Annotated in this window: 52 protein-coding genes and 1 tRNA gene (1 of these 53 only partly in view); 20 read left to right on the forward strand and 33 right to left on the reverse strand. The window is 57.3% G+C overall.

The annotated features are described in order from the left end of the window. The 4 genes in view from moeA to AC097N_RS02475 are tightly spaced (at most 27 nt apart) and all read right to left on the reverse strand, a layout consistent with a single transcriptional unit that may run on beyond the window. Positions 1-1,128, reverse strand: partial view of a molybdopterin molybdotransferase MoeA gene (gene moeA / locus AC097N_RS02460; protein WP_479579132.1) — the 5' portion only. Its footprint begins 147 nt before the window's first position; only the first 1,128 of its 1,275 coding nucleotides appear in the window; its start codon is at positions 1,126-1,128; the stop codon falls past the left edge of the window. A 2-nt stretch (positions 1,129-1,130) separates the two neighbouring features. Next, complete coding sequence (gene mobA, locus AC097N_RS02465) at positions 1,131-1,757, reverse strand: molybdenum cofactor guanylyltransferase MobA (RefSeq protein ID WP_479579199.1); 627 nt, start codon at positions 1,755-1,757, stop codon at positions 1,131-1,133. A 4-nt stretch (positions 1,758-1,761) separates the two neighbouring features. Further along, the gene (gene moaA / locus AC097N_RS02470) at positions 1,762-2,922 is read right to left on the reverse strand and encodes a GTP 3',8-cyclase MoaA (protein ID WP_479579133.1); all 1,161 of its coding nucleotides are present in this window, start codon (positions 2,920-2,922) and stop codon (positions 1,762-1,764) included. A gap of 27 nt (positions 2,923-2,949) precedes the next feature. Beyond that, positions 2,950-3,711 (reverse strand): SDR family oxidoreductase, encoded by a 762-nt coding sequence (locus AC097N_RS02475; protein ID WP_479579134.1) that lies wholly within the window; start codon positions 3,709-3,711, stop codon positions 2,950-2,952. A 169-nt stretch (positions 3,712-3,880) separates the two neighbouring features. On the opposite strand from AC097N_RS02475, the gene AC097N_RS02480 reads away from it, so the two are divergent. Next, positions 3,881-4,705: an HDOD domain-containing protein gene (locus AC097N_RS02480; protein WP_479579200.1), complete on the forward strand. Its 825-nt coding sequence runs from the start codon at positions 3,881-3,883 to the stop codon at positions 4,703-4,705. A 5-nt stretch (positions 4,706-4,710) separates the two neighbouring features. Here AC097N_RS02480 and AC097N_RS02485 read toward each other — a convergent pair whose 3' ends face one another. The 15 genes from AC097N_RS02485 to AC097N_RS02555 all read right to left on the reverse strand — a co-directional run bounded on the left by AC097N_RS02485 (position 4,711) and on the right by AC097N_RS02555 (position 17,462). Continuing rightward, the gene (locus AC097N_RS02485; protein ID WP_479579135.1) at positions 4,711-6,144 is read right to left on the reverse strand and encodes an aldehyde dehydrogenase family protein; all 1,434 of its coding nucleotides are present in this window, start codon (positions 6,142-6,144) and stop codon (positions 4,711-4,713) included. Between the two features lie 16 nt (positions 6,145-6,160). Continuing rightward, entirely contained in the window at positions 6,161-6,736 is a 576-nt protein-coding gene (locus AC097N_RS02490; protein WP_479579136.1) for a hypothetical protein, read from the reverse strand. Positions 6,737-6,782: 46 nt separating this feature from the next. Next, entirely contained in the window at positions 6,783-7,619 is an 837-nt protein-coding gene (locus tag AC097N_RS02495) for a metal-dependent hydrolase (RefSeq protein ID WP_479579137.1), read from the reverse strand. A 147-nt stretch (positions 7,620-7,766) separates the two neighbouring features. Further along, on the reverse strand, positions 7,767-9,836 hold the full coding sequence (locus tag AC097N_RS02500; protein ID WP_479579138.1) for a sodium-translocating pyrophosphatase: 2,070 nt from the start codon (positions 9,834-9,836) through the stop codon (positions 7,767-7,769). 217 nt (positions 9,837-10,053) lie between these two features. Next, a complete protein-coding gene (locus tag AC097N_RS02505; protein WP_479579139.1) occupies positions 10,054-10,677 on the reverse strand; it encodes a recombinase family protein in 624 nt (207 codons plus the stop codon). A gap of 411 nt (positions 10,678-11,088) precedes the next feature. Next, positions 11,089-11,286: a hypothetical protein gene (locus AC097N_RS02510; protein WP_479579140.1), complete on the reverse strand. Its 198-nt coding sequence runs from the start codon at positions 11,284-11,286 to the stop codon at positions 11,089-11,091. 44 nt (positions 11,287-11,330) lie between these two features. Continuing rightward, a complete protein-coding gene (locus AC097N_RS02515; RefSeq protein WP_479579141.1) occupies positions 11,331-12,425 on the reverse strand; it encodes a zonular occludens toxin domain-containing protein in 1,095 nt (364 codons plus the stop codon). 55 nt (positions 12,426-12,480) lie between these two features. Continuing rightward, on the reverse strand, positions 12,481-12,762 hold the full coding sequence (locus AC097N_RS02520; RefSeq protein ID WP_479579142.1) for a DUF2523 domain-containing protein: 282 nt from the start codon (positions 12,760-12,762) through the stop codon (positions 12,481-12,483). A 2-nt stretch (positions 12,763-12,764) separates the two neighbouring features. Next, positions 12,765-14,180: a virulence factor TspB C-terminal domain-related protein gene (locus AC097N_RS02525; RefSeq protein WP_479579143.1), complete on the reverse strand. Its 1,416-nt coding sequence runs from the start codon at positions 14,178-14,180 to the stop codon at positions 12,765-12,767. Next, positions 14,170-14,502 (reverse strand): hypothetical protein, encoded by a 333-nt coding sequence (locus AC097N_RS02530; protein ID WP_479579144.1) that lies wholly within the window; start codon positions 14,500-14,502, stop codon positions 14,170-14,172. Before AC097N_RS02530 ends, AC097N_RS02525 begins: the two co-directional genes overlap by 11 nt. A 144-nt stretch (positions 14,503-14,646) precedes the next feature. Then, positions 14,647-14,853 carry a hypothetical protein gene (locus AC097N_RS02535; RefSeq protein ID WP_479579145.1) on the reverse strand — a complete coding sequence of 69 codons (207 nt, stop codon included), beginning with the start codon at positions 14,851-14,853 and terminating at the stop codon, positions 14,647-14,649. 124 nt (positions 14,854-14,977) lie between these two features. Continuing rightward, the gene (locus tag AC097N_RS02540; protein ID WP_479579146.1) at positions 14,978-15,208 is read right to left on the reverse strand and encodes a hypothetical protein; all 231 of its coding nucleotides are present in this window, start codon (positions 15,206-15,208) and stop codon (positions 14,978-14,980) included. Between the two features lie 2 nt (positions 15,209-15,210). After that, complete coding sequence (locus AC097N_RS02545) at positions 15,211-15,534, reverse strand: hypothetical protein (RefSeq protein WP_479579147.1); 324 nt, start codon at positions 15,532-15,534, stop codon at positions 15,211-15,213. Positions 15,535-15,564: 30 nt separating this feature from the next. Then, positions 15,565-16,815: a replication initiation factor domain-containing protein gene (locus AC097N_RS02550; protein ID WP_479579148.1), complete on the reverse strand. Its 1,251-nt coding sequence runs from the start codon at positions 16,813-16,815 to the stop codon at positions 15,565-15,567. Positions 16,816-16,820: 5 nt separating this feature from the next. Then, a complete protein-coding gene (locus tag AC097N_RS02555) occupies positions 16,821-17,462 on the reverse strand; it encodes a hypothetical protein (protein WP_479579149.1) in 642 nt (213 codons plus the stop codon). 432 nt (positions 17,463-17,894) lie between these two features. Here AC097N_RS02555 and AC097N_RS02560 point away from each other — a divergent pair, with 432 nt between their 5' ends. The 3 genes from AC097N_RS02560 (at position 17,895) to AC097N_RS02570 (ending at position 19,592) form a co-directional block, all read left to right on the forward strand. Next, positions 17,895-18,164, forward strand: coding sequence for a helix-turn-helix domain-containing protein (locus AC097N_RS02560; RefSeq protein ID WP_479579150.1), 270 nt, complete (start codon positions 17,895-17,897; stop codon positions 18,162-18,164). A 41-nt stretch (positions 18,165-18,205) separates the two neighbouring features. Beyond that, complete coding sequence (gene ppa, locus AC097N_RS02565) at positions 18,206-18,742, forward strand: inorganic diphosphatase (protein WP_479579151.1); 537 nt, start codon at positions 18,206-18,208, stop codon at positions 18,740-18,742. A 337-nt stretch (positions 18,743-19,079) separates the two neighbouring features. After that, positions 19,080-19,592: a chemotaxis protein CheW gene (locus AC097N_RS02570; protein ID WP_479579201.1), complete on the forward strand. Its 513-nt coding sequence runs from the start codon at positions 19,080-19,082 to the stop codon at positions 19,590-19,592. Here AC097N_RS02570 and AC097N_RS02575 read toward each other — a convergent pair. Further along, positions 19,589-20,797, reverse strand: coding sequence for a GNAT family N-acetyltransferase (locus tag AC097N_RS02575; protein ID WP_479579152.1), 1,209 nt, complete (start codon positions 20,795-20,797; stop codon positions 19,589-19,591). The two genes, AC097N_RS02570 and AC097N_RS02575, sit on opposite strands and share 4 nt — an antisense overlap. Before the next feature lie 31 nt (positions 20,798-20,828). Between AC097N_RS02575 and AC097N_RS02580 the strand changes: the two genes are divergently transcribed. Beyond that, positions 20,829-22,505, forward strand: a complete 1,677-nt coding sequence (locus AC097N_RS02580) for an NAD+ synthase (RefSeq protein WP_479579153.1) — start codon at positions 20,829-20,831, stop codon at positions 22,503-22,505. 74 nt (positions 22,506-22,579) lie between these two features. Next, a complete protein-coding gene (locus tag AC097N_RS02585; protein ID WP_479579154.1) occupies positions 22,580-22,918 on the forward strand; it encodes a P-II family nitrogen regulator in 339 nt (112 codons plus the stop codon). Positions 22,919-22,951: 33 nt separating this feature from the next. Here the strand turns inward: AC097N_RS02585 and AC097N_RS02590 are convergent, their stop codons facing one another. The 4 genes from AC097N_RS02590 to AC097N_RS02605 all read right to left on the reverse strand — a co-directional run bounded on the left by AC097N_RS02590 (position 22,952) and on the right by AC097N_RS02605 (position 25,202). Next, positions 22,952-23,434 (reverse strand): RDD family protein, encoded by a 483-nt coding sequence (locus AC097N_RS02590; protein ID WP_479579202.1) that lies wholly within the window; start codon positions 23,432-23,434, stop codon positions 22,952-22,954. Positions 23,435-23,469: 35 nt separating this feature from the next. Continuing rightward, on the reverse strand, positions 23,470-24,102 hold the full coding sequence (locus AC097N_RS02595; RefSeq protein WP_479579155.1) for a DUF3106 domain-containing protein: 633 nt from the start codon (positions 24,100-24,102) through the stop codon (positions 23,470-23,472). 99 nt (positions 24,103-24,201) lie between these two features. Next, positions 24,202-24,639: a DUF3619 family protein gene (locus tag AC097N_RS02600; RefSeq protein WP_479579156.1), complete on the reverse strand. Its 438-nt coding sequence runs from the start codon at positions 24,637-24,639 to the stop codon at positions 24,202-24,204. Beyond that, entirely contained in the window at positions 24,636-25,202 is a 567-nt protein-coding gene (locus AC097N_RS02605; RefSeq protein ID WP_479579157.1) for an RNA polymerase sigma factor, read from the reverse strand. Before AC097N_RS02605 ends, AC097N_RS02600 begins: the two co-directional genes overlap by 4 nt. 296 nt (positions 25,203-25,498) lie before the next feature. Here AC097N_RS02605 and AC097N_RS02610 point away from each other — a divergent pair, with 296 nt between their 5' ends. The 6 genes from AC097N_RS02610 (at position 25,499) to AC097N_RS02635 (ending at position 32,819) form a co-directional block, all read left to right on the forward strand. Then, on the forward strand, positions 25,499-27,325 hold the full coding sequence (locus AC097N_RS02610) for an acetolactate synthase 3 catalytic subunit (protein ID WP_479579203.1): 1,827 nt from the start codon (positions 25,499-25,501) through the stop codon (positions 27,323-27,325). An 83-nt stretch (positions 27,326-27,408) separates the two neighbouring features. Continuing rightward, positions 27,409-27,900, forward strand: coding sequence for an acetolactate synthase small subunit (gene ilvN, locus AC097N_RS02615; RefSeq protein ID WP_479579158.1), 492 nt, complete (start codon positions 27,409-27,411; stop codon positions 27,898-27,900). A gap of 21 nt (positions 27,901-27,921) precedes the next feature. After that, positions 27,922-28,938: a ketol-acid reductoisomerase gene (ilvC, locus tag AC097N_RS02620; protein ID WP_479579159.1), complete on the forward strand. Its 1,017-nt coding sequence runs from the start codon at positions 27,922-27,924 to the stop codon at positions 28,936-28,938. Between the two features lie 68 nt (positions 28,939-29,006). Continuing rightward, positions 29,007-29,822 (forward strand): CDP-diacylglycerol--serine O-phosphatidyltransferase, encoded by an 816-nt coding sequence (gene pssA / locus AC097N_RS02625; RefSeq protein ID WP_479579160.1) that lies wholly within the window; start codon positions 29,007-29,009, stop codon positions 29,820-29,822. Between the two features lie 212 nt (positions 29,823-30,034). Further along, positions 30,035-31,573, forward strand: a complete 1,539-nt coding sequence (locus AC097N_RS02630) for a 2-isopropylmalate synthase (protein ID WP_479579161.1) — start codon at positions 30,035-30,037, stop codon at positions 31,571-31,573. 112 nt (positions 31,574-31,685) lie between these two features. After that, positions 31,686-32,819 carry a serine hydrolase gene (locus tag AC097N_RS02635; protein WP_479579162.1) on the forward strand — a complete coding sequence of 378 codons (1,134 nt, stop codon included), beginning with the start codon at positions 31,686-31,688 and terminating at the stop codon, positions 32,817-32,819. Positions 32,820-32,840: 21 nt separating this feature from the next. Here the strand turns inward: AC097N_RS02635 and AC097N_RS02640 are convergent, their stop codons facing one another. After that, the gene (locus AC097N_RS02640) at positions 32,841-33,629 is read right to left on the reverse strand and encodes an IclR family transcriptional regulator (RefSeq protein ID WP_479579163.1); all 789 of its coding nucleotides are present in this window, start codon (positions 33,627-33,629) and stop codon (positions 32,841-32,843) included. A 92-nt stretch (positions 33,630-33,721) separates the two neighbouring features. Then, the gene (locus AC097N_RS02645) at positions 33,722-34,468 is read right to left on the reverse strand and encodes an arginyltransferase (protein ID WP_479579164.1); all 747 of its coding nucleotides are present in this window, start codon (positions 34,466-34,468) and stop codon (positions 33,722-33,724) included. A gap of 282 nt (positions 34,469-34,750) precedes the next feature. On the opposite strand from AC097N_RS02645, the gene AC097N_RS02650 reads away from it, so the two are divergent. Beyond that, positions 34,751-34,827: transfer RNA gene (locus tag AC097N_RS02650), tRNA-Pro, on the forward strand. A gap of 137 nt (positions 34,828-34,964) precedes the next feature. On the opposite strand, the gene pmbA is transcribed toward AC097N_RS02650, so the two are convergent. Beyond that, positions 34,965-36,359 carry a metalloprotease PmbA gene (pmbA, locus tag AC097N_RS02655; RefSeq protein WP_479579165.1) on the reverse strand — a complete coding sequence of 465 codons (1,395 nt, stop codon included), beginning with the start codon at positions 36,357-36,359 and terminating at the stop codon, positions 34,965-34,967. 61 nt (positions 36,360-36,420) lie between these two features. Between pmbA and yjgA the strand changes: the two genes are divergently transcribed. Together yjgA and mog are read left to right on the forward strand one after the other, a co-directional pair. Further along, entirely contained in the window at positions 36,421-37,071 is a 651-nt protein-coding gene (gene yjgA, locus AC097N_RS02660; protein ID WP_479579166.1) for a ribosome biogenesis factor YjgA, read from the forward strand. Then, positions 37,068-37,682 carry a molybdopterin adenylyltransferase gene (mog, locus tag AC097N_RS02665; RefSeq protein WP_479579167.1) on the forward strand — a complete coding sequence of 205 codons (615 nt, stop codon included), beginning with the start codon at positions 37,068-37,070 and terminating at the stop codon, positions 37,680-37,682. The genes yjgA and mog overlap by 4 nt, the downstream gene beginning before the upstream one ends. 11 nt (positions 37,683-37,693) lie before the next feature. On the opposite strand, the gene cysE is transcribed toward mog, so the two are convergent. Continuing rightward, entirely contained in the window at positions 37,694-38,467 is a 774-nt protein-coding gene (gene cysE / locus AC097N_RS02670; RefSeq protein WP_479579168.1) for a serine O-acetyltransferase, read from the reverse strand. Between the two features lie 9 nt (positions 38,468-38,476). Further along, on the reverse strand, positions 38,477-39,280 hold the full coding sequence (locus tag AC097N_RS02675) for an RNA methyltransferase (protein ID WP_479579204.1): 804 nt from the start codon (positions 39,278-39,280) through the stop codon (positions 38,477-38,479). Between the two features lie 138 nt (positions 39,281-39,418). Between AC097N_RS02675 and AC097N_RS02680 the strand changes: the two genes are divergently transcribed. Beyond that, complete coding sequence (locus AC097N_RS02680) at positions 39,419-40,384, forward strand: inositol monophosphatase family protein (RefSeq protein ID WP_479579169.1); 966 nt, start codon at positions 39,419-39,421, stop codon at positions 40,382-40,384. Here AC097N_RS02680 and AC097N_RS02685 read toward each other — a convergent pair. Continuing rightward, positions 40,333-43,266, reverse strand: a complete 2,934-nt coding sequence (locus AC097N_RS02685) for an EAL domain-containing protein (protein ID WP_479579170.1) — start codon at positions 43,264-43,266, stop codon at positions 40,333-40,335. The two genes, AC097N_RS02680 and AC097N_RS02685, sit on opposite strands and share 52 nt — an antisense overlap. 219 nt (positions 43,267-43,485) lie before the next feature. Here AC097N_RS02685 and AC097N_RS02690 point away from each other — a divergent pair, with 219 nt between their 5' ends. Next, a complete protein-coding gene (locus tag AC097N_RS02690) occupies positions 43,486-44,091 on the forward strand; it encodes a chemotaxis protein CheB (protein ID WP_479579171.1) in 606 nt (201 codons plus the stop codon). Between the two features lie 18 nt (positions 44,092-44,109). On the opposite strand, the gene AC097N_RS02695 is transcribed toward AC097N_RS02690, so the two are convergent. Genes AC097N_RS02695 through AC097N_RS02705 form a run of 3 tightly spaced genes read right to left on the reverse strand, consistent with a single transcriptional unit; the run spans position 44,110 to position 48,539 of the window. Then, on the reverse strand, positions 44,110-46,341 hold the full coding sequence (locus AC097N_RS02695) for a nitric oxide reductase activation protein NorD (RefSeq protein WP_479579172.1): 2,232 nt from the start codon (positions 46,339-46,341) through the stop codon (positions 44,110-44,112). Then, the gene (locus tag AC097N_RS02700; RefSeq protein WP_479579173.1) at positions 46,338-47,141 is read right to left on the reverse strand and encodes a CbbQ/NirQ/NorQ domain-containing protein; all 804 of its coding nucleotides are present in this window, start codon (positions 47,139-47,141) and stop codon (positions 46,338-46,340) included. The genes AC097N_RS02695 and AC097N_RS02700 overlap by 4 nt, the downstream gene beginning before the upstream one ends. Positions 47,142-47,159: 18 nt before the next feature. Further along, a complete protein-coding gene (locus tag AC097N_RS02705; protein ID WP_479579174.1) occupies positions 47,160-48,539 on the reverse strand; it encodes a ribulose-bisphosphate carboxylase in 1,380 nt (459 codons plus the stop codon). Between the two features lie 207 nt (positions 48,540-48,746). Between AC097N_RS02705 and AC097N_RS02710 the strand changes: the two genes are divergently transcribed. Genes AC097N_RS02710 through AC097N_RS02720 form a run of 3 tightly spaced genes read left to right on the forward strand, consistent with a single transcriptional unit; the run spans position 48,747 to position 53,782 of the window. Further along, positions 48,747-49,799, forward strand: a complete 1,053-nt coding sequence (locus AC097N_RS02710) for a GSU2403 family nucleotidyltransferase fold protein (protein WP_479579175.1) — start codon at positions 48,747-48,749, stop codon at positions 49,797-49,799. Between the two features lie 7 nt (positions 49,800-49,806). Then, the gene (locus AC097N_RS02715) at positions 49,807-53,601 is read left to right on the forward strand and encodes a class I SAM-dependent DNA methyltransferase (RefSeq protein ID WP_479579176.1); all 3,795 of its coding nucleotides are present in this window, start codon (positions 49,807-49,809) and stop codon (positions 53,599-53,601) included. A gap of 10 nt (positions 53,602-53,611) precedes the next feature. Next, positions 53,612-53,782, forward strand: coding sequence for a hypothetical protein (locus AC097N_RS02720; protein WP_479579177.1), 171 nt, complete (start codon positions 53,612-53,614; stop codon positions 53,780-53,782). Positions 53,783-54,095: the final 313 nt, after the last annotated feature.

Genomic DNA, 54,095 nt, shown 5'->3' on the forward strand with positions numbered 1-54,095 from the left:
GGCGCCATTGGATGCGGTCGTGACCATGCCGCGCTGGTATTCGGTGCGGCCCGGCTTTTTGCGCAGGGGCTCCAGGCTTCGCGCCTTGAGAAGCGGCAGGGGCGCTGCCGTGCAACCCATCATTTGCAGCAGGGCCGGACGAACGAAGGCCAAAAAGGTCACCATCACCGCCACCGGGTTGCCTGGCAGGCCAAACAGCACGGATTGGCCAATGCGTCCGACCGCCATGGGACGGCCGGGGCGCATGGCAATTTTCCAGAACGCCACATCGCCCAGCTTTTTCATCATGGCTTTGGTGTAGTCCGCATCACCCACACTCACGCCGCCGCTGGTGATGATGGCATCGGCCTGGTTGGCGGCTTGGGTGAAGGCGGCCTCCAGCAGCGTTGGCTCATCCCGGATGACGCCCAGGTCGATGACCTCGCAACCCATGCGGGTCAGCAGGCCAAACACGGTGTAACGGTTGCTGTCATAGACCGCACCTTCCCGTGGTGCCTCGCCCAGGCTCAGAATCTCGTCACCGGTTGAGAAATAGGCCACTCGCAGCTTGTGCCATACCGCTACCCTTTCAATACCCAAACTGGCCAGTAGCCCAATAGCAGCGGGCGTAAGCAGCTCTCCTTTTTGTAGCGCTGGCTGGCCTTGCATCAGGTCTTCACCCAGCTTGCGACGGTTGTCACCGGTTTGCAGCAGACCCGCCGGGATGATGATCGTCTCGGTGTCCCCGGCGCTGCGCGTGACAAACTCTTGCGGCACCACGGTGTCGAGCCCCGCGGGCATGACGGCCCCGGTCATGATCTTCACGCACTCACCGGGCCGGGTCTGGCCTTGCCAGGCTTTGCCGGCAAACGCCGTGCCCACCACTTTCAGACTCAGGGGTGCCAGAGGCGCCAGTTGTGCGCCGGTCAACGCATAGCCATCCATGGCCGAGTTGTCATGGGGTGGTACGCTGATGGGGGAGATGACATCCTGCGCCAACACGCGGCCCAGGGCCTGGAATACCCCCACCTCCTCCGAGCCCGTGACGGGCGCGACCAGGCGCGACAAGAAGGTGTTGACAGAGGCCGCACTCAGGGCTTGCGGGTCATAGCCGGCCAGCTCGGCGGCAATCGCGTCAATCGTCTTCATGTTCAGGTGTTTTCAAGCAGGCGCAACTCGGCCAGCGTGTTGGCGTTGAAAAACGCGTGCGGATCATCACCCGGCAAATCAAACGGAACCAGTACGGTGTGGTGCAGCGCCGTCCAGGCGTCAATCTTGCGGCCCCCGGCCTGGGTGAACTTCACCAGGCTCTCCAGCAAATCCACCCTCAGCAGGCAAAAAACCGGTTGGGCGCGAATCTGCACCTGACCCTCTTTGTCGATTTCCGGTGCGGCGGCCATGGCGATGTCTGCATCTGCCGATTCCAGCGCCTCGGCCAGACGGGGTACCAAGTCAAGCGGCAGCAAGGGCGTGTCGCAAGGCACAGTCACCAAAAAAGGTGTCTCACAGCGTTCCAGACCGGTCAGGAAGCCCGCCAAGGGACCCGCGTAGTCGGCAAGCCCGTCGGGCCAGACTGAGGCGCCAAACGATTCGTAGGCCGACAGGTTGCGGTTGGCGTTGATCATGATGGACCCAACGCCGCCGCCCATCTGCAGGCGGGTGAGCGTGTGCAGGGCCAGGGGCATGCCGTTGAAGTTCTGCAGGCCTTTGTCAACGCCGCCCATGCGGGAGCCACGGCCCCCGGCCAGAATCAGGCCGGTAATTTCATTGGGATTGATCAAGTCATCCTCCTATGTAGCTCATTTCAACGCGGCGTCCAGCGGTGCCGGCATCGGGCTCCATGGCGCTGCGCAGTTCGGAATACCGGTCCGAGCGACCCTGCCAGATATGGCCGATGGCCGACGCCAGGTCGGCATCGGAGGCCTCTGCGCGCAGAAGCGAGCGCAGGTCATAGCCCTGGGACGCGAACAGGCACAGGTACAGCTTGCCCTCGGTGGACAGCCGGGCCCGGTTGCAGTCGCCACAGAAGGCCTGCGTCACGCTGCTGATGACACCAATTTCACCGGCGGCCTTGTCATGCTGGCCAGACGCGTCTGCAAAACCCCAGCGCTCGGCTGTTTCACCGGGGTTGGATGGTTCCAGTTGCACCAGGGGCAGTTCGGCGTGAATCAGTTGAACCACGTCCGCTGACGGCAGCACCTCGTTCATGCGCCAGCCATTGGTGGCGCCCACGTCCATGTATTCAATAAAACGGAGCACAATGCCGCTGCCCCTGAAGCGCCGCGCCATCGGCAAAATCTCGTGCTCATTGGTGCCGCGCTTGACCACCATGTTGATTTTGATCGGGCCCAAGCCGGCTTCCTGTGCCGCTTCAATGCCGGCCAGCACGTCGGTTACCGGAAAGTCCACATCATTCATGCTGCGAAAGACCGCATCATCCAGCCCGTCCAGGCTCACGGTCACGCGCTGCAGGCCGGCGGCTTTCAGGTCACGGGCCTTGCGCGCGAGCAACGAGCCATTGGTGGTCAGCGTCAGGTCCAGCGGGCGGCCCTCCACCGTGCGCAGGACCGACAACTGCTCGATCAGTAACTCGATGTTTTTGCGCAACAGGGGCTCACCCCCGGTAAGGCGTATTTTTTGCACGCCATGGGCGACAAAGACTTTGGCGATGCGCGTGATCTCTTCAAAGGACAACAGGGCAGCGTGCGGCAGGTAGCTGTAGTCCTTGTCGAAAATTTCTTTCGGCATGCAGTAGTTGCAGCGGAAGTTGCAGCGGTCCGTCACGCTGATCCGCAAATCACGCAGGGGGCGGCCCCGTGTGTCGGACAGGAGGCCGTTGGCGGCGATGTGTGTGTCGGCAGAAAAGGCGGCGGGCGGCACGAGATGCGACGCCGAGCGCAGGTCAACCAGTGGCACAACCCGGGGCGTGTGGCGTTCAGTCATGAGGTGGGGCTCTTGATGATCAGGCTGTCAAACACAGCGTGCACCGTCAACTTCGATACACACGCCACTGATGAACGCGGCCTCGTCGCTGGACAGATACAGCGCAGCATTCGCCACGTCCAGCGCCGTGGAAAACCGGCCCAGCGGGATGGAGGCGAGAAACTGCGCCTTGCGTTCCTCTGTCACCGGACCGCCCGCAAATTCGGCCGCCAGTCCGGTGTCCGGGTTGAAGACCGGGTTGATGCAGTTGACCCGGATGTTGTCCGGCCCCAACTCGGCCGCGAGCGACTTGGAGGTCGTGATCACTGCGCCCTTGGAACCGTTGTACCAGGTCAGGCCGGGGCGCGGACGCACGCCAGCGGTCGATGCGATGTTGATGAAACTGCCGCCGCCTTGTGCCCGGAACACCGGTGTGGCATGGATGGTTGCGAGGTAAATGCTTTTGACATTGACGGCATAACACTTGTCAAACTCGTCTTCGGTCACTTCCAGCGCCGGGCGATTGCGGTGGGTCCAGCCCGCGTTGTTGACCATCACGTCCAGTGCGCCATGGCGCTGTACGGCAGCAGCCACCAGCGCCCGCACCTCATCAGAGCGGGTGACGTCCGCCGCAAAAAACGAAGCTATACCACCCGCTGAGAGGATGTCGGCCACCACTTTTTCGCCCAGGACGGGATTGATGTCATTGACGATGACCCGGGCGCCCTCATTCGCCAGCCGTTTGGCAATGCCTTCGCCAATGCCGCCGCCAGAACCGGTCACGATGATGGATTTGTCTTTAACGCGCATGGTCAGGGCTTTGCTATGGTGAGGGGGCGGGTTCAGAAGCCGTAGCTTTCAACCCGCATTTTGGCGGGAGGGCGACGGGATTCATGCCGAATTTTGGCACGTTTCCATTTTGCGGGTCTGGCTGATAATGACCTTGATTCAATAATCTGAACCCAGGAAATAGGCCATGATGACACTCGGGGAATTGCTGGCTTCTAACGGGGCGCTGCCCAGCATCCCCAAAGTGATTGCTTTGCTGCTCAACGAGCTTGACCAGGATGAGCCCGACCTCAGAAAGATCAGCCAGTTGATCAATACTGACCCGGTGCTGACCACGCGCTTGCTGCGGCTGGCCAACTCGGCGCAATTTCAGCTGACCAGCAAGGTCAGCAGCGTGCCGGAGGCGCTGGCGCTGCTGGGCCTAAATCAGGTTCGGTCCCTGGCCGCGGCGGCGGCCGTGGTGGGTGCGTTCAAATTGATTCCGGGCCTGGATATGCAGCAGTTCTGGACCTACAGCCTCAATGTGGGCAAGCTGTCACGGCTTCTGGCTGGCATGGTTCGGCAAAATCAGCCTGCGGCATTCACGGCCGGTTTGATTCACGCCACCGGTGAGCTGGTCATGCACCTGGGCTTGCCCAACGAGTTCCTGTCGCTGTCATCCCGTGTGTCGGTTCTGGGCTTGAAGCGGGCTGCCGCTGAGAGCAAGGTCCTGGGCTACAACTATGCGGATGTGGGCGCTGGTTTTGCCCGTAGCTGGCAGTTCCCGCAGGCCATCGTGGATGCGCTGCAGCACCAATGTGCCCCATTTGACAATGACGCCTATGAATCGATGGCGGGGGTGCTTCATTTGGCGTCCTGGCGAGCCCGTGCCAAGGAGGCCAATTTGAATAAAAACGAGATGACGGACCGGTTCCCTGCCGAAGTCGCTTTGACGTTAGGGATCGACATCGACATGGCGCTCCAGCAAGACCCTATTGACTGGACCTCGCGCACAGAAGTTGCTGTACTCGCGTAAAACCCTCACCCGTGGCGTAAGGCCACGGTTTTGAGGGTCGTGAAGCCATAGAGCGCCTCAAACCCCTTTTCGCGACCATGGCCGCTGGACTTGACACCGCCAAATGGCAACTCCACGCCGCCACCCGCCCCGTAGTTGTTGATGAACACCTGGCCACAGCGCAGCCGCCGGGCCATCCGGAACTGACGTGCACCCTCGGTTGTCCACACCCCGGCGACCAGGCCAAACTGCGTTGCGTTAGCCAGTTCCACCGCATGGTCCTCATCGCGAAACGACATGGCCACCAGCACCGGACCAAATATTTCTTCCTGAGCCAGGCGGTGCATGACCGGCACATCACGCAGCAAGGTCGGAGCCTGGTAAAACCCTGTCTCAGGGGCTTCGTCAACCACTTTGCCCTGGGCGACCATCGCAATATGCGCGACTTGGGCGTCGCTCAGGAAATCCCAGACCCGCTGCTGTTGTTGCTGGCGAATCAGGGGCCCCAAATCCAGGTCCATGGCCGCAGGACCTACGCGCAGGCTTTCAAACGCAGCGCCCAGCCGTTCCAGCAAGGGCTCGTAAATGGCCTGGTCCACCAATAACCGGGAGCCCGCGGAACAGGTTTGGCCCGAGTTCTGGATGATGGCGTTGATGATGGCAGGCACTGCCTCATCCAGGTTGGCATCGGCAAACACAATTTGAGGACTTTTGCCGCCCAACTCCAGCGTCACTGGGCAGTGGCGCTGGGCTGCGACTTGCTGAATGAGCGTGCCCACGGAAGGACTGCCGGTGAAGCTGATGTGGTCGATGCCGGGGTGGCGCGCCAAGGCGTCACCGACCTCATGGCCGTAACCCGTCACGATGTTGAGGACGCCAGCCGGAAAGCCCACGTCGGCGGCCAGCTGCGCCACGCGCAGCAATGACAGGCAGGCATCTTCGGCAGGTTTGACCACGCATACATTGCCCGCCGCCAGCGCGCCGCCTACGCTGCGGCCAAATATCTGCATCGGGTAATTCCAAGGAATCACGTGGCCGGTGACACCATGCGGCTCGCGCCAGGTCAGGACGCTGTAGCCCTCCTGGTAGGGCAGGGTCTCGCCGTGCAGCTTGTCGCAGGCCCCGGCGTAGAACTCAAAGTAGCGGGCCAGGGCCAGCGCGTCGGCACGGGCCTGTCGGGTGGGTTTGCCACAATCGCGTTGCTCAATGCTGGCCAGCTCCTCGGCATGCTCGGTGATTTTGAGGGAGAGCCGCATGAGCAGGCGGCCGCGTTCTGCCGCGCTGAACTTGGCCCACACGGCGTCAAAACCTTCGCGCGCGGCCCGCACGGCGGCATCTATATCCGCTGCGTTACTGCGCTGGATTTCGTCATAGGGTTGCCCATCGGAGGGGTCAATCACGGGGAGCGTACGACCTGAGGAGGAGGGGCGTGAGGCGTTGGCGATGAAGTTGAACTGCATGAATTAAAAAGTCTCTTTAGCGGTTGGTCACGATGGCGGGACCCATTTCTTGCAGCGGCCCCAGCGGGTTGCTGGTGACCTCCAGCTCATTGACGCTGGGTTGTCCTCCCCAGGCGCGGTAAACCACCACATCGTCAACCATCAAAACCAGCGCATTAAAACGCCAGCCGGTCGTTTCGGAGCGACGTGAAAAATTGGTGAAATCCAGAAAGAAGTTGCCGGTGCGCGCCTTGAGAATGCGGGCTGCGGAGATCGCCCAGCCCCGGCAGGCGTCGCGTGCGTCCAGACAAGCCAGAACGCCTGGATCAAGGTCTTCTCTTTTGAGCAAGCCGCTGGGCAGAAACTGGCGCACGATGTCGGCATGCGTGAGGATGGTGGTGTTGGGTTGCTGGACCGGGTCAATGCCCAGCCGGGACAGCACGGCTACCGTGCTTTTCATGGGCGTCAGGCCCTTGATGGCGTCGCGGGCTTCGTCAAAGGTCTTGAAGGGTGACGATTCGCTGCGCGCTTGCGGCAACATGGAAGAGCAGCCGACCGTCAGCAGCGTCACGGACAACAGTGCGCTGCCGAGCAAGATATAGCGGGAGTTCAAATTTGCACCTGCCTGATGGAGTTGTTGGACGATGGTAACCCTGTTGTCACGCTGCGACGGGCGGTTTGGGGTTCACAACGGCGTACGTATCTGTGTGGTTTTGTAACCAGTTGACGGACAACTCGCTGGCCAACTGGTCGGGGTGAAAGTCAGTTTTTTTGTAAGCGCGCCAAGGCTGGTAGCTCAGCCGTACCATGCCTTGCCGGCCAAACAGAAAACTGGCAGCGCTCTTCCAGGTGCGCCATTGCCACAGCGTGCCATCCCGGTCAAGGTTGTTGATCGTCTGGCGCAAGAGGTCCAGCAAAAACAGAAGGGTGATGTGCTTGAACCACTTGATGCGGGAGGCGTCAGTGCCTCCGAGCGCGTGGTACAGGTCAAAGGCTGTGGATTTGTGTTCAGACTCCTCGGCGCTGTGCCAGAGCCACAGTGTTTGCAGTCGTGTCTCCGTGCCTTCGAACAAATCAGGATTGCGCAGCATCCATTCGGCAAATACGGCGGTGAAGTGTTCCGTGGCCGCGGTGATGGCCAACCAATGGCGCGGATGAAAGGTGCTCAGGCGCTGAAGCCTTTTTTCGGCCCGGGGAGCCCAGTGGTTGATCAGCCCATGTTTTTCAATCTGCGCGTTGAACAGGCTGTGGATGCGCCGGTGCGTGGCCTCCTGCCCGATAAAGCCCTGTGTTTCTGTTGCATATTTTTCTTGCTCCGCGGCAGGGAGAGTTTTGAGCCCAAGGCGCACAGAGTCAATAAAGAATTGCTCCCCCACCGGGAAGCTCATGGACAAGGCATTGAAGAGCGCTGTTCGAAAGGCGTCGCCACCGAACCAGTGGCGCAGCACTGGGGAGTCCAGGTCAATCAGCAATCGACGTACGACAAGTTCAGACATCGTCAAATCCTGGGGTGTCCAGAAAAGAAAGTGGATTCATGAAAAGTGACTATAGCTACTGATGTCGGGGTGTCAATAGAGTTCAATTGAGAAGAAAAAAAGCCCGCCAGAGCGGGCTTTGAGTTGAATCAATGCAAGTTGTCCCGGTCAGCCGCCGTGGATTTTCATCATCACCGGAACAATCAGCAGCGCCACGATGTTGATGATCTTGATGAGTGGGTTGATGGCCGGGCCCGCCGTGTCTTTGTAGGGGTCGCCCACGGTGTCGCCGGTGACGGCCGCTTTGTGCGCTTCGGAGCCTTTGCCGCCGTGGTGGCCGTCTTCGATGTACTTTTTGGCGTTGTCCCAGGCGCCGCCACCGGTGCACATGGAAATAGCCACAAACAGCCCGGTCACGATGGTGCCCATCAGCAAGCCGCCCAAAGCAGCCGGTCCCAGGATCAGCCCCACCAGAATGGGCACCACCACGGGCAAAAGCGACGGGATCATCATTTCCTTGATGGCTGCCGTGGTTAGCATATCCACCGCACGGCCGTACTCGGGCTTGGCCGTGCCCTCCATGATGCCCTTGATGTCACGGAACTGGCGGCGCACTTCCACCACCACGGCACCGGCAGCGCGGCCAACGGCTTCCATGGCCATGGCACCGAACAGGTAGGGAATCAGCCCGCCAATGAACAGGCCAATGATGACCATCGGGTTGCTCAAGTCGAACGTAATGACCTTGCCGTAGCTGTCGAGCTTGTGGGTGTAGTCGGCAAACAGCACCAGCGCGGCCAGACCGGCTGAACCGATGGCGTAACCCTTGGTGACCGCCTTGGTGGTGTTGCCCACGGCATCCAGCGGGTCGGTCACGTCACGCACGCTCTTGGGCATTTCAGCCATTTCGGCAATACCGCCAGCGTTGTCGGTGATGGGGCCGTAGGCGTCCAGTGCCACCACAATGCCAGCCATGCTGAGCATGGCCGTTGCCGCAATGGCAATGCCGTAGAGGCCTGCCAGCGCATATGCAGACCAGATTGCCACGCACACAAACAACACCGGCCACGCGGTGGAGCGCATCGAAACCCCCAGGCCGGCAATGATGTTGGTGCCGTGCCCCGTGGTGGAGGCCTGTGCGATGTGCTTGACCGGGGCGTACTGCGTGCCGGTGTAGTACTCGGTGATCCACACCAGTGCGGCAGTCAGTACCAGGCCCACGGTGCAGGCGCCAAACAGCTTCATCTGGCTGCCCGAGGCGGCAATCGCGTTGTCAGGCATCAACCACAACGTTACAAAGTAAAATGCAATGAGTGAGAGCACACCGGCCACGGCCAAGCCTTTGTACAGGGCTGGCATGACGTTTTTCATGCCTGGTGTGGCCTTGACGAAGAAACAGCCCACGATGGACGCCAGGATGGACACCGCGCCCAACGCCAGCGGGTAGACCACCGCGCTGGTGCCCGCACCCGTCACGAGCAGGGCGCCCAGCACCATGGTGGCGATCAGGGTGACCGCATAGGTTTCAAACAGGTCAGCCGCCATGCCCGCACAGTCTCCGACGTTGTCACCCACGTTGTCAGCAATGACGGCCGGATTGCGCGGGTCGTCCTCGGGAATACCAGCCTCGACCTTGCCCACCAGGTCAGCGCCCACATCGGCTCCTTTGGTGAAAATGCCACCGCCCAGGCGGGCAAAGATGGAGATCAGCGAGGAGCCAAAGGCGAAGCCGATCAGCGGGTTGAGCAGCTTGGCCAGGTTCATGTCAGGCGTCAGGTTGCCATTGCCCACCAGAAACCAATAGAAACCGGTGACACCCAGCAGGCCCAACCCCACCACGAGCATGCCGGTGATGGCGCCACCGCGAAAGGCCACATCCAACGCCGGGCCAATGCCTTTGGTGGCGGCCTGCGCGGTACGCACATTGGCACGAACCGACACGTTCATGCCAATGAAGCCGCAGGCGCCTGAAAGCACGGCACCCACCACGAAGCCGATGGCGCTCAAGGAATCAAGAAATAAATAAATCAGAATGGCCAGCACCACGCCCACGATGGCAATGGTTTTGTATTGCCGGGCCAGGTAAGCCGCCGCGCCGGTTTGAATGGCGGCTGCAATTTCCTGCATTCGCGCATTGCCGGCATCTTGGGAAAGTATCCAACTTCGGGCCCAAAAGCCGTATCCCACGGCAATGAACCCACAAATGAGCGCCAGAACCAGCGCTGAATTGCCTGTCATAAACATCTCCTGTCGTTGTTTCGCTGAGTAGGGGTGCAACGCAAGCGGCACCACCGCTGCGTTGCTTCCTCGCTGCGAAACACCAATGGAAAATTGATGCAGGCGATTGGCCAACCGATTCACTGTACCGTGAAAAATGAGAAATTCAGGGGGCAGCAAGTGGCGAGTAAGTAAAATCAGGGTTTATCCCGATTCAGGATGACAAAGATCAAAGGGACTATCGGCCCTTTATCTTTTGGCCTATCAGTTTTCCGATCACTGGTCTATTTCCGTAAACCCGTGGGTGTTCTGGTCTGGTGACCCGGAAAATGGCCATTTTTACGACATCATGGCTGACGTTGAATTTACGTGTCAAGTCGGCTTTTGTGACGCCAGAGGCCCAAAGGTCAAAGAGTTCAAGTTCCTGATCTGGTGAAAGTTTCTTTGGGCGACCCGGCCAACGGCCCAGTTTGATCGCCGCAACTTGTCCGGCAATGGAGCGTTCACGAATCAATGAGCGCTCAAATTCAGCAACACTTCCCAAAATATTGAGCATCAATTTTCCGGCAGGGCTGACGGTATCAATTGGCTCAGTCAGGCTTCTAAAGCCACAGCCAGATTTTTCTATTTGCTCCAAAATTGATAGCAAATCCTTGAGGCTTCGGGCAAGTCGATCAAGCTTGTAAACGATTAATAAATCATCTTTTTTCAGGACAGCAAGGAGTTTTCTAAGCTCAATTCGTGCACCGACTGAGCTCGTTTTTTCTTGATAGATGACCTGGACACCAGCTCGATTGAGTGCATCAATTTGAAGTGTCGTTTCTTGATCTGTAGTCGAAACACGGGCATAGCCAAAAATCACCAATTCCCCCTGAAGCTTATTTTTTTGAGGGCAAAGAATAACAGCCGTTTCGCTTCGCTACATGGGGCCGTGCCGCCCCATACCCCATACCCCCACCGCTAAAGCGGACAGCCTGCTATTCGCGGCTTTGGGTCCCCCATGTTTGTATCAAAAAGAGGAAATTTTCAACGAATTCTCAGGATTAATCGAAGAACGGCATAAGTGCAAACGCAAATAAAAACAGCGGCCAACAAAGTTATGACCGGATGCCATGAACGAGCTGGCGAAATTTTTGACGAAACAGAAAACTTTGACACAGGCGAAGACGAAGATTTAAGCGAACCGTCAGCATTACGCCCATCCCAATACCAATCCCGATCTTGCATTCCCATGAATCACTCCCTTTTATTTTGAAAGAGTGTAAATGGTGGATCAGCGCTTTCGAAGAAGCTGGCCGCTTATGAGTTTAGAGAAAACTTGAACTTTGGTCAAATTCTTAAACCGCATGAACTCATTCAAAGCGTCCACCAGATCGCGAGGCAGATCAACGGAAACCGTTACCGTGTCTTTTTTAGCGCGGTGGGCAGCAACACGAGCGGCAGGAGTTGCATGTATTTTTTGACGTGCCATAAATTACCCTTGAATCGTTACGTGTAACGGCTTGGCCATTGGCATCAATACGCCGAGTTCCTTCGGCCCTTTGCCATGAACGCTAGAACCTCAAGATCGGCAGCCGAGGCCGGAAGCGGTGGACCGCTGTAAAGCGGCAGCATGTTGGAGACATCAACGGTTTTTTGTCCAGGCAGTGAATAGCCCAATATCTTGGATTCACAAAAGCCGGGCTTGACGTCCACCGCAACGCCCTCAGCGTCAGCACAGACGCATTTTTTGCCGATGGACATGCATCCGGCCACCACCGAGGATTCGACAGGCCCAGAGGCCGCAGGGATGGCGGCAACGGCTACCACTGGAGCGGCTACGAGTGGCGCAGCAGGAGGTGTGGTGACGACTGAGACAGTCGTGGTGACCTTTGGAGCAGGCGCAGGAGCAGAGGCAATACCCTTACCGCCCATGGCACCCGCCATGACGCTGTAAGCCTTCGGAGCGACCACCACAAGGCCAACGATAGCCAGCACCGGGATAGCAACCCATGCGGGGATTTTCTGGCGTTGCTTGGTGTGGAGTTGGGAAGACTGATAGAGCTTGTAAGCGGACCGTGGATAGTTCCACATCGAGATCGCCGCCGACTTGGTGCGCGACGTGTCAGCCTGACAGGAGTCCCAATCGTAGATGACCGCACGTTGCATACCGAGCAGACGCCGAACGTGTTGATGACGGCCCACGAGACGGCGCACGTTTTGATCGAGCAGCATTGGGTTTTGCGTGACGATGATGAAATCAACACCCATGTGACGGTGGGTTTCGAGCGCCTTGATTTCACGCGGAGGCTTAGCACCCATACCGCGAGGACGCCACCAGCGTTGCACCTCATCAATGACGATGACGTCGCCGGGTTTGCACCAGTCCGGCCAATTCCAAACGCCGGAGCCGTCAGGAGCTGGCAGCAAATTGCCCTCATTGTCCTCAACCCCGGCAGTCATCATTTCATGCGGGATGACAAGACCTTTGATGCCATCGATGACCAGCCGACGGGGGACTAAGACACCGTCTTTGCCCTTGACTTTTTCAGCGGCGAGTTTTTGCAGAAGCGTGGAAACGGTATAGAGCGTTTTGCCTGATCCGGGGTTGCCGGTGACGAGATACAGCATTGTTTAACCTGGTCGATGTAACAGCGGCAGGGTTGCAGCTGGGTGTAACAACGGACTACTTGGTAATCCACTTTGTGGCCGAAGCCGCAGCCCACATGCCGACGCGAGACGTGAAGGCACCGGCAATGATTCCGAGGCCTTCAGGAACCCCAGCCAAACTGGCGAGGGCCATCACATCAGAAGGGATTGATGACCAGTTGGTTTGTGCGGCCTGAATCAAGGCTTGGAGCGCAGCGGTTACGCCGGTGAACGTGAGAGTGCCGATACCCAGCGCCAAAAGGACTTTGATGACAAGCGGACCAGCGGCAGCAAATAAAAATGATGCAAGCGTACCCATGATCAGACCCGGAAAGAGTCGGCCAAGATATACGCAGCAATGAACGTACACGAAGCCAGAATGATAAATTTGAGATACACCATGGCATCACAAACGGGCGTATAAGAAATGAAATACGTATGTCCGATAACGGAGAACTGAAGCGGAGGAATGCAGCCAGCAGCGGACGAAAAGGTTTCGGGAATCACGGTCACGTCGAACGTGTCTTTGCGAAGCTCAGGAGATTCAGGCGCGCCGAACTTTGCACAACCGATCGTATCGGGAGACCCTTCGCAAGGGTTGACGGTTTCTTTCGTCGAAGTCGTCGTACTGTTAGTGACAGCACCAGTCGAATTATTGGTGACCGAAACATTGGTAACAACGCTCTGAGCGACGTTTGATTTAACGGGCGTTTCCTTGTTGTAGGTGTAATTGTTCGTGGTCGTTGTTGTCGTGGTCGTGTTGGTGGTCGTATTGGTCGTAGAGGACGACGGACCGGGCTGACTCGTCGGGCCGGTCACATCGACGTCGGGCTCAATGCCGTTGCCGGATTGAATGATGTCATCAACCACGTGACCCGCATCACCCTGAACTCCGTGATATCCGTTTGAAAAATCAGCCTGCGACATAGTTACCAAACGTTCTTCCAAAGCGACCTGAACAAGAGGTGCAGTAGAAGGCTGAAATTTTGTGGGATCTTTAAACGTCGAACTCTTCGAACGCGGGGACTTAATCAAAATCTCATGCTTCGGAGAGTCGGCATAGTCTGAACACGTAGACACACGCTCCATAAAAATACGCATGTACTTCGGATCTTGGTCGTGAGGGGCAAAAGAAAAACTGTCAGTAGTCTTTCCGCCAGTGCAATTCGATGAGGTCGTTGCATACATATGACCGGGTTTCGAGTACTTCGAAAAATAGCCCTGCATGGCAGCCGCATAACCTGGATACAAATCCGCAGGGTCCGAGTCCTCATACGTGACGCCAACAGCGTTAATCGTCTGACATTCTTCCCATTGACCACCCGGAGCAAGCGACATAGTACCGCCCATGCCCCGAACACATGCATCGCTTAACAACTTAGAGACACCCGCATACAGCGCCAAATTGATAATTGCGGACGTCGGAGAAAGCAGCGCTTTAGCGATAGCTTTTGGCGTAAATGTAGATTTGAAATTAGCGGTCGGAGAGGGATTAAACGGTAAAGCCTTTTGACGCTGCAAGGTTGGACCAAGCGGATTAGCTTTCAGTTCGCCAGCAGCCCAAACATTGCCAGAGCCTTGACCGGGAAAGACATCAATTTTGCCGGTACCGATGTTCCAAACGAAGTCGCTCGATTTGCTCCATTCAACAGCGGCTACCGGAAAAGAAGCCAGAGCAGCAAGCAGTAGGACAGCGCCACCTGAAATTCGATTGAATTTGTCATTTTTAATCCCCATTGGGTTCACCCTTGAAAAGTTTCAGTAGTTGCTTGACGCCCCAGATCGTGGCAGCAGCAGCAAGAGTGACACTGAAGACGATGGCCTCAGCTTGCATGACATCAGCCCGGACGGTAGGCGGTGCCTGAAGCGTTGTACCGGCCTGTATCAGAGTCATTTGGCCCTTGAGTGCGGCCACATCAGCAGCACTGGCCGTGAGAGACGTAATCGCCGCACCTTGCGAAGTGTCGGAACTCTGCAAAGTCGCAAGTGCAGTGACGTCCACCTGCTCCAAAACAGCGACGTCACCGTTTGAAAAATTACACGGCGCTGGTGTAGACATCAACGCTATGTTGACAAGCTTTTTAGTACAGGTTGTCCCCGATGCATTGGTGCACACATAAGCCGACGTGAATGATTGACACCGCATAAAAACCCCTAATTTTCCAATGTCACCCGCGAGAGTGACATTAAAAAACCCGAGGGTTTAACGACCAAGCAGGCTCAGCACTTTTTTGACACCGTAAATAGCAGCAGCCATGCCGATCATCACAGCCAGCACAGCCAAAACAGCCGTTTGAGCGTCAGCAACGCCGGCAGTTGCGGCGGTGACGTCAATGGCAGCGTTAGCAGCACCAGTACCGACAGCAGCGGAGATAACAGCCAAGCGAGCGAAAAGTTGTTTGTTGTTCATGAAGAACTCCATTTGAATACCGGGAAATTCCGGTCCGTAGCCTTCGAGAAGAGGGCTAGAGACTGAAATTTCTAGACACCGCGCCTAATAGAACGAGAAGACGGAGGAACATAAAAGCCTTTGATCAGGTGGAGAGAATGGGGTAATCGTTGTCAGAACCGAGGCGATCAAGATCAACCAGCACCGGCATATCGTCATGGTCGCAATGATCTAAAACCCACTGATGAAGCGCTTCAGGGTCATCAATGACACCGCCACCCGCTTCACGCAAATCAGACACCCACACCGGTTGCCCGTCCTCAAGCGACGGACACAGGAATTTTCCCGTGGTCAGGGATTGGACGAGCAGACGCATAACTACGCAGCCCGAGGCGTGGCCGTCATCGGCTTGATGTCGATCAGAGTCAATTTGCTAGTGTTATCGGCACCGCTCACAACGTCGAAAACGACATTGCAAGTAACACCGGCAGCAGGCCACGAATTTTTCAAGTGAGCCCATTTTTCGAACTCAGTGGCGTCGCCAAATTTGAAGGGACGAGACACTGAGCCGAGGGAACGGCCAGCACCGTTTTCCGCAACGTCAACGTTCAGATGAAATGTGGTGCTGGAGAAGGGTTTGCCTTCGAAAACGCCAGCGCTTTCTTTGATGCCGGTGCAAAGGACTTGCGAATTGAGTTTCATGATTTTTTCCTAATTGCCCTTGATTGACGGTTACGCAAAAGCCGGGCTACAGCCTTCAACCGATGGAGACATAAACGAGTGCAGACGGTCCCATGCTTTGGAATAGCAAGACCGAACTTCAGTGTCTGAAAACTTGTCCAGGCGACCGGGTTTTTTACGATTTGTGACCAGTTCTAAAAATTGATCTTCAGACAAATATTTGAAAGCGGTGGCTAGCGTGGCCGAAGCGGTTTCGACAGCCCAACGAACGGACCTGGTGCACTCAGCAAGGACGGTTTCGGTCTGGAGGCGAGGCGCACATTTAACGGGTTCAGGGTTAACGATTTGGGCAGCTTTAAGAAGGGTCGAGGCATGCCAGTCCGAAGCGCCGGCGAAAAAATCAGCCGGACGACGGAGTAAGTCGGACGAGAGAACACGCAATTTATTGCCGTAGCGGAGTTCCACCCTGAGCCAGTCCGAGCCGGATTGAGGACCGAACAGTTGATGGCCCTTTTCGTAGCAGTTGGTTTGTTTTCCCGCTTCTTTCGAGCCGAAATAGAGGGATCGTTCTTTGCCGTTGAGCCAGTCGCCCACGCAATTCGACTTCAACTGCCGACCGCCCACATTACACAAACCCGCCTTGTATTCGCTGACGATAGAGTCAAGACCACCGGGGAGGCCGTCGAAAAAATCAAGAGCCAAATCAGCACGGGTGATGACGGCGGAACAGTCGTCAATGATGTCCGCTATGCGCTCAGACCAACCAATTGAAGCGAAGGTACAAGCCGCGCCAAAGAGGTTCACATGGAGCGTATTTGATTGGGCTTGCTGGCGTGGCTTATCACCACTGGCGAGGAAGCCAACCCAACCGCATTCAGATCCGTGACGTTCAATGCCCCAGCGGAATTTATAGAAGTCGTGGCCTTTTTTGAACTCACTGGAAACAATGAAATCTGGACCCAAGGCTTCGGCGGTTTGCGTGGCGAGTTCATAGGCTTGCGCGGAGGCGTCAAAGTCGCAATCTGGCAATTGAGAGAGCGTGCGTTTGATGTCATCACAGCGAGTCGCAGTTTCCCAAATCGATGTAGTTTTTGCTTCTACCTTTGGGAACAGATGATCGAGTGAGGCAGTGGGCGCATTGCGGCGCAATGTCGTAAAGCGAAGCCAGTCGATATGTACCGGGCTTTTAGTTGAATGACGTTCGGCCAGCAAACGAAGTTTGACTTCAGAACCATCAAGAACCAGCAAGCCGCCGGAAACTTTGCGGCCGGGTTTTGGAATTGGGGTCAGTGTTGAATTCATGAAAATCAACCAATCAGGCAATCAACCAGATCGATGTAACTATGCCGACGTAAACACCTGGTCGGTGTAACAACGTCAAGCATTTGGGTGGAAGTAACAGGAGCGCCACCGAAAGTAGCAATAGAAACGAGAAACTGAGCGAAGGGAAGAGGCGTTTTTTCTCTTTGAGCAAGCGAAAGGCTCAACGTGCGTCCACCAGCACGGTGTAACTGCACCGGAATAGCTGGAACAGAAGCGCGAAGCACACCACAGATATAAAGCCAAGTGGGTTTTGGTGCAGCATGGCCAAACCATCCCTGATCGACCAGAATGGTATACCCGCCCCATGAATCGACAGCACCGGGAATGGGAAGACCAGCAGCCGCCCATAGCTTGGAGGCGTGAGGATGTTCGAGGACACCACCAAAACGGCGAACGCAATCAACAGCGAACAGACCTAAAGCTTTTTCGTCGTGGCGCGGCTTTGCAAGGTGGGAAAGGCGACCCCAGCCACGACATGGAGGGTGAGCAACGACAGGATTAGGGCCGACATAGTTGCGGGCATCGCGCTTGATGTCGTAGACATCCTTGACCAGGTCGAAGTAACAGGAATCGGAACGAGCAAAGAGAACGCTAACTCCAGGTGGGTGTAACAAAGTCAAAGACATCAAATGCACTCCAACGCGGAGACGGTAGCTGAAGTTCTGTTATCCCCGTGATTACCATCGGGGTGCGCTTCGCGCGGCAAGGGGTCCGCGGCCGCTGCGCTACCGCCTTCGGACGCCCTGCCGCGCTGCGCGCTTTCGGCGCGGAGGGTGACGGCTTCGCGGAATTGGGCGCAGGTCTGGAGGGAAGCGGGTTCAGGCTGGACACAACCCAAAGCGCAGGGCTTAGAAGTGTCGGTTTTGGTGCAAAGGGACTGAGCAGCGAAAACAGCACAAAGGGTTCTTTGGGCTAGGTCGTGCGCTTTACGCGGGTTGTAGCGGCTGGTGACGTGTTGCATTTGCATGTTTTCGTATACAGTTCAGTTTTACGCATTTCGGTAATTACCGTTTTGCGTAATGTACACCAAATTACGCAAAAACGTAACGGAGCAAGCAATGAATGTAAAAGACTTGATCGATGCGGCAGTCAACGCAAGCGGAAAAGCTCAGTCCGAAATCGCAAAAGAACTGGGAATCCAACCAGCACGCATAAGCGAATGGAAATCCGGACAACGGAAACCCGACGCAAGCGAAATAGCATTTTTCGCAGACAAAGCCGGGTTTCCAGTGATTAAGACAGTGGCAGAAGTCGAAGCAGACCTACACCCACGATATGCCGAAATTTGGAAGAAAGCAGTAAGCGAGTTGCGGCAAAATCAGGGTTAATCCTTAGCACTTAATGATTTAACTCAATCCAAAGAACCACTATGTCCCTCGACAACGTTACCCCCGGCAGCAACGTCCCTGAAGCTTTCAACGTGATCATCGAAATTCCGATGAACGCGGATCCCGTCAAGTACGAGGTGGACAAGGAAAGCGGCGCTATTTTTGTGGACCGCTTCATGAGCACCGCCATGCACTACCCCACCAACTATGGTTATGTGCCCAAGACCATCTCGGGCGATGGCGACCCGGTGGATGTGCTGGTGATCACCCCGTTCCCCCTGATCCCCGGTGTGGTGGTGCCTTGCCGCGCGATCGGTATCTTGAAGATGACGGACGAGGCTGGCGAAGACGGTAAAGTGCTGGCCGTGCCAACCGACAAGATCCTGTCGATCTATTCCCACTGGAAGAAGCCTGAAGACCTGAACCAGTTGCGCCTCAAAACTATTGCCCACTTCTTTGAGCATTACAAAGACCTGGAGCCCGGCAAGTGGGTCAAGATCTCCGGTTGGGAAGGCCCTGAGTCTGCCCAGAAGGAAATCATGGACGGCATCGCCAATTACAACAACGCACAGAAGTAATTTAAGCCTTTTCGTGCTCCAGCCCCCGTTGAATAAGCGGGAGTAGCTATAAAAAACATAGCGTCTTCGGTGGCAACACCGGCAGGCGCTATTTTTATGGGCCGTCGGATCAGCGCCGTGGGTCGGGAAAGATCATGCCCCGCAAACCGCGTTTGCGCTCAAAGGGCTTCCAGTCGCCCCCGGGTTCAGGCCCAGCCCCAGGTGACTGGCGATGACCTCCATGCTTGGCCAGTTCCCGCGCATAATCCCGCGCACGCGGCCGTGCCACTAGGGTTTCGCCTTACCCGGGTATCATGAGTCGCCTCAGAGACGCAAAGGAATGAATACCATGGAAACGATGCAGAAAAACCCCTCGAAAGCCTTTGAAATCGGCACTTCCGCAGGTCCTGGCATTGCCGGGGGAGGCCAGTATCTGACCTTGCGTTTGGGAGGTGAAGAATACGCGATTGATATCTTGCGTGTGCAGGAGATTCGTTCCTACGAGGAGCCCACGCGCATGGTGAATGCGCCGCCGTTCATTAAGGGGGTGGTCAACTTGCGCGGGGTCATCGTGCCCATTGTGGACTTGCGTCTCAAGCTCAATATTGACAACGTGGGTTACAACGAGTTCACGGTGGTTATTGTCCTGAACGTCCGCGGGACCGTGATTGGCGCAGTCGTGGATGCCGTCTCGGATGTGGTCACGCTGACCTCCCAGCACATCAAGGCCGCGCCGCAATTCGACAACGCCATCGACGCGCGCTTCATCACCGGCCTGGCCAATATCGGTGAGCGCATGCTGATTGTGATGAACATGGAAGCCCTGTTGAGCAACGCCGAAATGGGCCTGGTGGCCGGTCTGCGGTCTTAGGTCGCTTTGACCTTCAAGGGGCTGCGCTGGTGGAGTTCTTCCAGATACTGGTCAATGCCTTCCCCCTCACGTTCCAGGTAGCGCTCCACCGCATCTGAAAAGGCCGGATGAGCCAGCCAGTGGGCGCTGGTGGCCTTGATGGGCATCAGGGCCCTTGCCATTTTGTGCTCCCCCTGCGCACCCCCTTCAAAACGCTGGTACCCCTGCTCAATGCACCATTGCAGCGGCTGGTAGTAGCAAGCTTCAAAATGAAGGCAGTCCACCCGTTCCAGCGCACCCCAGTAGCGGCCGTAGGCAATGTTACTTGTCTTTTTTAAGTCATTTGTGCCGCTAGCCCCCGTATTACGTGCGGTAACAGCTATCAAACTGCTAGCAATGGGTTGCCCGTGTCGCTCTGCCACAAACAAAAGCCAGTTCTCAGGCATGGTGTTGGCCATGCGGTGAAAAAAGTCCCGGCTCAGGTAGGGCGCGTTGCCGTGCTCCAGGTAGGTTCGCTCATAGCAGCGGTAGAAAAAATCCCAGTCGCTGGTCGTGATGGATGTGCCCAGGGACCAGCGAAAGGTGACGCCTGCCTCGGCCACCTTGCGCCGTTCCTGACGGATTTTTTTGCGCTTCTCTTGCGCCAGGGTGGCCAGAAAGCTGTCGAAGTCGGGGTAGCCCGGGTCGGCGTTGGTCCAGTGAAACTGCACGGTGTGGCGCATCAGCATGCCGGCCTCGGTGCAGGCCAGCACGTCTTCGTCGCTGGAGAACAACACGTGCAGCGATGACAGTTTTTCTGATTCACACCATTGAATCAGGGCCTGGGCCAGCACGGCCCGGTCTTGCGGCGTGCTTGCCATCAGGCGCGTCCCTGGCACGGGGGTGAAGGGCACTGCCACCAGTGCTTTCGGGTAATAGCTCAAGCCGTGCTGCGCATAGGCGTTGGCCCAGGCATGGTCAAACACGTATTCGCCATAGGAATGAGACTTCAGGTACAGCACGCAGGCGCCGACCAGCGTGCCATTTCGCTCCAGCAGAATGAAGCCTGGCGTCCAGCCCGTCTCGGGCGTGGCGCTGCCGCTGGCATCCAGCGCGGCCAGGTAATCGTGCCGCATGAACGGCGTGGCGCCCGGTTGCAGTTTGAGCAATTCATTCCACGCCGTGGCATTCACCTCATCGGGTGAACTCAGTACCCGGATGACATAATCGTTCGACTCTTGCTTCACTCGTTTCCCAATCTTTTTTCACCTGCGGTCCATGACACTCAAACTCTGCGTTGCCCAACTCAATTTCGTCGTGGGCGACTTGGCGGGCAACGCGCAAAAAATCATCGAGGCCGCGCGCTCGGCCTACGCCGACGGCGTGCGTTTGCTCCTGACGCCAGAACTCTCGATTTGTGGTTATGCCGCAGAAGACCTTTTCTTGCGTCCCGCCTTCATCAGCGCCTGTGATGATGCCGTGAAAACAGTGGCCCGCGAGCTGGCCGGGTTAAAAGACATGACCGTGGTCGTGGGGCACCCGACCGGGGGCGACAGCCGCACCCGGTCGGTAGCCATTCAAAGCCGACACAACGCGGCCAGCGTGCTGTGCGAAGGAGTCGTGCTGGCCACCTACGCCAAGCGGGAGTTGCCCAACTACCAGGTGTTTGATGAGCGGCGTTACTTCACGCCGGGTCGGGACGTGTGCGTGTTTGAAGCCGGCGAGGCGGGGAGCAAGGTCAAAGTCGGGTTGCTGATCTGCGAGGACGCCTGGTTTGAAGAGCCAGCCCGCCTGACGCGGGAAGCCGGGGCCGAGTTGCTGGCCGTGATCAACGCCTCACCGTTTCACGTCGGCAAAGGCAACGAGCGTGAAGTCACCATGCGCGCCCGTGTGCAGGCCTGTGGTTTGCCGCTGGTCTATGCCCATCTGGTGGGCGGCCAGGACGAGGTGGTTTTTGAAGGCCACTCATTTGCCCTCAATGCCGATGGCACCGTGGCCGGCCGGGCCCCCAGTTTTATAGAGAATATGCTTGTAGTGCACGTCCAGCGTGCGCAGGCAGCTATTCATTTGGTAGCAAAAATTGCGCCTGAACGCACGCCTGATGCCGATCTGTGGGACGCCCTGGTACTGGGCGTGCGGGACTACATCGGCAAGAACGGATTTCCCAGCGTTATTCTGGGCCTGTCGGGGGGCATTGACTCGGCTTTGGTGCTGGCCGTGGCCGTAGATGCCCTGGGCAAAGACCGTGTGCGCACCGTCATGATGCCGTCGCCCTACACGGCGGATATCAGCTGGATTGATGCGCGCGACATGGCTGCGCGCCTGGGTGTGCGCTATGACGAGATTTCCATCGTGCCGGAGTTTGAAGCGTTCAAGAAGTCGCTGGCGGGTGAGTTCAACGGCTTGGCCGAGGACACCACGGAAGAAAACATACAGGCCCGCATTCGGGGTACGCTCTTGATGGCGCTGTCCAACAAATTTGGAAGCATCGTCCTGACCACGGGCAACAAGTCCGAAATGGCCACAGGTTATTGCACGCTCTATGGCGACATGGCCGGGGGTTTCGCCGTGATCAAGGATTTGGCCAAAACGACCGTTTTCAGACTATGCCGCTGGCGCAATGCCCATGACCCTTACGGCACGGGCCAGGCGCCGATCCCGGACCGCATCATCACGCGTCCACCCAGTGCCGAATTGCGTCCAGACCAGAAAGACCAGGACAGTCTGCCTCCGTATGAAGTGCTTGATGGGATTCTGGAACGCTACATGGAAAACGACCAGAGCATCGAAGACATCATCGCCGCCGGGTTTGAGCGTGCGGATGTCGAGAAGGTCACCCGCCTTATCAAAATCAATGAATACAAGCGCCGCCAGGCCCCCGTCGGTATTCGGGTGACCCACCGCAGTTTTGGCAAGGATTGGCGGTATCCTATTACCAATAAATTTCGCGCCTAGCGCTTTCGCAACGGGAGACAGATCGACCCATGCCAGCCCCGGTCGAGTCCCAACATCATGACAAAAGGAACAAAATGAAGCAGATTACAGCCGTCCTGAAACCCTTCAAACTTGAAGAAGTCCGTGAAGCCTTGGCCGAGTGCGGTGTTACCGGCCTCACCGTAACCGAAGTCAAGGGTTTTGGTCGCCAGAAAGGTCATACCGAGCTGTACCGTGGCGCGGAGTATGTAGTTGACTTCCTGCCCAAGGTCAAAGTTGAAGTGGTCGTCAAGACGGCCGATGTCGACCGCTGCGTTGACGCCATCGTGAAAGCTGCCCGCACCGGCAAGATCGGTGATGGCAAGATTTTTGTGACCAGTGTGGAACGCGTCGTCCGCATCCGTACTGGTGAGGAAGACGAGTCGGCGGTCTAGGCGGTCAGAGCGGATGCCCTGACCCGGCTCGTTTTACCGTCTTTTGCGCGGGGTTGAAACGAGTCGGGTGCCAGCCAGCGCATCGTGCCAGAACTGCTGTTGTGGGTGAAATCGGCTCAGGACAGCCCAAACGCCAATCCAGCCCACGACGATAACCACTGACTCTGCGCCCGTGAGGTTGAACGGTGCCACAGCCGCCAAGGGCGGCAGGAACCATAGCCAACTCAAGAGATAGCGTAACAAAGCGCGGGCTTGCGTGATGGGTTGTCCGAAGCGGTCCACCACCTTGATATCCCAGGTTTTCATGGCAAGCGTTTGCCCCTTGGACCACAGCCATACAAAATAAATTCCGAAGACGACGAACAAGAAGGCCTGCAACGGATGGCGGTTGTCCATCGCATTGCGGGTTTGACTGAGTGTGCCAAACAGGTAGCCGGCAATAAAAACGACACCGAACATGAGCATGCCGTCATACAACCAGGAAGCCATGCGGCGAGCCAGACTGGGCGTTGTCAATTCGTCCGGGCGGATTCCGGCTGCAATAACGGTATTCAATTTTTAGCAGCTGATGCGCGGCCAGCTGGATGCTGTAAGTGGGGCAGCAGGGTACTGCGGTTCACCACCGGCTTGGCGTCCGGTGGTTTCTGTGCTTCAGCTGCGGTTTTACGGGTCACCGGGACGGCCGCCAGTTTTTCGGGCGCGACAGGTTTGATGGCTACTGCGGCACCGACCGGCTTGGGTTTCGCCGCGATGGCCAGTTTTTCTTTTTCCGCGGCGCTGAGGGCTTGATAAGCCTCCCACGTTGCGGTTTTTTGATCAGGTGTTAGCTGCTTGGACTCCGCAAAATTCAGTCTCGCTTGCGAGCGCTGTTGCTGGCTGAGCGCAACCCATTCCGTCATGCGGCTGTGCAGCTTCACTTGCTCAGCGTCGTTCATCGTTGGGTAGTTGGCGGCGATGGCGACCCACTTACGTTTTTGCCCCTCGCCCAGTGTGGTCCAAGTCCCAGCCAAGGGCTTGAGAGAACGCTGCTGCACCGCAGTCAGTTCTTTCCAGGCGGGACCTCCTGTGGCAGCAACGGCCGAGCCCGTGCCGTTGCCCGCGCTGATCGGTTTCACTAATGCGGGCTGCTGAACCGGCGTAATTGCCACGTCTTGCGCCAAAGCGGAGGCTGCGGACAGGGTCAAAGCCGACCAGAGAGACAAAATGGCACGAGATGTCGTGGCTCCACCCCCAATTGGTTGGGCTGGACGTTTAGACGAATAACTGAAACTCATTGTTCTTTATTACTGATTTTGTACGGTGCTTACTTTAAGGAACTGCGCAAAACCGGGGTCGGTGTAAGCTTCCGGTGGCAGATCATCGGTCAATAGGGCCGAGTCGATTTCCGCCAATTCATTCGTCCGGTTGTCGTTTTGAATGATATCGATGCCGATCAAGCCTATAACCAGTGCCATCAGTGGAATAACCGCTCCAAGACGCCCCCACCAGCCGAGCTTTTCGTTGCCAAAAGTGAGCGTCGCCATACCTCCCGAAACCGCCATGCTGGACGCCGTTTGTGTTGCCGCGACTTTTCGTTTCCCCAAGGCCTGCATTCGTGCTGCGCGCAATCGCTCAGAGATGTCGTAGGGAAGGTCTTCGGTTGCATCCGACAAGCGTGCTGTGATTTTTAGCGCCAAGCGGTCTTGCGCAACGTCGATTTGGTGTTGATACGAATTAGTCATAGTGTTATTCCCTTCGCCCGAAGTGCTTTGCCGAGGGCATGAACTGCTCGTGAACAGTGCGTTTTGACACTGCCCTCGGAGCAGCCCATGGCCGCAGCGGTTTCTGCTACGTCCAACTCCTCCCAATAACGCATGAGGAACGCTTCTCGTTGACGCGTTGGAAGCTCCTGGATTTCACTTTCAATCTCACGCAAGGTTTGTGCCCGTTGGGTCGAGTTTTCGGCGCTTTCAGTCTGGTCGGATTGATCTTGCAGGTTCAATGTCTCAAGGAGGTCGAAATCGCCATCATCCCCGGCCGACTCGAAGTCGCTCATGTTCGAAAACAGGGCATTCCTGGTCTTTTGGCGACGGAACCAATCCAGAGTGCAGTTTGACAGGATTCGCTGAAAAAGCATGGGCAGTTCAGCGACGGGCTTGTGCCCATAGTGCTCTGCCAGTTTCATCATGCTGTCTTGAACAATGTCAAGTGCTGACTCCTCATTACGGACGTGATAAACCGACCTTTTGAAGGCGCGTTTTTCGACGCTTTTGAGGAAGTCTGATAGTTCTAGTTCAGTTGCCAAGCGTGTTGCCGAAGAGCGGCCGTCAGGTTATGGGTCTCGTGAAGATGCGCTCAAGACGAAATCGCATGCCAATTTGGCGTGATTATGGCATTTGGCCGGTGTTTTTAGGCGTGATTTGGGTGTTCCACTTGGGGCAGTGCGATAATGCGTGTTGCAAATCAAAAGGCAAACGGGTCACGGTCCGGCGCAAGAATCGGTGCGCTTATGGCTTTGGCCTCAAGTTCCAACGCAACTCCACAAGTGTCTGCGAAGGAGCACCCAAGGTTTTTCGTCAGAGAAATTCACAAAGGTTAATCATGGACATATCAAAAGCCGAAATCACTTCGGCCACCGCTGCAGCTTCCGCTGCAAAAAATCAGATTGGCTCAATTGTGCCAAACCCCTCTGCTACAACATCCAGTGTCCAGGAGCTGAGGGGCGCTGAGATCCTGATCAAGGCCCTGCAGGCCGAAGGCGTGAAATACGTGTGGGGATACCCCGGCGGCGCTGTACTTCACATTTACGACGCTTTTTATAAGCAAGACACCATTCAGCACATTTTGGTGCGCCATGAGCAGGGTGCTGTGCATGCGGCCGACGGCTATGCCCGGGCAACGGGTGATGTGGGCGTGGCGCTGGTGACATCGGGTCCCGGTGCAACCAATGCCGTGACCGGTATTGCTACCGCTTACATGGACAGTATTCCAATGGTGATCATCACCGGTCAGGTGCCAACGCACGCGATCGGACTTGACGCCTTTCAGGAGTGCGACACGGTGGGGATTACACGTCCGGTGGTGAAGCACAATTTCCTGGTCAAGGATGCCCGTGATTTGGCTGAGACCATGAAAAAAGCGTTTCATATTGCTCGCAGTGGTCGCCCCGGCCCGGTCGTCGTGGATATTCCCAAGGATGTCTCCTTCAAGAAGGTGCCCTATTCAGGCTATCCCGAAACCGTCGAGATGCGTTCCTACAACCCCGTCCGCAAAGGGCACGGTGGTCAGATTCGCAAAGCGTTGCAGCTGTTGCTGGCAGCCAAACGGCCCTATATCTACACCGGTGGTGGCGTGCTGTTGAGTAATGCATCCGCAGAGTTGCGTACGTTGGTAGATATGCTGGGTTACCCCTGCACGAACACGTTAATGGGATTGGGTGCGTATCCGGCCAGCGACAAGAAGTTCTTGGGCATGTTGGGCATGCATGGCACGGTTGAGGCTAATAATGCGATGCAGCATTGCGATGTGTTGCTGGCGGTGGGAGCCCGATTTGATGATCGTGTGATTGGCAACCCCAAACACTTTGCTCAGAACGAACGCAAGATCATTCATATTGATATCGATCCTTCAAGTATTTCAAAGCGTGTCAAAGTCGATATTCCAATTGTGGGCGACGTCAAGGATGTTCTGTCCGAAATGATCGCCATGATCAGGGAAGGCGCGGTCAAGCCGGATGCCAATGCGCTTGGCGCTTGGTGGGACACGATTGAGACTTGGCGTAAACGCGATTGTCTGAAGTATGACCACGGAAAAAATGACGTGATCAAACCCCAGTATGTGGTCGAAACCTTGTGGAACATGACCAAGGATGTTGATACCTACATCACTTCTGACGTAGGTCAACACCAGATGTGGGCGGCCCAGTACTACCGCTTTGACGAGCCCCGTCGCTGGATCAATTCCGGTGGCCTTGGCACCATGGGTGTTGGTATTCCTTACGCGATGGGTATCAAGCTAGCAAAGCCTGAAAGCGAAGTGTTCTGTATCACGGGTGAGGGTTCAGTGCAAATGTGCATCCAGGAACTATCTACTTGCCTGCAATACAACACACCTATCAAAATAGTTTCGCTGAATAATCGTTACCTGGGCATGGTGCGTCAGTGGCAGGAAGTTGAATACGAAGGCCGCTACAGCCATAGCTACATGGATGCGCTCCCCAACTTTGTGAAGCTGGCAGAGGCCTATGGTCACGTCGGCATGCTCATTGAGCGGGCCCAGGATGTGGAGCCCGCTTTGCGGGAAGCCCGTAAGCTCAAGGATCGGACTGTTTTCATGGATTTCCGCACGGATCCGACTGAAAATGTATTCCCCATGGTCAAAGCTGGCATGGGCATCACGGAAATGCTGCTGGGTTCGGAAGATCTTTAACTAACGCCTGATGAATCTATTGCTTGCCGAGCCCTTTGGTTACCGCCAAAGGGGGAGGGCAGCGAAAAGAGGAATCTCAAAATATGAAACATATCATTGCTGTCTTGCTAGAGAACGAGCCGGGAGCACTTTCCCGTGTGGTGGGTCTCTTTTCTGCCCGTGGCTACAACATTGAATCTCTCACTGTTGCGCCGACTGAAGACCCGAGTCTTTCACGCATGACAATCCAGACCTCCGGGCCGGACGACGTCATCGAACAGATCACCAAACACTTGAATCGTCTGATTGAAGTGGTGAAGGTTGTGGACCTGACGGAGGGTGCTTACACCGAGCGCGAGCTCATGATGGTGAAGGTTCGTGCTGTGGGCAAAGAGCGTGAAGAAATGAAACGCATGGCCGATATTTTTCGGGGCCGCATCATCGATGTGACCGAGAAAAGCTACACCATCGAGTTGACCGGAGATCAGTCGAAAAACGACGCATTTCTCGAAGCAATTGAGCGTGGTGCGATATTGGAAACCGTCCGTACCGGCTCAAGTGGCATTGGTCGTGGCGAACGAATCTTAAGAGTTTAATTTTTTACAACGGAGAAAAAAATGAAGGTTTTTTACGACAAAGACTGTGACCTGAGCCTCATCAAAGGCAAGACAGTCGCGATCATCGGCTACGGCAGCCAAGGCCACGCCCATGCCCAGAATTTGAACGACAGTGGCGTAACTGTTGTCGTCGGTTTGCGCAAAGGTGGCGCTTCCTGGCCCAAGGTCGAAAAAGCCGGCCTTAAAGTTGCTGAAGTCGCTGACGCCGTGAAGGCCGCTGACGTTGTCATGATTTTGTTGCCCGACGAGCAAATTGCCGCGGTTTACACAAACGACATTGAGCCTAACATCAAGCAGGGTGCGTCTCTGGTGTTTGCGCACGGCTTCAATGTGCATTACGGCTTGGTCACACCGCGCGCAGACCTCGATGTCTGGATGGTTGCTCCAAAGGCCCCCGGTCACACGGTGCGTGGCACCTATGCTCAAGGTGGCGGTGTTCCCCATCTGATTGCCATTCATCAAGACAAGTCTGGACGCACACGCGACTTGGCATTGAGCTATGCCATGGCCAACGGTGGCGGCAAGGCTGGCATCATTGAAACCAATTTCCGTGAAGAAACAGAGACGGATCTGTTTGGTGAGCAAGCTGTTTTGTGCGGCGGCACCGTTGAATTGATCAAAGCTGGTTTCGAAACATTGGTTGAAGCGGGCTATGCGCCAGAAATGGCCTACTTCGAATGCCTGCACGAGCTCAAGTTGATTGTGGACATGATTTATGAAGGCGGTATCGCCAACATGAATTACTCCATCTCCAACAATGCTGAATATGGCGAGTACGTTACAGGCCCACGCATCGTGACCAGTGCTACCAAAGACGCCATGCGTCAGTGTTTGAAAGACATTCAGACGGGTGAGTACGCGAAGAGCTTCATCTTGGAAAACAAGGCCGGTGCGCCAACACTGTTGAGCCGTCGTCGTTTGACATCGGAGCACCCTATTGAACAAGTGGGTGAAAAACTTCGTGCGATGATGCCTTGGATCGCGAAGAACAAGCTCGTCGATCAGACGCGCAACTGAGTCGAATGACTCTCTGAACAAAGGCCACTTCGGTGGCCTTTGTTATTATTAAAACAGGAGGCCAATCTATGCATGACGGCAACGAGTTTGACTTGGTTGAAGGCGAGTCCGTAGTGGTGAGGAAGCGCAGGAAAGGCATTTACATTTTACCAAATTTGTTCACTTTGGCGGCCTTGTTTGGTGGGTTTTATGCCATCGTTATGGCCATCAATGGACACTTTGATTTGGCTGCTGTGGGGATTTTTTGTGCCATGGTGCTCGACAGCCTGGATGGCCGAGTTGCACGGATGACGAATACGCAAAGCGCGTTTGGTGAGCAAATGGACTCACTCTCCGACATGGTTTCCTTCGGGGCTGCCCCCGCATTGATTGCTTATGTCTGGGCTCTTCAGGGCTTGGGGCGTTGGGGCTGGATTGCGGCATTTGTCTATTGTGCTTGCGCCGCATTACGCCTTGCCAGGTTTAATGTCAACACGGCCGTCGTTGACAAGCGATATTTTCAAGGATTACCCTCACCAGCTGCGGCAGCCCTTATGGCTGGGTTCATTGGTCTGATGACGGACCTTGGTGTGAAAGGTCCGGCGGTTGCGTGGCTCATGTTTGCATTAGCTTTGTACTCGGGACTCACCATGGTGACCAATGTTCCGTTTTACAGTTTTAAAGACGTTCACATGAAAAAGAGCGTGCCCTTTGCGGTGATCGTGATGCTTGCTCTGGGAATCGCTGTGATCAATATCGATCCTCCTATCGTGATGTTTGGTGTGTTTGTCGTGTACGGTCTCAGTGGCTATGTGATTTACATCTGGCGTCGCGCCAAAGGCATGCAGACCAGTGTGATCAGTATTTCTACAAAGGAGCCCGACGAGCGTGGTCTTCATGAGTGAGGGCGGCTTCTAGCGTGACTGCAGCCAGCGTTCTTCCGAACTTGTGGTACATTGAAATTATGAATAAAACGCTGCTGGCACTGCTGCTATCGCCATACGGGCGGAGACAGTAGAGCAAGCGCTCATCCTGATCAAAAGCCCGTCTGCATTTGCGACGGGCTTTTTGTTTTGATTTGTTGATTTCTGGTTTTTGGGAACATAGGAGAAATAGGATGGCTGATAAATTGATCATTTTTGATACCACCTTGCGTGATGGAGAGCAGTCGCCCGGCGCGTCGATGAACAAAGATGAGAAGTTGCGCATCGCTCGGCAATTGGAGCGCCTGAAGGTTGACGTCATTGAAGCCGGATTTGCTGCCAGTTCAAATGGTGATTTCGAAGCTGTTCGTTCCATCGCAAATGCGATCAAGGATTCCACAATTTGTTCACTGTCGCGCGCCAATGACAAAGACATCGCCAGGGCTGCCGAAGCCCTGAAAGGGGCCAACAGCGCACGTATTCACACTTTTATCGCAACGTCTGCTCTTCATATGGAGAAGAAGTTGCGGATGACACCTGATCAGGTATTTGAGCAGGCCAAACTGGCCGTGCGCTTTGCCCGTAACCTCGTCGCTGATGTCGAGTTCAGTCCAGAGGATGGGTATCGCAGCGATGTTGATTTTCTTTGCCGCGTTTTGGAGGCTGCTATTCACGAAGGTGCGACGACGATCAACGTGCCTGATACCGTGGGTTACGCGGTACCGGAGCTGTACGGCAATTTCATCAAAACCTTGCGGGATCGAATCCCCAATTCAGACAAGGCGATCTGGTCAGTGCATTGTCACAATGATTTAGGGATGGCCGTTGCCAATTCCCTGGCTGGCGTCAAAATCGGTGGTGCTCGCCAGGTAGAGTGCACCATCAACGGCTTAGGTGAGCGTGCCGGCAATTGCAGTCTTGAAGAAATCGTGATGGCAGTCAAAACACGCAGGGATTATTTCGGGCTTGATTTAGGCATTGATACCAAGCACATTCTTGCTGCGAGCCGTATGGTGAGTCAGACCACAGGTTTTGTCGTTCAGCCTAACAAGGCCGTTGTGGGCGCCAATGCCTTTGCTCATGCCTCTGGCATCCATCAGGATGGCGTTCTCAAAGCTCGCGATACGTATGAAATTATGCGAGCTGAGGATGTGGGCTGGACTGCTAACAAGATTGTCCTTGGGAAACTGAGTGGTCGCAATGCGTTTAAACAGCGACTCCAGGAGCTCGGCGTGCAACTTGAAAGTGAAGGCGATGTCAACGCTGCGTTCGCCAGATTCAAGGAACTGGCCGATCGAAAGAGTGAGATTTTCGACGAGGATATTCTGGCTTTGGTCAGTGACGAAAGTGTTGCTCATGAGAAAGAGCAGTATTCTTTTGTTTCCCTGTCTCAGCACAGTGAAACAGGGGAGCGCCCGCAAGCCAGCATTGTTTTCACAGTTGACGGCCGCGAAGTCAAAAGCGCATCGGATGGCAATGGGCCTGTGGATGCATCGCTGAAAGCCATAGAAGCGCACGTGAAAAGTGGTGCCGAGATGGTGCTTTACTCGGTGAATGCCATTAGTGACTCCACGGAGAGTCAGGGTGAAGTGACCGTGCGTCTGCAAAATAGTGGGCGAGTGGTCAATGGCATGGGTGCTGATCCGGATATTGTGGTGGCCTCGGCCAAAGCCTACCTCAGCGCATTGAATAAATTGCAGAGTAAAGCTGATCGCGTGGCCGCCCAAGGATAGGTTTTCAACCGCTTCGACGGTTCTGGTTTAAGAAAGTCGCGCAAGTAATTGATATTGCGCGACTTTTTTGTATAAACTTGCAACTTCGAGAAATAAATGCGGAGATGAATTCATGTCTCGTTCTCATCAAATTGCGTTTGGAAACATTGTGCGACGACTTTCCTTTTTCTTTGGCCTTACGATTTTTGCACTCGCAACTGCGTTGCCCCATGCCAATGCAGCACAGAGTAAACGTGAGTCTGTCAAAGTGGCGAAGCACGTTGCCGTCTCAAAAAAGACCAGGCATGGCGTTGTCTCGGTGAACCACAAGACCAAATTGGTGGCAAAAACCAAAACCACTAAGGTTTCGGTGCTTGCAAAACACAAAGCAATCGTTTCCGCTGAAGTCGTTTCTCCCAAGCTGTCATTTGGACAGATGGCCGGTTTACACGACGCGCGAGATGAGTTGGAGCTGAAGTCCAGTGTGGCTTTGGTCATTGATCAGGACACCAGTGAGGTTTTGTTCAGCAAGAACGACCACGCTGTTTTGCCTATCGCATCGCTCACAAAGCTCATGACTGGATTGATATTGAGCGAGTCACGCCTCCCAATGAATGAAATGGTCACGATTTCACAAGAGGATGTTGATACGGAAAAAGGAAGTTCTTCTCGGTTGAAAGTAGGTGCCGAGTTGACTCGTGGTGAGCTTCTGCATCTTGCATTGATGTCCAGTGAAAACAGGGCCGCACATGCTCTTGGCAGGAGCTATCCTGGCGGTCTGCAGGTTTTTGTCGGACTGATGAATGCAAAAGCTCGTTTGATTGGCATGAATGACACGCGTTATGTCGAGCCAACCGGTCTCTCTAGCAACAACCAATCCAGTGCGCGTGACTTGGTGAAACTGGTGAATGTTGCCTATGGAAATCCCACGATGCGTGAATTGTCGACATCCCCAGGTTACCAAGTGGCGGTTGGCAATCGGGTTCTTCAGTACAACAACACCAACCGACTTGTAAAAAATCCGTCCTGGGACATTGGGTTACAAAAAACAGGCTTTATCACTGAAGCGGGTCAATGCCTAGTTATGCAAGCCAAGGTGGCCGGCCGCAAGCTCATCATGGTATTTCTCGATTCGGCTGGGAAATTGAGCCGAATTGGTGATGCCGAACGTGTCAGGCACTGGGTCGAATCAATGCCACCAGCTACGCTACGCAACGTACCGCTGGTTGGCGCAGTGGCTGCTGACAAACTTGCTATCGTCCGGTAAGACTGGCGACGGCCCTTTGATCTAAAGAGCGGAGTCTGATTTGTAGCCCAAGGTCGTTGATATTTCCCGGGCTGTCGCCTGTAGTTTAGGAAGCCATTCCTCTTCCAGTCGACCAGCAGGCGCCGAAATTGAGAGTCCGGCAACCAGCTTGCCCTGGTCATCGTAAATGCCTGCCGCCATACAGCGTACGCCCAACTCCAGCTCTTCATTGTCATGCGCATTTCCATATTGACGCACTTTGGACAGTTCACGTTCCAATGCCGTCAAATCTGTAAGACTATTCTTGGTGTGTCCCGTGAGGCCCGTGCGCGTTGCATAAGCCCTTACCCTTTGGGGATCGTCAGCCGCCAGAAACAATTTTCCGACGGATGTCAGGTGAAGGGGCGCACGTCCACCAATAGCCCGGACAACCTGCATCCCTGAACGCTCACTGTAGGTACGTTCGATGTACACAATTTCATCGCTTTGGCGCATGCTCAAATTGACGGGTTGCTGAATCAATTTGTGTAGCTCACGCATGGGAACGAGCGCAGCATCACGAACATTGAGCCGACTTTTGACCAGGTTTCCCAGTTCGAGTAGTCTCATTCCCAAACGATAACTTCCTGGTTGAGGGCGATCCACAAAGCGGCCCGTCGCCAGATCATTCAGCAGGCGGTGGGTGGTTGAGGGATGCAAGCCTGTCTTTTCACTGATTTCCTTCAGTGAAATAGCTTCTTCCCGCGAGGCCAGCACGTCCATAAGCGCGAACATGCGTTCAATGACTTGAACTGTTGGGGTGCTGGGAATGCTTGTATCTATATTTCGCATGGGAACTCCTGAACTGGAAGTTCCTATTTTATCTTGTGAAATTTTGATCTGCAGATTGAAGAGTTGAGTATCTGGAAGAATAAGGTTACAGGTTATCTGGCACTCTGTGTCCACAGCCCTGCTTGGAGTACTTCATGAGGTTTGAAGCGCGCCTTGTAACTCATTTTGGGACTTTCACCAATCCAGTACCCCAGGTAGACATGAGGAAGCTTCAGCGACTTGGCTTGTTCAATTTGCCATAGCACGCCATAGGTCCCATAGCTGGTCTTGGTATCTGTATCTGCTTCGTAAAAGGTATAGACGGCCGATATGCCATCGTCAAGCACGTCCAAAATCGATACCATTTTCAAGACCCCTGGCGCACCGTCCGCACGTGTTTCACGGAATTCAACCAGCCGGGAGTTCACCCGGCTTTGCAGCAAAAATTGGGTGTATTGGTCAACGCTGTCTTCATCCATGCCGCCACCCGCGTGTCGACCGCTTTGATAGCGTAGATACAGGTCGTAGTGTTCCTGAACAAAGCAGAGTTTGAGCACGCGGGCCTGCAGGTTGCCATGTGTTGCCCAAGCACGTCGCTGGCTTTTGTTCGGTTGGAACGTCTCAACAAGGACCCTCAAGGGGGTGCAGGCATGACATCCGTCGCAATACGGCCGATAGGTAAACATGCCGCTGCGCCTGAACCCTTTAATGACCAATTCGGAGTAAGTCGCGTTGTTGATGAGGTGGCTGGGTGTTGCCACTTGTGAACGGGCCTGCTTGCCAGTCAAATAGCTACAAGGGTAGGGCGCAGTGGCGTAAAACTGCAGCGTCTGTAAAGGTAGATCCTGGAGATGCGTCACGGTGCGGTGGACTTTGAGGTCAATGCTGCTTGTCAGTATAGAGGCTCGAACCACCCGCTGGGCGCGGGTTCACTGAGGCAGGCAGGCACTCGTTCCAGAAATATTCGTGCTCCTGCGTTAACCATGGATGTGGCGGCGACGGCAATTGCTTTGATATGGAATGAATGGGTATGACAGGTTTTGCATTTGTTTGACTTGCAATTGATGCCAATTCAAATATTGACAGCAAAAGTGGTGCCATCAAGCGAAACTCTTCTGGGAGCCGTTATAATTCGAAGATGTCGGGGCGTAGCGCAGCCTGGTAGCGCATCTGGTTTGGGACCAGAGGGTCGAAGGTTCGAATCCTTTCGCCCCGACCACAATTTAAAGGGTTAGCCGGTTCATACTGGCTAACCCTTTCTCTTTTGCGTGACCGAATTACCCTAGCGGCTCAATTGTCAATTGCGCTTTTCAAGCGCCCACGCCCAAAGATATTGGGCGCTGAGTTTATGGAGGGTCAGCTTCCGGCGACTTTCATCCGATTGATCAAGATCGATCCGACGGTCTTGGCGCCGTAGTTGTATGCATCTGCACCAACCGCCTGGATGCCCTTGAGCATTTTTTTCATGTTGCCGGCAATGGTGATTTCATGCACTGGATAGGCGATACGCCCTTTTTCAACCCAAAAGCCACTGGCACCCCGAGAATAGTCGCCGGTCACGTAATTCACACCGCTGCCCATCAGCTCAGTGACAAACAGGCCGGTTCCCAGTTTTTCAAGCATCGCATCAAGATCGTCACCTGCGCGCGTGAGGCGCGACGAGAGTGTCAGGTTGTGCGAGCCACCCGCATTACCAGTGGTTTTCATACCCAACTTGCGCGCTGAATAGCTGCTCAGGAAGTAACCCTCCACACGACCCGCCTCAACCACTTGGCGTGCTTTGACTTTTACACCTTCATCGTCAAACGGGGCGCTCCCTTTGCCTCGTTTGACAAATGGGTCTTCCATGATGTCGATGTGCTTGGGGAGCACCTGTTTGCCCAACGAGTCTAGCAAGAACGTACTCTTACGATACAAAGCACCGCCGCTGATGGCCTGGACCAAGGCTCCCAAAAGGCCTGCAGCCAGTGGCGATTCAAACAGCACGGAGCACTCGGTCGTGGCGATTTTTCTGGAATTCAACCGGCTAAGCGCCCGTTCAGCGGCGTAGCGGCCAACCGCCTCCGGTGAGGCCAGGTCATCAGCGTTGCGCATGGAGCTGTACCAGGCATCACGTTGCATATCATCGCCCCGCCCTGCAATGGGTGAGACGGAGAAGGAGTGACGGGAGCTGGCGTATCCACCCCTGAAGCCCCGGGTATGCGCACTGAAAAAATGTGATTGCTGAGCCGACACACTCGCGCCTTCACTGTTGGTAATGCGCTTGTCGGTTTGCAATGCGGCGGCTTCACCCCTCAGGGCCATCTGTGCAGCCCCTTCGCTGTCGATTGACCAAGGGTAGAACAGCTCGAGGTCTGTGCGTTGCTTTGACGGCTGGGCGACGTCTCTGGCATCTGGCAGTGCGGCAAAGGGGTCTGCAGCCGTAAAGCGAGCGATGTCATAGGCTGCCTGCACGGTCTGTTCGATGGCCGACCTGGAGAAGTCCGACGTGCTGGCGTTGCCACGGCGTTTGCCCATGTAAACCGTGACGCCCAGAGACTTGTCTCGGTTGCGCTCCACGTTTTCCAGCTCGCCTTTGCGAACGGAGACGCTCAGGCCGCAGCCTTCTGATGCCTCGGCGCCTGCATCGGTGGCACCCAGCTTTTTGGCATGTGCCAAGGCCGTGTCCACCAGCTCTTCAAAATAGGGGCGGCTGTAGCTGAAGCCGTTGTCAGCGCTGGGCTGGGCAGGGGTCAAGTTGGGTTTCTTCATATCGGAGGCTATGATACTTGGCTCCGTGGTACCCAGTGCCCGCTCCCCCATTTTCCTTACCATGTCACGCAAATTCAAAAAAGGCTACTTCGTCAAAGGCGAGTTCGTCGCCGAAGGCAGCGATCGCGATATCGAGCTCAAGGCCGAGCTCAAAGGCACCGACGACATGAGTCGGACGGATCTCAAGCGCGAAAGCACCGAACTGCAAAAGCTGGGCGAAGACTTGATGACGCTCCGTGCAGACCTGATGATTCGGCTGGCGTTGACCGAAAAGCTCAAAGACGCCATTGCCGAGGCCAAGCGCATCACCAACTTTGAAGGCAAACGTCGCCAGATGCAGTTCATTGGCAAGCTCATGCGCTTGTTGACGCCTGAAGAAATTTACGCCATTCGCGCGGTACTGGCCGAACAACACAACGGCTCGGCCCGAGAGAACTATGTTCTTCACCAGGCAGAGAGCTGGCGTGACCGGTTGATTGCCGAGGAGGGGGCATTTGGCGAGTGGATCACGCTTTGCCCAGGCACCGACACGCAGCAACTGCGTGCCCTGATTCGCCAGGCCCGCAAGGACGCCAAGCCCGAGAAGCCCGGCGAAGCAATACGCCATGGCCGCCCCTATCGTGACATTTTTCAATTGGTGCGTGAACAATTGACATTGCAGGGCGATGTGGTTCCCAACACCGGGGCTGACGACACGGACGAAGCCGAATGAATTCAGGGACCCCCACGGGGCATGACGTCGTCAAAATTGGCATGGTGTCCATCAGCGACAGGGCGTCTACCGGTGTGTACGAAGACAAGGGCTTGCCCGCACTGCAAGACTGGTTGACGCGCGCTCTGATAAACCCGCTGCAATTTGAACCCCGGCTCATCCCTGACGATCAGGCCACCATCAGCGCGACCCTGATTGAACTGGTCGAGGCGGGTTGCTCCCTGGTTTTGACAACAGGCGGAACCGGTCCGGCCCTTCGTGACGTGACTCCGGAGGCGACTTTGGCCGTGGCGACCAAGGAAATGCCCGGCTTTGGCGAGCAGATGCGCCAGATCAGCCTTCGGTTTGTGCCCACCGCCATCCTGTCCCGGCAAGTCGCGGTGATTCGTGCGCAGAGCCTGATTATCAATTTGCCCGGGCAGCCCAAATCGATTCAGGAAACACTGGAAGGCCTCAAAGACAAAGAGGGTGCGACCCTGATGGCCGGCATTTTTGCCGCCGTGCCGTATTGCATCGATTTGATTGGTGGGCCGTATCTCGAAACCCATGACGACGTATGCAAGGCCTTCCGGCCCAAGTCGGCCATCCGTTCCGCAAAGTCTTCGAGCTAAGCTACGCCGGGTTATTTGCCGACGAGCTGGTTGAGCCGGTCGGCCTCGAATTGTTCTTTGCGGGTCGCATCACCGGGCACGCAATTGGCGGTTGACCGGTTGATCTGCAAGGTCTCGATGGCTTGCCAGAGCATGGCAATCTGATGCTCCTGAGACGATGCGTTGTCAATCAGCCCCCGCATGGCCTGGCTCAGAGGGTCGTCATTTTGTGTGACGCCATAGGCTGAAAAGCCCATTTTTGACGCTGTTTCTTCACGCTTGACGTCCAGTTCCGCCTGAATGATGCGTGCGGGGTTGCCCACCGCGGTGGCACCTGCCGGTACGGGTTTGGTCACCACCGCATTGGAGCCCACCTTGGCGCCATCACCCACCGTGAACCCGCCCAGCACCTGGGCTCCGGCGCCTACGACGACGTTGCGGCCGAGGGTGGGGTGTCGCTTCACGCCCTTGTAGAGCGAGGTGCCGCCCAAGGTGACGCCCTGGTAGATGGTGCAGCCGTCACCGATTTCTGCCGTTTCACCGACCACCACACCCATGGCGTGGTCAAAAAAGACCCGCTCGCCGATGATGGCGCCCGGGTGAATCTCGATGCCCGTGAGAAAACGTGCGATGTGGGACGTGAAACGCCCCAGCCATTTGAAGCCCCTGGTCCAGCACCAGTGGGCTGCGCGATGGAGTATCACGGCGTGCAGGCCGGGGTAGCACGTCAGCACCTCCCAGGTGGTGCGAGCGGCCGGGTCTCGGTCCAGGATGCATTGGATGTCTGAGCGGAGTCTGGAAAACATAAGCGAAGTCTAGTCTTTAGAAGGTGCCGTCGTCGTCAGAAGGGGCAGCGCCCGGGTGGCGGTCTGCTCCATTGTTTTGGCGATGCCGCGAAGCAGTTGAATCTCATCCACGGACAGACCCGCGCGATTGAATATCTGATTCAGCCGGGGCATGAGCTTTTTGGGCGCCCGAGGATCCAGAAAGCCCACCGTCGTCAAGGACTTCTCCCAGTGGGCCAACATGCCTGCCACTTGCTGTGCGTCCGCCAGTACCGGGGTGGCCGTGGCCACATTCACCGGATAGGCGCCCAAGGCCAGGCGCCACTCGTAAGCAATGACCTGCAATGCGGCCCCCAGGTTCAGCGAGCCGAACTTGGGGTTGCTGGGAATGCTCAGGCAGGTGTGGCAGCGGTAGACATCGTCATTGCTCATGCCAAAGCGTTCACAGCCGAACAGAAAAGCCATGCCGGTATTTAATGCCTTTTCGGCCTGTAGCCCTTGCCCACCGTTCGTAAGTAGCTCTGATTTTGATAGCGCCTCGAAATGTTCACGCGGTGTGACCGTGGGCGGGCCGAAGTCCCGTGGTGTCATGGCCGTGGCACACAAATGGGTCATGCCGTCCAGCGCCTCGTCCAGCGTGGCGACAATGCGGGCGTTTTTGAGCACGTCCAGCGCTCCGCTGGCGCGTTGAATGGTTTCTTCGCGGTTCAGCACATTCGCCCAGCGCGGTGCCACCAGCACCAGATCATCAAACCCCATGGTTTTCATGGCGCGGGCGGCAGCACCCACATTGCCGGCGTGGCTGGTGTTGATCAGAATAAAACGTGTTTGCATGAAGTCAAAAATTGAAGAAACGGCCGGGACGGTTAAAATCACGCTATTGTCGCTGCCCGCATCGCCGGGCAGTCCCGTACCGCTCATGGTCATTTCGGGACAGATCACATGGTCTGTTCTGTCAACTTCTCAAAATTTATGTCGTCTCCCAATCTGCATCCCATGATCAATGTGGCCGTCAAGGCGGCCCGCGCCGCTGGTGCCATCATCAACCGCGCCGCGCTGGATGTCGAGTCCGTTCGCATCTCGCAAAAGCAGGTCAATGACTTTGTCACCGAAGTGGACCATGCCGCAGAGGCGGTCATTATTGAGACCTTGCTGACTGCCTATCCAGGGCATGGCATCTGGGCAGAAGAGTCGGGTCGGGAACACGGCGCCAAGGATTCGGAGTTTGTCTGGATCATTGACCCGCTGGACGGCACCACCAATTTCATCCACGGCCTGCCGGTCTACTGTGTCAGCATCGCGCTGGCCGTGAAGGGCAAGATTGAGCAAGCCGTCGTTTATGACCCCAGCCGAAACGACCTCTTCACCGCTACCAAAGGCCGCGGCGCTTTCATGAACGACCGCCGCATTCGCGTGTCAAAGCGCGTACGCCTGCAGGAATGTCTGATTTCCACAGGCTTCCCCTTCCGTCCCGGTGACGACTTCAACACTTATTTGCGCATGATGGGCGACATCATGCAGCGCACGGCTGGCCTGCGGCGGCCCGGTGCTGCTGCGCTTGACCTGGCCTACGTGGCTGCGGGTTTCACCGACGGATTTTTTGAAACTGGTCTTCAGCCCTGGGACGTGGCCGCGGGCTCCTTGCTGGTGAGCGAGGCCGGTGGTCTGGTGGGTAACTTCACGGGTGAACCCGACTTCCTGGAGCTGAAAGAGTGCATGGCTGGCAACCCGCGCGTGTACGGTCAGATGGTCACCATTTTGGGTAAATACAGCAAATTTGCCGGTGCAGGTGACAAGGCCGGTGTGCGCCAGGCGATTGCCGAACTGGCCGCCAGCCAGCCGGTTGCCACTGAGCCAGCCGCCAGTGAGCCTGTCGAGGCTTCAGATCACCCGTTGCCGACTGAATCCGGCCCTGCGGGCGCACTCAACGCCAGCTGATCCAGTGGCACCGGGCGGCCAAACAAATAGCCCTGAAACACCCGGCAGCCGTGGAGCACCAAAAAATCACGCTGGCTGGGGGTCTCTACCCCTTCGGCTACCACCGTCAGCCCGAAGCTTTTGCCCAGCGACAGCACCGTTTGCACAATGGCGGCATCGTTCGGGTCGGTCAGCACATCGCGGACAAACGATTGATCAATTTTGAGTTGCTCCAGCGGCAGGTTCTTGAGATAGGCAAGTGACGAATAACCGGTGCCAAAGTCATCCAGCGAAAAGCTCAAGCCCAAGGCTTTGAGTTCGCCCATTTTCTGAATGGTGTCCGCCATGTCGTTGAGCAGCAGGCTTTCCGTAATTTCTATTTTCAATTGATGTGGGTTGGCACCGGTTCGCTGCAACAGCGCCACCAGCTGGCAGGCAAAGTCGACCTGGCGGAACTGGCGTGCACTCACATTGACTGCCACCGTCAAGCCCGCCGTGTGTGGCTGCGCTGACCATGCCACCAACTGGGCACAGGCCGCTTCCAGAACCCACTGCCCCAGGGGCAGGATGAGCCCGGTTCGCTCTGCCAGCGGGATGAACTCGCCAGGCATGATCATCCCGTGCTCAGGATGCTGCCACCGCACCAGAGCCTCAACACCCAGGATGCAGCCGTCTGCATTGACCACTGGCTGGTAGTACAGCCGCAGTTCATTTCGCTGCAATCCGCGACGCAAGTCGGCCTCCATCGCAGCGCGGCTGGCGACAACCTCCTGCATGGACGGGTCAAAAAATCGAAGCGTGTTGCGCCCGGCTGTTTTGGCCTGGTACATGGCGAGGTCGGCCCGTTTCAGTAACTCGTCCACGCTGAGCAGGTGGTCCTGAAACAAGGTAATGCCAATGCTGGGCGTGCTGTGGTGTTCGGTGCCACCCAGGTGGTAGGGCTGGTTGAGCAGGCTCAAAATCTTGCTTCCCACACTTTCGGCATGGGCCGCCGCTTCACTGGCGACCTGGCTCAGGTTTTGCAGCATCACGACAAACTCGTCGCCACCCAGGCGGGCAACGGTATCGACCTCCCGCACACATTCACCCAGCCGGGCGGCAACCTTTTGCAGCAGTTCATCGCCTACGTCATGGCCCCGCGTGTCATTGAGGTCCTTGAAGTTGTCCAGGTCGACGAACAGCAGAGCCCCGGGCAGGTGATCGCGCTCACTGACTGCCAGCGCGTGCTGCAGGCGGTTCATCAGCAGGCGGCGGTTGGGCAGGCCCGTGAGTACATCGTAAAAAGCAAGGCGCTCGATTTCCTCTTCGGCTCTTTTCTGCTCCGAAATATCCCGACCCACGCCGCGGTAGCCTTTGAATCGGCCCTGCGCATCAAAAATGGGTGTGCCGCTGACCGAGACCCACATGAGGGTGTTGTCCGCACGTCGGCGTTGCATTTCAAAATCGCGGAAGGTTTCATGTGCCTTCAGTGATGCGCGGTGATCGGCCCATTGTGCCGGGCTGACGCCCTCGGCCGTGTCCCAACGTGTGGTTCCGGTGTAGCTTTCGGCTGATTTTGCTTGGGTCGCCAGAAGGTTTCCGTCCACCCGCACAAATCGAAAATGCTCGTCCTGTTCCCAGTACCAGTCGGAAGAAAGCTCCGTGAGAGCGCGAAAGCGGGTCTCGCTCAAGCGCAAAGCCTCTTCTGCGAGCTTGCGTGTGGTGACTTCGGTGGTGAACCCATTCCACAGCACCGAACCGTCCGCCTCCCGTTCAGGAATCGCCTGCCCCAAAAACCAGCAAACATCCCCGTTGTCAAACTTAAGACGGTATTCCTGTATCCAGGGGGTGAGATCACGAGCCGAGGTTCTGATCGTGCTCAGAAAGTTCTGCAAATCATCCGGGTGATGCAACTTCAATGTGCAGGTGGCGTCCTTCAAGATTTGTTCGGAGGTCACGCCCCGGTAGATTTCTCGCACCGGTCCACTCAGGTACACAAACTCAAACCAGCCCGTGGGTCTGAGCCGCAATTGAAACACCACGCCAGGCAAGCGGCTGGTGATCTTTTGAATGAACCCCAGTTTTTCCTGCAGGGCCAGCGTCGCCTCACGTTCCTCGGTGATGTCTTGCACGACGCCAAAGTCGATGGCCTGGGCACCATCACCCGACCAGCGCCGCATGCGCGAGCGCAGCCAGCGGACCCGTCCGTCGGGGTGATTCCACCGGTATTCCACCGTGGTGTTGTCCACCCTGAGGCGAGCGTTTGCAAACTTCTGGCGGTCATCGTCATGAATCCGGCTGCGCCCGATGGCCTTGTCGGCTACCGTGCCCGGCGCCAGACCGGCCAGCCGGTACAGTCCGTTAGACCACCGCAGGCTGTTGGCATCAGCGCCGGACGTCCAGTAACCCACTGACCCCAGGCTTTCCATCGATTCAAACAGCTTGACCTGCTGACTGAGTTGGTCGTTGGTCTCCCGCAGTCGTTGCTCGCTGGCCAGCAGTGCGGCTTGGGCCGTGCGCTCAGCGGTGACGTCCTTGAGATAGCTCAACAAACAGTTTGTACCGGCCACCGCGATTCGTGACACATTGATCTGGAGGATGACTTGTTGACCGTCCGGCCGCACGAAATAGAAGTCCAGATCGAGCAGGGTCCCGGACTTGTGCATCCGGTCCATGGCTTCATCGCGAAAAATGGCGTCCTTCCAGAAACCCAGCTCGATGGACGACTGTCCGACCGCATCCTCCAGGGAAAGGCCCGTGAGCGCCGACCATTGCTGATTCACATCGGCATAGACACCGTCGGCCTCGCGGGTCAGGGAGATCGCCACAGGGCAGAGACGGAAAACCTCCGTCAACCTCGAACTGGCCAGCTCTTGACGCAGCCGGTTGAGTTCCCCGGGGAGGTTGACCGTGACTGAACTCATGTAGGCACTCGTGGGCAGGACATTGTGTCGATGTGCCATTGTGCAGCAAGCATTCCAATGCTGGATGCATGTCTGCGATGTCATGTAGGTCAATTCTGACGTGAAGTGTCGTGTTGGACTGCTTGACCGGCTGTCGGCAGGCGCCCAAGATCACAGACAGGCTCACGCGGTATTCAAGAACACTTAGCCATTGACCGTTGGAAGCCTGAACCTACAACCATGAACCTCAAATCGACGCAACTTGGGCCCGCAGTACGGGATTTTCCGATCGTGTGTGTCGGCGGCTCGGCGGGCGGGCTTGACGCCTACATTCGCCTCTTGAAGCACCTTCCTGCGGACATGGGGGTGGCGATCGTCATCGTGAACCACATCACCATCATGCCAACCCAGCTGCATGAAGTGCTTCCACGTTTCACCCCGATGCCTGTTGACCTGATCACGGAAGATTTGCGGATCGAACCCAACCGGGTATTCATCATTCCCGCCAACCGGGACCTGCATATCGCTGACGGTGAATTCCATCTGATGCCCATTTCAAAGCCCCGGGGATGGCCTGATGTCATCACGGTTTTTCTGAAGTCGTTAACCCATTTCTGGGATGGCAAGCTGGTGGCCGTGATCGTCTCCGGGCTGGACGGCGATGGTGCGGCCGCCATGTGTGGCATTCAAGCCGTTGGTGGCATCACGATTGCGCAAAAGCTGAGCACGGCCAGCGAGCCCGACATGCCCGAAAGTGCGATTGACACCGGCTGCATCGATTTTGTCTTGTCGCCGGAAGAAATCGCGCAATGCATTGTGAAGATTGCGCACGCAGAAGCCTCATAACGTCTGGCGCGCACCCGTTCACCGTGTCAGGGCCATGAACAGCTTTGGCAGTTGCTCCGGCAGGCGCTCAATGTGGTCAATCACCGTGTACTGGCGCCCGAAGATGTCGCTCACATACCCATCCGCCTTGGCGTCCAGACTGATGCAGTAGGTGAAAATGCCTTGCTGATCGAGCTCCCGCACGGACTGGCGCGCATCTTCAATCAGCATTCGCTCGTCATGGCTATCGACGTCCGAGGGTTGGCCGTCGGTCAGCACCAGCATCAGCTTTTTGTCGGCTTGCTGGGCACCCAGATAGTGCGCGGCATGGCGCATGGCAGCGCCCATGCGGGTGGAGTAGCCTGCCTCCATCGCCGCGAGGCGGCCCTTCACCTCATCACCCCAGCGCTCCCCAAAGCCCTTGATGTGCAGGTAGCGCACATCGTGGCGCGTGTTGGAGTGAAAACCGGCAATCGCAAAGGGGTCGCCCAACTGATCGATTGACCACGCCAACAAAGACACGGCTTCCTGGCTGAGTTCAAGAATGCTTTGCGCCGAGCCTGCGGCTTTTTCGTTCAGGGATTCAGACAAGTCCAGCACCAGCATGACTGCAATGCTGCGGCCATCGGTCTTGTGACTCATGTTGATGCGCGGGTCGGGCTGGCCGCCACTCTTCAAATCGATCAAGGAGCGCAGCGCCACATCCAGATCCAGCTCGCTGCCTTCTTCCTGGTATCGAACGCGCATCTTGTCCTGGGGTTTGAGCAGGTCCAGCAGACGCTTGAGTTTTTTGGCCAGGACGCTGTGCTTGTCCAGCAACTGGTCAATGTCAGCGGGGTTGCCCGACGGGTGCAGCCGCTCATAGAGGCTGACCCAGTCCGGCCGGTAGGTCTGGCTGGTGTAGTCCCATTCGGGGTAATGGCGCGGTGGCAGGCCCCGGCTCTCGTTCGTGGCGGTGTTCACGCGGTGTTCTTCGAACATCTCCTCGTCGTCGCTCATCTCATGGTATTTCCACAAATGGCGGTTGTCGTCCCGGTAGTCGATTTCCGTGTCCGTGAACCAGGTTTTGGGCAACTGGTCACTCTGGATGCGTGTCTTTGCGACGTAGAGCAGGGCCAGACCTGCCACGGCTTCGGTGCTGGAGTCGCCTTGCGCCATGAGCGCAGCAAAGCGCTGTACAAAGTGGTTCAGATCGGCATCTGCATAGCCGTGTGACGGGTCCAGTAAGGCCCGCGACAGCATGGCCAGGCGGTGGCGCAGGCAGGAGTGGGTGGCCGGGTCGCATGCACCTTCTGTTGGCACAGGGTGCAGTGCGGCAAAGATGCGGCGCAGACCGGGGTACTGGCGCATCGCCAGCCATTCCACCCGCGCATCTTCAAAAAATTCGATCGCCAGGCGTTGAAACGGGCTGTAGTTGTCGGCAAAGATGGCGCGGCTCCAGCGCCGGTGGGCGGCCATGTGGGCCAGCGCGGCGCGGTAGCGGTTCAACCCGCTGATGCCCTGGCGTTCGTCATACACATCCGGCAGGCGAATGCCCAGCTTGTCAAAGTAGGGCACGGGTTGGCGCAATTCGTCGAAGCCGGTGGAATAGGGCACGAGGTGGTCCGCCATCTGCCACAGGCCGAGCAGGTACAGATCGAGTTGGCGGGTGTTGTCCACCAGCAGCGTGCCGTGGCGTTCGCGCTGTAAAACGGCGCGGCTGTCGGCCGACTGCAGGCAGAAGTAATCGCGCTGGCGCTCCGGGTGATGGCCGTAGTTGCGCACGCCGTAGTCCACCCAGTGGCCCAGTCCCTCGATGGACAGCTGGCTGAGCAGGTAAGGCGCTTGCTGAAAGAAATCAGGCAGGCCGGGGCTGGCGTAGGTCTTGTGAATGCCATGAATGGAGCCGCTGGTGCGCTCCATGGTACGCAGACTCAAATCGAGATACCGCTGCAGTTGTTCTTGTGACGCCAGGCGCCGTGCAACGGCCGCAAGCGACTGCAAAAAGGGCGCGATGGCGCGACCGTTGGGCGACTTTGTCATGGCGCGAAGGGTCTCCATGACGGGCGGCAAGGCCGACTCCCCCAGGGTGACCGCCACCTGGGGCCACTCCTGCAGGAAGATCAGGACCGGCTCCGCGCCGCGGCCCATCTTGCCCAGGAAACGGCCCGCTGCAAGGTAGGCCGTCTGGCCCTCGGGCGTGAGCACGCTCTGCGCCTCGCGCATGCAGTCGTCCAGCACCGCCACGACCGGCGGGAAGCCGCAATCGAGTTGTTCGCGCCAGGTGTTCACCCCAGCACCGCGTCAATGGCGTGGTCCAGCGTCGCACGAATGTCGGCGTCGTCCGTGATGGGGCGCACCAGCGCCATGCGGCAGGCGTCCCGTGGGCTGACCCCACCCTTGATCAAGGTCGCGGCGTACACCAGCAACCGGGTGGAGATGCCTTCATCGAGTCCATGGCCCTTGAGCCGGCGTGCGGTGCCTGCAATCGTCACCAGCCGGGCTGCGAGCTGGGGGTCGGTGCCGGTCTCTTGGGCCACGATGGCCGCTTCCAGGTCCGGGTCGGGGTAGTCAAAATCAAAACCCACAAAGCGCTGCTTGGTCGATTGCTTCAGGTCCTTCATCAAGGTCTGGTAGCCGGGGTTGTAGGAGATCACCAGCTGGAAGTCCGGGTGGGCGTTGATCAACTCGCCGCGCTTGTCCAGCGGCAACTGGCGGCGGTGGTCGGTCAGCGGGTGAATCACCACGGTAGTGTCCTGGCGGGCTTCCACGATCTCGTCGAGGTAACAAATGGCACCCAGGCGCACGGCGGTGGTCAGCGGTCCGTCCAGCCAGCGCGTGCCCTGGGCCTCCAGCAGATAACGGCCCAGCAGGTCGGAGGCCGTCATGTCTTCGTTGCAGGCCACCGTGATGAGTGGCTTGCCCAGACGCCAGGCCATGTATTCAATAAAGCGCGACTTGCCGCAGCCCGTCGGTCCCTTGACCATGACCGGCAGCCGGGCGGTGTAGGCCGCCTCAAACAAAGCCACTTCATTCGCCTGGGGCTGGTAGAAGGGCTGATTGACGACCCGGTAGGGTGTGGTGTCGGTCATGGCGTTCGCTCCTGCGGTTTACTTGTGCACGCCCAGCTTCTCGCGCCAGCCGGGGAACAGCTTGTCGGAGTCGCCCGGGAAGGACTCGAATGCCCGGGCAAACTCTTTGTGCTCCTTGGCAAACTGGATGGGGTCGGCGCCTGACTTCCAGCACTCATACGACTGGCGCAGCGAGATGGCCCCGGCGGCCGGCGAGTCAATGTGGCCGTAGGCGCCACCGCCTGAGGTGTTGATCACGTTGCCGTGGCCCAGGTTTTCAAAGAAGCCGGGCAGGCGCAGGGCGTTCATGCCACCCGAGATGATCGGTGTGGTGGGCTTCATGCCATACCATTTCTGGAAGTAGACCGGGCCTTGCGCCTCGTCCCGCTCGATCATGTAGGCGATGTTCTTGTCGGAGTTTTCGCCCTCCATCTTGCCGTAGCCCATGGTGCCGACGTGGATGCCCGAGGCCCCCTGCAGGCGTGAAATCTTGGCCAGCACAAAGGCGGTGTAACCACGCTTGGCAGAAGGCGAAGTGATCATGCCGTGGCCGGCGCGGTGGTAGTGCAGGTACTGGTTCGGGTATTGGCGACGCGCCGTGGTGATCATGCCGGGACCGCCGACAAAACCGTCCACGAGGAAGGCCACCTTGTCTGCATCGGGGCCAAAGGATTCCAGAATGAAATCGGCCCGTGCCAGCATTTCGTAATGGTCATCCGCCGTGATGTTGGCCGAGAAGATCTTGGCCTGGCCGGTTTCGTCCTGCGCGCGCTTCATGGCGTCATACACCAGCGGGTAGACCTTCTTGGCCGGGCAAAACACCTGATTGCCTTGTGGCTCATCGTTCTTGATGAAGTCACCACCCAGCCAGAACTGGTAGGCTGCGGCCGCAAACGGCTCGGGACGCAGGCCCAGTTTGGGCTTGATGATGGTGCCGGCAATGTAGCCGCCGTTTTTCATCGGGCGACCCAGAATGCGCCACAAATCGGTGATGTCCTTGGCGGGACCGTCAAACAACTGGATGGCGCGCTCAGGGAAGTAAATGTCGTGAATCTTGCCGTGCTCGATGTCGCCCATGCCCTGGTTGTTGCCAATGATCAGCGTCAAGACTGACACGATCATCATGCGGCCATCGGTCATGTTGCGGTCAAACAAATCCATCGGATAGGCAATGCGCATGTCCTCCGTGGCTTCGTCGATGTAATACACCAGGGCGTCCACGCCGCGGGTGAAATCATCGGTCGTGCTGACCTCGACATTGGTGCCGGTGGACGACTCGGCGGCAAAGTGGGCGGCGGCCTCCAGGTAGCCGTGGCCCGCTTTGGGCTTCATCTTGTAGGCCACCAGAATGTGCTGGCCTCCTCGGATGAGTTCAGCCTCAGTGAGGCTCAGGTCGGCGTAGCGGTTTGATTGGTCCATTCAAAATCTCCAGTGGTGTGAGGTGATGGACTGGACTATAGGGAGGCTTATTCATAATGAAAATTCAAATAAATTTCTTGTTTCATCAGTTTTTAATGATGATTAAAGGCAGGCCACCCTCATTGACCAACTGCGCAGCATCAAGCCGTGGCGAATGCTGATTCAGCCGAATCAAACTATACTTCTGTTATTAAAAAGGAAGTATAAGTGGGCCTTCAATACCAAGAGCTATCCACCGCGGCACAAAGCGCCTTCGCTGGCCTGGACGTCGCCGCCAAGCAAATTGAACTGGACCGTTCGGTGGCCCATTTGCCGGGTGGGTTTGCCAAAAAGACCATTCACGGACGCACCTATTGGTACCACCAAGTCAAGTCAGCGGACCAAAAGCCCATCCAGACTTACATCGGGCCGGACGACGACGAAACCCGAGCGCTGATGGCCGCCCATTCAGGCCCGGTCCAGGCCGGTGCTCAGCAACAAGCCACCCTGCACATGCGGCAATTGACGCGGGCCGCCCTTGAATACGGGTGCAGCGAGATACCCAACAAGCACGCCAAAGTCATCACCCGCCTGGCAGACCACGGCTTTTTCCGGGCGGGCGGTATTCTGGTGGGCACGCATGCCTTTCTGGCCTACCAAAATCACCTGGGCTTGCGTTGGCAGGCTGGCGGCATGACATTGGATCTGGACTTTGCCCATGCCGGGAAAAACATCTCGATTGCGCTGCCAAGCAACCTGACCATTGACACCCGCAGTGCCATCGAATCACTGCAAATGGGTTTTGTGCCCATCCAGAGCCAGACCACCTACAAGAAAACTGACGAGCCTGACTTTGATCTGGATTTCCTGACCAGCATGGGCCGCGGCCTGGACACGCCCGTGCATATCGACGCCCTCAATGTCACGCTGCAACCCCTGCGCTTCATGGAGCTATCACTCGAAGCCCCGATGCGAGCCACACTCTTGTCGCGCAGCGGCCCGGTGGTGGTGAACGTGCCGCAACCCGAGCGTTTCGCCTTGCACAAGCTGATCGTGTTTGTCGAACGCAGGCAGGAGATGCGCCTTAAAGCCATCAAAGACCTGGCCCAGGCGGGCTCTGTGATTCATTACCTGCTGGAAAATGATCCTGACCTGTTGCATGCTCAGTGGCAAGACGTCGTCAGCCGTGGCCCGGGCTGGCAGTCCCGTCTGGAAGAGGGCTTTGCCGCGCTTTGCCAGCGCTACCCGGCCATGAATTTCGCGCAGCGCCTGCCCCTATGATCCCCGCATGGGAGAAACCAACAACACACCGCAGGCTCCGGCCCACCTGACGGTTCAAGCCAGCGCCATCCAAACACACACCGCAGAGGAAACCGCCAAAGCCCAGACCTTCATCACCCGCTGGTCTGGTGTCACCGCCAGTGAACTGGCCACAGGGCAAAGCTTTGTCATTGAGCTGTGCGCCCTCTTGGGTGTCGACCAGCCGCACCCCACGCCCGAGCAAAACTACATGTTTGAGCGGCCGGTCACCTTCAGCCACGGCGACGGCTCCAGCAGCGCCGGGCGCATTGACTGCTACAAGCGCGGGCACTTTGTGCTGGAGGCCAAAAAGCTGAAGCAAGGCGCCCACACCAAAGGGTTTGACGACGGCCTGCTGCGCGCCCGGGCGCAGGGCGAAGGGTATGCCCGCGCCTTGCCGGGCCAGGAAGGGCGCCCGCCCTTTGTGCTGGTGGTCGATGTTGGCACCGTTATCGAGGTCTATGCGGAGTTCAGCCGCAGTGGGGGCACCTACATCCCGTTCCCCGACCCGCGCAGCCACCGCATCAAGCTGAGCGACCTGAGCAAACCCGACATTCGCCAGCGCCTGCGCCAGATCTGGCTGGAACCCGAGGGGCTCAACCCCGCCCGCATCAGCGCCCAGGTCACCCGCGAGGTGGCTATGCTGCTGGCGCAACTGGCCAAGTCGCTTGAATCGAATCAAAAATTTATACAAAATCAGGCTGTAGCCCCCGTAGAGAGTGCGCAGGCAGCTCCTGAAATCGTAGCGGCTTACCTCACGCGCTGCCTCTTCAGCATGTTTGCCGAAGACGTGGAACTGCTGCCCAAAGGCAGCTTTCTGGGCCTGCTCAAAACTCACCGCGACGACCCTGCCACGCTGCAGCACATGCTGCGCCTGCTCTGGGCCGACATGGACGTGGGCGGCTTCAGCGCCGCGCTGGCCAAGCCGGTACTCAAGTTCAACGGCAAACTCTTCAAAAACAGCGCCTCAGACGGCTACAGCCTGCGTCTCACGCCCGAGCAGGTCGACCTGCTCATCCTCGCTGCACAAGCCAACTGGCGCGAGGTTGAGCCCGCCATTTTTGGCACCCTGCTGGAGCGCGCGCTGGACCCGACCGAGCGCCACGCCCTGGGCGCGCACTACACGCCCCGCGCCTATGTGGAGCGCCTGGTGTTGCCCACCGTCATAGAGCCGCTGCGCGCCGACTGGGCCAACGCCCAGGCCGCCGCGCTGGTGCTGGCCCGTGAGGCCAGTGAGCTGGACGGCAAAGCCCAGGCCGCCAAACTGATGGAGGCCCGCGCCGAGGTCAAAAAATTTCACCACCAGCTTTGCACCACCCGCGTGCTGGACCCGGCCTGCGGCAGTGGCAACTTTTTGTATGTCACGCTGGAGCACTTGAAGCGGCTGGAGGGCGAAGTGATCAACCAGCTCGAAGCCCTGGGCCACACGCAAGACCAACTCGGGTTTGAGGGCGAAACCGTCACCCTGCAGCAGCTGCGCGGCATTGAGCTGAACGAGCGCGCCGCCGCGCTGGCCGAGCTGGTGCTGTGGATTGGCTACCTGCAGTGGCACATTCGCACCCAGGGCAACGCCGCCGTGGCCGAGCCCGTGGTGCATGACTACGGCAACATCGAACACCGTGACGCCGTGCTGGCCTGGAGCGCGCAGGAGCCCGCCCACGGTGAAGACGGCCAGTTGCTCACGCGCTGGGACGGCAGCACTTTTAAAACCCACCCGGTCACCGGCGCGCAGGTGCCGGACGAGGCCGCGCTGGTGCCGCAGTGGCGTTACCTGGAGGCGCGCCAGGCGGCGTGGCCGCAGGCCGACTTTATTGTGGGCAACCCGCCGTTCATTGGTGCGAAGCATTTGCGTGACGCGCTGGGCGACGGCTATGTGGAGGCCTTGCGCGCGGTGTGGAAGGACGTGCCCGAGAGCGCCGACTTTGTGATGTATTGGTGGGCGCATGCGGCGGCTGCGGTGGCGGTGGGGCAGACCCGGCGCATGGGGCTGATCACGACCAACAGTTTGCGGCAGACGTTTAACCGGCGGGTGGTGCAGTTGGCTTTGTCTGGGGCTTTGCCTTTTTCTTTGCCTTTGTCGCTGCGTTTGCCGTTGCCGTTGCCGTCGCCGGTTGAGGGGTTGGCGGGCAGTGGGGAGCGGACTGCCGGTGCCCTCATGAAACCTCCGAAATTGGTCACCGGCAATCCGCACCCCACTGCGGGGGCGGTGTCTCTGGTGTTCGCCATTGCGGACCACCCTTGGGTTGACAGTGCGAATGGGGCTGCGGTGCGGATTGCGATGACTGTGGTTGAGGGTGAAGGCCGTGGCGGCAGTGGCGCGCCGGGGCGGTTGATGACGGTGACGGACGAGCGCACCGGCGAGTTTGGCGAGGTGACGGTGGCTGTGATTGAGCAAACCGGGCTGATTCATGCGGATTTGAGTGTGGGGGCGAATGTCTCGTTGGCCGTGCCGCTGCAGGCCAATGCCGCTGTCTCGTCGCCCGGCGTCAAACTGCACGGCGCGGGGTTCATCGTCTCGGCGGAAGAGGCGCTGGCCTTGGGGCTGGGCAGCGTGCCGGGCTTGGCGCAGCACATCCGCGAATACCGCAATGGCCGTGACTTGGCCGACGTGCCGCGGGGAGTGATGGTGATCGATTTGTTTGGTCTGACAGCGGAGAACGTGCGCGAGCGGTTCCCGGCTGTGTACCAGCGCTTGCTGGATCGCGTGAAGCCGGAGCGCGACCAGAACAACCGTGCCACCTACAGAGACAACTGGTGGCTGTTCGGCGAGCCGCGCAGAGACCTGCGTCCTGCGCTCGCTGGCCTGCCTCGTTATATCGCCACCGTCGTCACAGCAAAGCACCGTGTGTTCCAGTTTCTGGATGCCCAAATTTTGGCCGACGACGCGCTGATTTGCATTGCAAGCAATGACGCTTTTCATCTTGGCGTGCTGTCCAGCAGCTTGCACGGTCAATGGGCTTTGGTCACTGGCAGCACGTTAGAAGACAGACCTCGCTACATCAAAACCACCTGTTTCGAAACCTTCCCCTTCCCCGACGAAGACACTGGCCTGACCGCGGAACTGCGCGAGCGCATTGCCGCGCTGGCGGAGCAGATCGATGCGCACCGCAAACGCGTGCTGGGTCAGCCGGGGCTCACGCTCACTGGCTTGTACAACGTGCTGCAGGCGCTGCGCGAGGGCAGGGCGCTAACCGCCAAAGAAAAAACCATCCACACCCAAGGGCTGGTCGGTGTGCTCAAAGACCTGCATGACGAGCTGGACGCCGCCGTGGCGCAAGCCTACGGCCTGCCCGCGGGTGAGGGTGCGGCCAACACCGACACCATCCTCTCCCACCTGGTCGCCCTCAACGCCCGGCGCGCCGCCGAAGAGGCGCAAGGCCGCATCCGCTGGCTGCGCCCCGCGTTCCAGAATCCACAAGAATTGCTATCAAATAAAGAGCTGCTCCCGCACGTACAACGTGCGCTAGCGGGCGATTTTGTTCAAGGAAATCAGTATCAAATTGATAGCGCCGACGAGGCCGCCGAAGTTGCCGCAGGCGCCGCTGCGCCAGTCAGCGCCACGGTGGTGGCCCAGGCCTGGCCTGCCACGCTGCCCGAGCAGGTTCGCGCCGTCGCCCAGGTGCTGGCCAGCGCCCCCGGCCCCTTGAGCCTGTCCGCGCTGGAAGCCCGCTTCAAAGGCCGCGGCCCCTGGAAAAAAGGCCTGCCCCTCTTGCTGCAAACCCTGGAAGCCCTGGGCCGCGCGCAGCAGGTGGCGCTGGGTGCCGAGGCGGGGTGGCGGGCTTGATTCCAAGGCTATGACCAACGAAACACATGTCAGTGTTTCGTTGACGCTGCAAGAGTTGTGCACCGCCATTGACGCTGGCGCGTCCAGTGGGCGTGGCGCAGATTTTGAGGATGTCTTTGAGCGCCTGGAGCGCAAGTACAAAAGTGCTGCAAGCGAAACGGCGACCAAGGCGGCTGGCTGATTCGGCTTGAATTCTCGTCATTGGCAAAGGCGAATCGTGGATCCGGCAAAAAACGCCACCCTATCGATCGAAAAAGCGCCAGTCATTCGGGGTCAAAAAGCCAGCGATTCCGGGTCGACCCTTGCCAGTGCTCAAAAAATTATCCCCCGTTGTGGACTGTGCTGACCAATGTGTCCATCGGCAGCAATGCTGCGGGGGACGAAACCGCTGTCGCGGTAGTCTCCGAGCCGGCGTGTGTGTTTTGCACAGGGGGATGTGCGTGCCTATGTTGTGAATTGAGGCAATTGGCCTCGTTCACAACAGGAGCACAGCC

Source organism: Rhodoferax sp. LS1R11 (assembly GCF_056521395.1).

Excerpts from the sequence above, each read along its gene's own strand:
- cysE (WP_479579168.1), bottom strand. The coding sequence starts at position 38,467 with ATGTTTTCCAGACTCCGCTCAGACATCCAATGCATCCTGGACCGAGAC.
- AC097N_RS02610 (WP_479579203.1), top strand. The coding sequence starts at position 25,499 with ATGGACATATCAAAAGCCGAAATCACTTCGGCCACCGCTGCAGCTTCC.
- AC097N_RS02560 (WP_479579150.1), top strand. The coding sequence starts at position 17,895 with ATGAATGTAAAAGACTTGATCGATGCGGCAGTCAACGCAAGCGGAAAA.
- AC097N_RS02720 (WP_479579177.1), top strand. The coding sequence starts at position 53,612 with ATGACCAACGAAACACATGTCAGTGTTTCGTTGACGCTGCAAGAGTTG.
- ilvC (WP_479579159.1), top strand. The coding sequence starts at position 27,922 with ATGAAGGTTTTTTACGACAAAGACTGTGACCTGAGCCTCATCAAAGGC.
- AC097N_RS02705 (WP_479579174.1), bottom strand. The coding sequence starts at position 48,539 with ATGGACCAATCAAACCGCTACGCCGACCTGAGCCTCACTGAGGCTGAA.
- pssA (WP_479579160.1), top strand. The coding sequence starts at position 29,007 with ATGCATGACGGCAACGAGTTTGACTTGGTTGAAGGCGAGTCCGTAGTG.
- yjgA (WP_479579166.1), top strand. The coding sequence starts at position 36,421 with ATGTCACGCAAATTCAAAAAAGGCTACTTCGTCAAAGGCGAGTTCGTC.
- AC097N_RS02685 (WP_479579170.1), bottom strand. The coding sequence starts at position 43,266 with ATGAGTTCAGTCACGGTCAACCTCCCCGGGGAACTCAACCGGCTGCGT.
- AC097N_RS02680 (WP_479579169.1), top strand. The coding sequence starts at position 39,419 with ATGTCGTCTCCCAATCTGCATCCCATGATCAATGTGGCCGTCAAGGCG.
- AC097N_RS02545 (WP_479579147.1), bottom strand. The coding sequence starts at position 15,534 with ATGAAACTCAATTCGCAAGTCCTTTGCACCGGCATCAAAGAAAGCGCT.
- AC097N_RS02535 (WP_479579145.1), bottom strand. The coding sequence starts at position 14,853 with ATGAACAACAAACAACTTTTCGCTCGCTTGGCTGTTATCTCCGCTGCT.
- pmbA (WP_479579165.1), bottom strand. The coding sequence starts at position 36,359 with ATGAAGAAACCCAACTTGACCCCTGCCCAGCCCAGCGCTGACAACGGC.
- AC097N_RS02480 (WP_479579200.1), top strand. The coding sequence starts at position 3,881 with ATGACACTCGGGGAATTGCTGGCTTCTAACGGGGCGCTGCCCAGCATC.
- AC097N_RS02635 (WP_479579162.1), top strand. The coding sequence starts at position 31,686 with ATGTCTCGTTCTCATCAAATTGCGTTTGGAAACATTGTGCGACGACTT.
- AC097N_RS02520 (WP_479579142.1), bottom strand. The coding sequence starts at position 12,762 with ATGGGTACGCTTGCATCATTTTTATTTGCTGCCGCTGGTCCGCTTGTC.
- mog (WP_479579167.1), top strand. The coding sequence starts at position 37,068 with ATGAATTCAGGGACCCCCACGGGGCATGACGTCGTCAAAATTGGCATG.
- AC097N_RS02540 (WP_479579146.1), bottom strand. The coding sequence starts at position 15,208 with ATGCGTCTGCTCGTCCAATCCCTGACCACGGGAAAATTCCTGTGTCCG.
- AC097N_RS02570 (WP_479579201.1), top strand. The coding sequence starts at position 19,080 with ATGCAGAAAAACCCCTCGAAAGCCTTTGAAATCGGCACTTCCGCAGGT.
- AC097N_RS02500 (WP_479579138.1), bottom strand. The coding sequence starts at position 9,836 with ATGACAGGCAATTCAGCGCTGGTTCTGGCGCTCATTTGTGGGTTCATT.
- AC097N_RS02640 (WP_479579163.1), bottom strand. The coding sequence starts at position 33,629 with ATGCGAAATATAGATACAAGCATTCCCAGCACCCCAACAGTTCAAGTC.
- ppa (WP_479579151.1), top strand. The coding sequence starts at position 18,206 with ATGTCCCTCGACAACGTTACCCCCGGCAGCAACGTCCCTGAAGCTTTC.
- AC097N_RS02550 (WP_479579148.1), bottom strand. The coding sequence starts at position 16,815 with ATGAATTCAACACTGACCCCAATTCCAAAACCCGGCCGCAAAGTTTCC.
- ilvN (WP_479579158.1), top strand. The coding sequence starts at position 27,409 with ATGAAACATATCATTGCTGTCTTGCTAGAGAACGAGCCGGGAGCACTT.
- AC097N_RS02555 (WP_479579149.1), bottom strand. The coding sequence starts at position 17,462 with ATGTCTTTGACTTTGTTACACCCACCTGGAGTTAGCGTTCTCTTTGCT.
- AC097N_RS02700 (WP_479579173.1), bottom strand. The coding sequence starts at position 47,141 with ATGACCGACACCACACCCTACCGGGTCGTCAATCAGCCCTTCTACCAG.
- AC097N_RS02600 (WP_479579156.1), bottom strand. The coding sequence starts at position 24,639 with ATGACTAATTCGTATCAACACCAAATCGACGTTGCGCAAGACCGCTTG.
- AC097N_RS02580 (WP_479579153.1), top strand. The coding sequence starts at position 20,829 with ATGACACTCAAACTCTGCGTTGCCCAACTCAATTTCGTCGTGGGCGAC.
- AC097N_RS02715 (WP_479579176.1), top strand. The coding sequence starts at position 49,807 with ATGGGAGAAACCAACAACACACCGCAGGCTCCGGCCCACCTGACGGTT.
- AC097N_RS02525 (WP_479579143.1), bottom strand. The coding sequence starts at position 14,180 with ATGGGGATTAAAAATGACAAATTCAATCGAATTTCAGGTGGCGCTGTC.
- AC097N_RS02485 (WP_479579135.1), bottom strand. The coding sequence starts at position 6,144 with ATGCAGTTCAACTTCATCGCCAACGCCTCACGCCCCTCCTCCTCAGGT.
- AC097N_RS02530 (WP_479579144.1), bottom strand. The coding sequence starts at position 14,502 with ATGTCTACACCAGCGCCGTGTAATTTTTCAAACGGTGACGTCGCTGTT.
- AC097N_RS02630 (WP_479579161.1), top strand. The coding sequence starts at position 30,035 with ATGGCTGATAAATTGATCATTTTTGATACCACCTTGCGTGATGGAGAG.
- AC097N_RS02475 (WP_479579134.1), bottom strand. The coding sequence starts at position 3,711 with ATGCGCGTTAAAGACAAATCCATCATCGTGACCGGTTCTGGCGGCGGC.
- AC097N_RS02510 (WP_479579140.1), bottom strand. The coding sequence starts at position 11,286 with ATGGCACGTCAAAAAATACATGCAACTCCTGCCGCTCGTGTTGCTGCC.
- moaA (WP_479579133.1), bottom strand. The coding sequence starts at position 2,922 with ATGACTGAACGCCACACGCCCCGGGTTGTGCCACTGGTTGACCTGCGC.
- AC097N_RS02495 (WP_479579137.1), bottom strand. The coding sequence starts at position 7,619 with ATGTCTGAACTTGTCGTACGTCGATTGCTGATTGACCTGGACTCCCCA.
- AC097N_RS02690 (WP_479579171.1), top strand. The coding sequence starts at position 43,486 with ATGAACCTCAAATCGACGCAACTTGGGCCCGCAGTACGGGATTTTCCG.
- AC097N_RS02585 (WP_479579154.1), top strand. The coding sequence starts at position 22,580 with ATGAAGCAGATTACAGCCGTCCTGAAACCCTTCAAACTTGAAGAAGTC.
- AC097N_RS02515 (WP_479579141.1), bottom strand. The coding sequence starts at position 12,425 with ATGCTGTATCTCGTCACCGGCAACCCCGGATCAGGCAAAACGCTCTAT.
- AC097N_RS02675 (WP_479579204.1), bottom strand. The coding sequence starts at position 39,280 with ATGCAAACACGTTTTATTCTGATCAACACCAGCCACGCCGGCAATGTG.